At 69.5% G+C, this 53,218-nt stretch carries 54 protein-coding genes, 1 pseudogene and 1 CRISPR repeat array; of the genes and pseudogenes, 30 read left to right on the forward strand and 25 right to left on the reverse strand.

Features of this window, described 5'->3' with window-relative positions; all coding sequences use genetic code 11:
- Nucleotides 1-665 precede the first annotated feature (665 nt).
- The 4 genes from ABZ463_RS38700 to ABZ463_RS38715 form a co-directional block, all read right to left on the reverse strand.
- The gene (locus tag ABZ463_RS38700) at nucleotides 666-1,016 is read right to left on the reverse strand and encodes a hypothetical protein (protein WP_362784537.1); all 351 of its coding nucleotides are present in this window, start codon (nucleotides 1,014-1,016) and stop codon (nucleotides 666-668) included.
- Entirely contained in the window at nucleotides 1,013-1,513 is a 501-nt protein-coding gene (locus ABZ463_RS38705; protein ID WP_362784539.1) for a hypothetical protein, read from the reverse strand. Before ABZ463_RS38705 ends, ABZ463_RS38700 begins: the two co-directional genes overlap by 4 nt.
- Nucleotides 1,510-1,731 carry a hypothetical protein gene (locus ABZ463_RS38710; protein ID WP_362784543.1) on the reverse strand — a complete coding sequence of 74 codons (222 nt, stop codon included), beginning with the start codon at nucleotides 1,729-1,731 and terminating at the stop codon, nucleotides 1,510-1,512. Before ABZ463_RS38710 ends, ABZ463_RS38705 begins: the two co-directional genes overlap by 4 nt.
- Nucleotides 1,732-2,683: 952 nt before the next feature.
- Nucleotides 2,684-3,037: a hypothetical protein gene (locus ABZ463_RS38715; RefSeq protein ID WP_352013942.1), complete on the reverse strand. Its 354-nt coding sequence runs from the start codon at nucleotides 3,035-3,037 to the stop codon at nucleotides 2,684-2,686.
- A 77-nt stretch (nucleotides 3,038-3,114) separates the two neighbouring features.
- Here ABZ463_RS38715 and ABZ463_RS38720 point away from each other — a divergent pair.
- Both ABZ463_RS38720 and ABZ463_RS38725 read left to right on the forward strand, forming a co-directional pair.
- Nucleotides 3,115-3,312 (forward strand): annotated as a pseudogene (locus ABZ463_RS38720) (winged helix-turn-helix domain-containing protein); the annotation flags it as partial.
- A gap of 90 nt (nucleotides 3,313-3,402) precedes the next feature.
- On the forward strand, nucleotides 3,403-3,888 hold the full coding sequence (locus tag ABZ463_RS38725; protein WP_362784656.1) for a UTRA domain-containing protein: 486 nt from the start codon (nucleotides 3,403-3,405) through the stop codon (nucleotides 3,886-3,888).
- Between the two features lie 326 nt (nucleotides 3,889-4,214).
- Here the strand turns inward: ABZ463_RS38725 and ABZ463_RS38730 are convergent, their stop codons facing one another.
- Entirely contained in the window at nucleotides 4,215-4,658 is a 444-nt protein-coding gene (locus ABZ463_RS38730; RefSeq protein WP_362784546.1) for a hypothetical protein, read from the reverse strand.
- Between the two features lie 166 nt (nucleotides 4,659-4,824).
- On the opposite strand from ABZ463_RS38730, the gene ABZ463_RS38735 reads away from it, so the two are divergent.
- The 5 genes from ABZ463_RS38735 (at nucleotide 4,825) to ABZ463_RS38755 (ending at nucleotide 8,244) form a co-directional block, all read left to right on the forward strand.
- Nucleotides 4,825-4,968, forward strand: coding sequence for a DUF397 domain-containing protein (locus ABZ463_RS38735; RefSeq protein WP_362784549.1), 144 nt, complete (start codon nucleotides 4,825-4,827; stop codon nucleotides 4,966-4,968).
- Between the two features lie 139 nt (nucleotides 4,969-5,107).
- Nucleotides 5,108-5,461: a hypothetical protein gene (locus ABZ463_RS38740; protein WP_352013946.1), complete on the forward strand. Its 354-nt coding sequence runs from the start codon at nucleotides 5,108-5,110 to the stop codon at nucleotides 5,459-5,461.
- A gap of 292 nt (nucleotides 5,462-5,753) precedes the next feature.
- Entirely contained in the window at nucleotides 5,754-5,957 is a 204-nt protein-coding gene (locus ABZ463_RS38745; protein ID WP_362784551.1) for a DUF397 domain-containing protein, read from the forward strand.
- Nucleotides 5,958-6,113: 156 nt separating this feature from the next.
- Nucleotides 6,114-6,338: a CRISPR direct-repeat array (repeat unit 24 nt; unit sequence GTCCCTCATCACCCTGAAGGGTTC).
- A 152-nt stretch (nucleotides 6,339-6,490) separates the two neighbouring features.
- Nucleotides 6,491-6,799: a hypothetical protein gene (locus ABZ463_RS38750; protein ID WP_362784554.1), complete on the forward strand. Its 309-nt coding sequence runs from the start codon at nucleotides 6,491-6,493 to the stop codon at nucleotides 6,797-6,799.
- Nucleotides 6,800-6,825: 26 nt separating this feature from the next.
- A complete protein-coding gene (locus ABZ463_RS38755) occupies nucleotides 6,826-8,244 on the forward strand; it encodes an endo-1,4-beta-xylanase (RefSeq protein ID WP_362784557.1) in 1,419 nt (472 codons plus the stop codon).
- A gap of 96 nt (nucleotides 8,245-8,340) precedes the next feature.
- Here ABZ463_RS38755 and ABZ463_RS38760 read toward each other — a convergent pair whose 3' ends face one another.
- Complete coding sequence (locus tag ABZ463_RS38760; protein WP_362784560.1) at nucleotides 8,341-8,796, reverse strand: VOC family protein; 456 nt, start codon at nucleotides 8,794-8,796, stop codon at nucleotides 8,341-8,343.
- A 47-nt stretch (nucleotides 8,797-8,843) separates the two neighbouring features.
- Between ABZ463_RS38760 and ABZ463_RS38765 the strand changes: the two genes are divergently transcribed.
- The gene (locus tag ABZ463_RS38765; protein ID WP_362784659.1) at nucleotides 8,844-9,104 is read left to right on the forward strand and encodes a DUF397 domain-containing protein; all 261 of its coding nucleotides are present in this window, start codon (nucleotides 8,844-8,846) and stop codon (nucleotides 9,102-9,104) included.
- On the opposite strand, the gene ABZ463_RS38770 is transcribed toward ABZ463_RS38765, so the two are convergent.
- From ABZ463_RS38770 to ABZ463_RS38785, 4 genes are all read right to left on the reverse strand, one after another.
- A complete protein-coding gene (locus tag ABZ463_RS38770) occupies nucleotides 9,088-9,894 on the reverse strand; it encodes an alpha/beta hydrolase (RefSeq protein ID WP_362784563.1) in 807 nt (268 codons plus the stop codon). The two genes, ABZ463_RS38765 and ABZ463_RS38770, sit on opposite strands and share 17 nt — an antisense overlap.
- 176 nt (nucleotides 9,895-10,070) lie before the next feature.
- Nucleotides 10,071-11,786, reverse strand: a complete 1,716-nt coding sequence (locus ABZ463_RS38775; protein ID WP_362784566.1) for an ABC transporter ATP-binding protein — start codon at nucleotides 11,784-11,786, stop codon at nucleotides 10,071-10,073.
- Nucleotides 11,783-13,504 (reverse strand): ABC transporter ATP-binding protein, encoded by a 1,722-nt coding sequence (locus tag ABZ463_RS38780; RefSeq protein ID WP_362784569.1) that lies wholly within the window; start codon nucleotides 13,502-13,504, stop codon nucleotides 11,783-11,785. Before ABZ463_RS38780 ends, ABZ463_RS38775 begins: the two co-directional genes overlap by 4 nt.
- A gap of 659 nt (nucleotides 13,505-14,163) precedes the next feature.
- A complete protein-coding gene (locus tag ABZ463_RS38785; RefSeq protein ID WP_362784572.1) occupies nucleotides 14,164-14,325 on the reverse strand; it encodes a hypothetical protein in 162 nt (53 codons plus the stop codon).
- A gap of 137 nt (nucleotides 14,326-14,462) precedes the next feature.
- Between ABZ463_RS38785 and ABZ463_RS38790 the strand changes: the two genes are divergently transcribed.
- The 3 genes from ABZ463_RS38790 (at nucleotide 14,463) to ABZ463_RS38800 (ending at nucleotide 18,778) form a co-directional block, all read left to right on the forward strand.
- The gene (locus ABZ463_RS38790; RefSeq protein ID WP_362784576.1) at nucleotides 14,463-16,565 is read left to right on the forward strand and encodes an ATP-dependent DNA helicase; all 2,103 of its coding nucleotides are present in this window, start codon (nucleotides 14,463-14,465) and stop codon (nucleotides 16,563-16,565) included.
- A 301-nt stretch (nucleotides 16,566-16,866) separates the two neighbouring features.
- A complete protein-coding gene (locus tag ABZ463_RS38795) occupies nucleotides 16,867-17,439 on the forward strand; it encodes a TetR/AcrR family transcriptional regulator (protein WP_352013954.1) in 573 nt (190 codons plus the stop codon).
- 28 nt (nucleotides 17,440-17,467) lie between these two features.
- Nucleotides 17,468-18,778, forward strand: coding sequence for an NAD(P)/FAD-dependent oxidoreductase (locus ABZ463_RS38800; protein ID WP_362784580.1), 1,311 nt, complete (start codon nucleotides 17,468-17,470; stop codon nucleotides 18,776-18,778).
- 209 nt (nucleotides 18,779-18,987) lie between these two features.
- Here the strand turns inward: ABZ463_RS38800 and ABZ463_RS38805 are convergent, their stop codons facing one another.
- Nucleotides 18,988-19,932, reverse strand: a complete 945-nt coding sequence (locus tag ABZ463_RS38805) for an alpha/beta hydrolase (protein ID WP_362784583.1) — start codon at nucleotides 19,930-19,932, stop codon at nucleotides 18,988-18,990.
- A gap of 147 nt (nucleotides 19,933-20,079) precedes the next feature.
- Here ABZ463_RS38805 and ABZ463_RS38810 point away from each other — a divergent pair, with 147 nt between their 5' ends.
- Both ABZ463_RS38810 and ABZ463_RS38815 read left to right on the forward strand, forming a co-directional pair.
- Nucleotides 20,080-21,027 (forward strand): WYL domain-containing protein, encoded by a 948-nt coding sequence (locus tag ABZ463_RS38810; protein WP_362784586.1) that lies wholly within the window; start codon nucleotides 20,080-20,082, stop codon nucleotides 21,025-21,027.
- Nucleotides 21,028-21,221: 194 nt separating this feature from the next.
- Nucleotides 21,222-21,638 carry a ribonuclease domain-containing protein gene (locus ABZ463_RS38815; RefSeq protein ID WP_362784588.1) on the forward strand — a complete coding sequence of 139 codons (417 nt, stop codon included), beginning with the start codon at nucleotides 21,222-21,224 and terminating at the stop codon, nucleotides 21,636-21,638.
- Between the two features lie 173 nt (nucleotides 21,639-21,811).
- Here ABZ463_RS38815 and ABZ463_RS38820 read toward each other — a convergent pair whose 3' ends face one another.
- From ABZ463_RS38820 to ABZ463_RS38830, 3 genes are all read right to left on the reverse strand, one after another.
- Entirely contained in the window at nucleotides 21,812-22,123 is a 312-nt protein-coding gene (locus ABZ463_RS38820; RefSeq protein ID WP_362784591.1) for a hypothetical protein, read from the reverse strand.
- A gap of 197 nt (nucleotides 22,124-22,320) precedes the next feature.
- Complete coding sequence (locus tag ABZ463_RS38825) at nucleotides 22,321-23,430, reverse strand: serine hydrolase domain-containing protein (protein ID WP_362784593.1); 1,110 nt, start codon at nucleotides 23,428-23,430, stop codon at nucleotides 22,321-22,323.
- Between the two features lie 140 nt (nucleotides 23,431-23,570).
- Entirely contained in the window at nucleotides 23,571-24,098 is a 528-nt protein-coding gene (locus ABZ463_RS38830) for a hypothetical protein (protein WP_362784596.1), read from the reverse strand.
- A 258-nt stretch (nucleotides 24,099-24,356) separates the two neighbouring features.
- On the opposite strand from ABZ463_RS38830, the gene ABZ463_RS38835 reads away from it, so the two are divergent.
- Nucleotides 24,357-25,625 carry an MFS transporter gene (locus tag ABZ463_RS38835; RefSeq protein ID WP_362784599.1) on the forward strand — a complete coding sequence of 423 codons (1,269 nt, stop codon included), beginning with the start codon at nucleotides 24,357-24,359 and terminating at the stop codon, nucleotides 25,623-25,625.
- A gap of 99 nt (nucleotides 25,626-25,724) precedes the next feature.
- Nucleotides 25,725-26,408: a TetR family transcriptional regulator gene (locus tag ABZ463_RS38840; RefSeq protein ID WP_352013962.1), complete on the forward strand. Its 684-nt coding sequence runs from the start codon at nucleotides 25,725-25,727 to the stop codon at nucleotides 26,406-26,408.
- On the opposite strand, the gene ABZ463_RS38845 is transcribed toward ABZ463_RS38840, so the two are convergent.
- Nucleotides 26,360-27,649, reverse strand: a complete 1,290-nt coding sequence (locus tag ABZ463_RS38845; RefSeq protein WP_362784603.1) for a cytochrome P450 — start codon at nucleotides 27,647-27,649, stop codon at nucleotides 26,360-26,362. The two genes, ABZ463_RS38840 and ABZ463_RS38845, sit on opposite strands and share 49 nt — an antisense overlap.
- 275 nt (nucleotides 27,650-27,924) lie before the next feature.
- Nucleotides 27,925-28,506 carry a TetR/AcrR family transcriptional regulator gene (locus ABZ463_RS38850; protein ID WP_362784606.1) on the reverse strand — a complete coding sequence of 194 codons (582 nt, stop codon included), beginning with the start codon at nucleotides 28,504-28,506 and terminating at the stop codon, nucleotides 27,925-27,927.
- 101 nt (nucleotides 28,507-28,607) lie between these two features.
- Between ABZ463_RS38850 and ABZ463_RS38855 the strand changes: the two genes are divergently transcribed.
- Complete coding sequence (locus tag ABZ463_RS38855; protein ID WP_362784609.1) at nucleotides 28,608-29,798, forward strand: MFS transporter; 1,191 nt, start codon at nucleotides 28,608-28,610, stop codon at nucleotides 29,796-29,798.
- Nucleotides 29,799-29,800: 2 nt separating this feature from the next.
- On the opposite strand, the gene ABZ463_RS38860 is transcribed toward ABZ463_RS38855, so the two are convergent.
- On the reverse strand, nucleotides 29,801-29,971 hold the full coding sequence (locus ABZ463_RS38860) for a hypothetical protein (RefSeq protein ID WP_362784612.1): 171 nt from the start codon (nucleotides 29,969-29,971) through the stop codon (nucleotides 29,801-29,803).
- A 37-nt stretch (nucleotides 29,972-30,008) separates the two neighbouring features.
- On the opposite strand from ABZ463_RS38860, the gene ABZ463_RS38865 reads away from it, so the two are divergent.
- Together ABZ463_RS38865 and ABZ463_RS38870 are read left to right on the forward strand one after the other, a co-directional pair.
- Complete coding sequence (locus tag ABZ463_RS38865; RefSeq protein WP_362784615.1) at nucleotides 30,009-30,584, forward strand: RNA polymerase sigma factor; 576 nt, start codon at nucleotides 30,009-30,011, stop codon at nucleotides 30,582-30,584.
- On the forward strand, nucleotides 30,581-31,468 hold the full coding sequence (locus tag ABZ463_RS38870; protein WP_362784617.1) for a hypothetical protein: 888 nt from the start codon (nucleotides 30,581-30,583) through the stop codon (nucleotides 31,466-31,468). The genes ABZ463_RS38865 and ABZ463_RS38870 overlap by 4 nt, the downstream gene beginning before the upstream one ends.
- Nucleotides 31,469-31,544: 76 nt before the next feature.
- On the opposite strand, the gene ABZ463_RS38875 is transcribed toward ABZ463_RS38870, so the two are convergent.
- On the reverse strand, nucleotides 31,545-32,153 hold the full coding sequence (locus ABZ463_RS38875) for an ankyrin repeat domain-containing protein (protein ID WP_362784620.1): 609 nt from the start codon (nucleotides 32,151-32,153) through the stop codon (nucleotides 31,545-31,547).
- A 210-nt stretch (nucleotides 32,154-32,363) separates the two neighbouring features.
- On the opposite strand from ABZ463_RS38875, the gene ABZ463_RS38880 reads away from it, so the two are divergent.
- Nucleotides 32,364-32,822: an NUDIX hydrolase gene (locus ABZ463_RS38880; protein WP_362784622.1), complete on the forward strand. Its 459-nt coding sequence runs from the start codon at nucleotides 32,364-32,366 to the stop codon at nucleotides 32,820-32,822.
- Nucleotides 32,823-33,025: 203 nt separating this feature from the next.
- Here the strand turns inward: ABZ463_RS38880 and ABZ463_RS38885 are convergent, their stop codons facing one another.
- Complete coding sequence (locus ABZ463_RS38885) at nucleotides 33,026-33,604, reverse strand: TetR/AcrR family transcriptional regulator (RefSeq protein ID WP_352013970.1); 579 nt, start codon at nucleotides 33,602-33,604, stop codon at nucleotides 33,026-33,028.
- A gap of 105 nt (nucleotides 33,605-33,709) precedes the next feature.
- Here ABZ463_RS38885 and ABZ463_RS38890 point away from each other — a divergent pair, with 105 nt between their 5' ends.
- From ABZ463_RS38890 to ABZ463_RS38910, 5 genes are all read left to right on the forward strand, one after another.
- Complete coding sequence (locus tag ABZ463_RS38890; RefSeq protein WP_362784625.1) at nucleotides 33,710-34,789, forward strand: Gfo/Idh/MocA family oxidoreductase; 1,080 nt, start codon at nucleotides 33,710-33,712, stop codon at nucleotides 34,787-34,789.
- Nucleotides 34,790-35,196: 407 nt separating this feature from the next.
- The gene (locus ABZ463_RS38895) at nucleotides 35,197-36,960 is read left to right on the forward strand and encodes a hypothetical protein (protein ID WP_362784628.1); all 1,764 of its coding nucleotides are present in this window, start codon (nucleotides 35,197-35,199) and stop codon (nucleotides 36,958-36,960) included.
- A gap of 666 nt (nucleotides 36,961-37,626) precedes the next feature.
- On the forward strand, nucleotides 37,627-38,139 hold the full coding sequence (locus ABZ463_RS38900; protein WP_352013973.1) for a GNAT family N-acetyltransferase: 513 nt from the start codon (nucleotides 37,627-37,629) through the stop codon (nucleotides 38,137-38,139).
- Nucleotides 38,140-38,454: 315 nt separating this feature from the next.
- A complete protein-coding gene (locus ABZ463_RS38905; RefSeq protein ID WP_352013974.1) occupies nucleotides 38,455-38,739 on the forward strand; it encodes a hypothetical protein in 285 nt (94 codons plus the stop codon).
- Between the two features lie 101 nt (nucleotides 38,740-38,840).
- Complete coding sequence (locus tag ABZ463_RS38910; RefSeq protein WP_362784632.1) at nucleotides 38,841-39,620, forward strand: MerR family transcriptional regulator; 780 nt, start codon at nucleotides 38,841-38,843, stop codon at nucleotides 39,618-39,620.
- Here ABZ463_RS38910 and ABZ463_RS38915 read toward each other — a convergent pair.
- A complete protein-coding gene (locus ABZ463_RS38915; RefSeq protein ID WP_352013976.1) occupies nucleotides 39,598-40,473 on the reverse strand; it encodes a helix-turn-helix transcriptional regulator in 876 nt (291 codons plus the stop codon). The genes ABZ463_RS38910 and ABZ463_RS38915 overlap by 23 nt on opposite strands.
- Nucleotides 40,474-40,605: 132 nt before the next feature.
- Between ABZ463_RS38915 and ABZ463_RS38920 the strand changes: the two genes are divergently transcribed.
- The 3 genes from ABZ463_RS38920 (at nucleotide 40,606) to ABZ463_RS38930 (ending at nucleotide 43,228) form a co-directional block, all read left to right on the forward strand.
- Entirely contained in the window at nucleotides 40,606-41,655 is a 1,050-nt protein-coding gene (locus ABZ463_RS38920; protein WP_362784636.1) for an aldo/keto reductase, read from the forward strand.
- A 33-nt stretch (nucleotides 41,656-41,688) separates the two neighbouring features.
- A complete protein-coding gene (locus ABZ463_RS38925; protein WP_352013978.1) occupies nucleotides 41,689-41,988 on the forward strand; it encodes a putative quinol monooxygenase in 300 nt (99 codons plus the stop codon).
- An 88-nt stretch (nucleotides 41,989-42,076) separates the two neighbouring features.
- Nucleotides 42,077-43,228, forward strand: coding sequence for a Fic family protein (locus ABZ463_RS38930; RefSeq protein ID WP_352013979.1), 1,152 nt, complete (start codon nucleotides 42,077-42,079; stop codon nucleotides 43,226-43,228).
- A 16-nt stretch (nucleotides 43,229-43,244) separates the two neighbouring features.
- On the opposite strand, the gene hutI is transcribed toward ABZ463_RS38930, so the two are convergent.
- From hutI to ABZ463_RS38955, 5 genes are all read right to left on the reverse strand, one after another.
- Nucleotides 43,245-44,405 (reverse strand): imidazolonepropionase, encoded by a 1,161-nt coding sequence (hutI, locus tag ABZ463_RS38935; protein ID WP_352013980.1) that lies wholly within the window; start codon nucleotides 44,403-44,405, stop codon nucleotides 43,245-43,247.
- A 255-nt stretch (nucleotides 44,406-44,660) separates the two neighbouring features.
- Complete coding sequence (locus tag ABZ463_RS38940) at nucleotides 44,661-46,064, reverse strand: formimidoylglutamate deiminase (RefSeq protein WP_352013981.1); 1,404 nt, start codon at nucleotides 46,062-46,064, stop codon at nucleotides 44,661-44,663.
- Entirely contained in the window at nucleotides 46,061-47,218 is a 1,158-nt protein-coding gene (locus ABZ463_RS38945) for an allantoate amidohydrolase (protein WP_362784662.1), read from the reverse strand. Before ABZ463_RS38945 ends, ABZ463_RS38940 begins: the two co-directional genes overlap by 4 nt.
- Nucleotides 47,219-47,265: 47 nt before the next feature.
- Nucleotides 47,266-48,936: a urocanate hydratase gene (hutU, locus tag ABZ463_RS38950; RefSeq protein ID WP_362784642.1), complete on the reverse strand. Its 1,671-nt coding sequence runs from the start codon at nucleotides 48,934-48,936 to the stop codon at nucleotides 47,266-47,268.
- A 90-nt stretch (nucleotides 48,937-49,026) separates the two neighbouring features.
- Nucleotides 49,027-49,890, reverse strand: a complete 864-nt coding sequence (locus ABZ463_RS38955) for a MurR/RpiR family transcriptional regulator (RefSeq protein ID WP_352013983.1) — start codon at nucleotides 49,888-49,890, stop codon at nucleotides 49,027-49,029.
- 550 nt (nucleotides 49,891-50,440) lie between these two features.
- Between ABZ463_RS38955 and ABZ463_RS38960 the strand changes: the two genes are divergently transcribed.
- The 3 genes from ABZ463_RS38960 (at nucleotide 50,441) to ABZ463_RS38970 (ending at nucleotide 52,490) form a co-directional block, all read left to right on the forward strand.
- A complete protein-coding gene (locus ABZ463_RS38960; protein WP_362784645.1) occupies nucleotides 50,441-51,259 on the forward strand; it encodes an SAM-dependent methyltransferase in 819 nt (272 codons plus the stop codon).
- 490 nt (nucleotides 51,260-51,749) lie between these two features.
- Nucleotides 51,750-52,070, forward strand: coding sequence for a prevent-host-death protein (locus ABZ463_RS38965; RefSeq protein WP_362784648.1), 321 nt, complete (start codon nucleotides 51,750-51,752; stop codon nucleotides 52,068-52,070).
- Nucleotides 52,071-52,190: 120 nt separating this feature from the next.
- Nucleotides 52,191-52,490: a type II toxin-antitoxin system VapC family toxin gene (locus ABZ463_RS38970; protein WP_362784652.1), complete on the forward strand. Its 300-nt coding sequence runs from the start codon at nucleotides 52,191-52,193 to the stop codon at nucleotides 52,488-52,490.
- Nucleotides 52,491-53,218: the final 728 nt, after the last annotated feature.

Here is a 53,218-nt window from a genome sequence, read left to right on the forward strand (position 1 = left end):
CGGCTTGTAGCGAATGGCCCACCATCGGGGCAGGCCGGGCAGGTGGAGGTGTTCGTAGCGCCAGGCGGGGTGGGTGCTGGTGAGCAGGTCGATCATTCGTCGCTCGTAGTCGGTCATGGTCGTCCTGGTTCAGAGGGCGGACAAGAAACCCGGACCGCAAGGCCAGGGCCTTTCACTCGGGCGGGGATTCCCGATCGCTCGGGCCGCAAGGCCGGGGTTTCACCCAGGCCGGGAGAACCTTCGCAGGGACCGCGAGACCGGGGCTTTCCCTTGGGCGGGGCCCTCGACCGCTGGGGCCGTGAGGTCCGGGATTTCCAGCCGTTCGGGCTTGGACGGCAGGTCCTCGCGGAGACAAGGAGGGCGGGTGCCCGGCCCCGAGCCGGGGAGCACGACGGCCGGGCACCCTGGAGGAGGACCGGCCCCACACGTTCAGGGCCGGTGCGCCAGACGACTCCCCTTCCCCACCACGCGCCCAGCGTGCATGGGAGCCGCCTTGCGAAGATGTGCGGCCCAGGTCCCTCCCACCTGAGCCGCACGTTTGAGGAGGTACGGCGGGTCATGAGCCTTCCCGCCCGCCGTACCGGCTTTCAGGAGTTGTGTGCGATCCAGGTCCCTCATCCCTGGACCGCACGCTCAAGGGGTACGGCGAGCCGCCGTACCGGCTTTCAGGAGCGCAGCAACCTACGCAATCCAGTGGAGCAGTCCCCAGCCCGCACGGCCCGGACCAGCCGGGACGCCCGCGCTGCCTGTTTGGCCCGAGCGCTCCGGAGGGCGCGGGCGACGGCGACACCCCGGATGCTCGGCGGCACGACCGAAGGCGCGTGGGCGGTCAGCTTGCGGTCCAGTTCCTCGACCGACTCGGCTCGCACCAGCAGCACCTCCCCGAGCCCCGGCCTGACCGGCGGAAAGCGACGGTAGGCGCTCCACAGGCCGGACCGCGAGCTGTGGAAAACCAGCCACTCCGGATGGGCCCGCTGTACGGCGTCGCAACTCCGAAGCACGACACCCGACATCACGCCGCCCTCCCACCCGGCAAACGCCCTCCGGCGGACACCACTCCTTCACCCGACGAAGGCCATGGCCCCGTTCCCTCATCCGGCGAAGGCCGTGCCCCAGCGGATGCCGTTTCCCCGCCCGGTGAACCACGCTCCTTGGTGATCGCCTCGGTTCGCGTCCCGCCGGGCTCCTCGGTGACCGCCACTGCGGCCCGCCTGCGGGAAGCCCTCCTGCGAACCGGCGCCGGGGAGGACTGCGGCGAGAGCCGCATCGCCCGAATCATCTCGGCCTCCCTCATCCGCTCCTCCAACCCGTCTCCGGTGGGGTCCTCAACGATCACCGGTCGAGGGCCGTCCCAGGCGGCCACGGCGTAGAAACAGCGTCGTCCCAGGCTGTAGAGCACGGCCCAGTCCGCCCAGGCCTGGTCGATCCGCTCGGCCTCGGCCCGCGCTGGGCCGTCCCAGACCCGCCGATAGACCGGGGCGTACGGCTGGCCGTCACGGTGGCGTCCCGTCACGAGGTGACCTCCTCGACCAGAGCGACGCGGGCCCTCTCCTCCTGCTCGGCGATGACGGCCTGGACCTCGTCGAAGGTGTCGGCGTCCACCGCCGACTCGGCTCCGGCCCGTACGGCGGCGCGGGGGAAGAGGTGGTTGCGGAAGGCCCAGAACCGGCCCGCGTCACTGATGATCAACCGCCAGCCCGGGATCACCGGGCGGCCGGGGGTGCTGTGCATGACCTGGACCTCCAAGATCCGACCAGAGGCTTGTGCCGACAAGGTGATCACCGGCCGGGCCTGCCCTGCGGGACGACGAAGAAGGTGTGTGCCAGCCGGACGAACGCCGGGCCGACAGACCGCCTGAGCCTGGGGAACGCGACATCGGCCGCCGCATCGAGGCGGCCGACCGCTCGCGGGCCGTACGCCGCCAGGCCGACACGCCCTCGTCCAGGTGACCCCCGACCGAGGAGCGCCAGGGAAGGGACGCCGGATTCGCCGAAGCGGCGACGGCCGTACCGGCACAACGGGCACGGCCTCCGGAGCGGCGACCGGCCTGTCCACAGGCACCGGCCCAGAAGCGCCGCCCTCCTCCACAGGACCATCCGGAACCACCGCAGCCGCCCCCGGCCCGGAATCCGCAGGGCCTTCCCGTACGGCGGTCGCGGCCACTCCCGGCTCAGGAGCAGGACGACGCCGACCAGGCACCAGCCCACAATCCGGGCCAGTCTCATCCACAGGACCACCCGGTACGGCCTTCGCAGCCGGGGCCATCGCGGGCGCCTCAGGATCGGGGTCATGCTCGGGACGCCGCTGGGCGGGCACCAACGGAACCACCTCAGCGGGCGCCACCTCAACCGGAGGCCGAGGCGCGGGAAGGAACTGCGGGCCGTACACACGACGCGCCTGGAGACGGGCGTCCATCAACACCCCGGACGGCTGCGCGTACTCGTGCCCGTCCTGCTGCGAACAGCCATGGGCGTAGGGGGAATGGCCACAGCGGGCACACCCCATGGGCAGAGGTACGGCACCGGCGAAGCAGCCGCAACCGTCCCGGATCGACGTGCCCGAGCTGGAGTCCCGGGCATTACTCTTGCTCACGTCAGGAGTCACCTTCCTGATCAAGGACCTGTCCCGACGTCGCAACCGTCGGGCAGGTCCGTTTTCGATGTGGCGAGTTCGTCTTGACTGGTCAGGGCGTGTTGGGTTCTCTGCCGATCTCGGCCCATGCCAGGTGGCCAGTCCTGTTCTTGCTTGTGCCGAATGCGCGTGCGAGTCGGGATACGACTGCGACACCTTCGCTTTCGACCTGGTCGTTCTCTCCGGGATCCCGCACTTCAAGGCGCAGCCCGGTCTCCCAAAGCGTCATCTGCACGGTCACGGTCGCCGTGGGCTGATTCCGCCGAACCGCATCCTCGGTAAGAGCTGCGGCCACCTGTTGAACCGCATCAGCGAGGTCGAGATGAGCGGCTAGAGCAAGGTTGCGCGCCCAAGCTTGGATGGTTTCCACCATCTCTGGCCGGGCGGGAATCGTGGCTTCATACACCGACCCTCCTGGGTATCCTGCTCGCCTTCGAGGTACCCAGCTTGCTGAGCAAGATAGCCTGCTGTCAAGCTGGAATCGTGGATCAGTCAGGAGCCCTGTACCTCGCTATCGCGGACCAGCTCCGCCAGCAGATCGTCAATGGCGAACTGGCCCCCGGAGCCGCCCTTCCCTCACAGACGGAAATCGCCCGACAGTTCGGAGTTTCCGATGGTGTCGCGCGGAAGGTCATCCGGACGTTGGTCGTCGAGGGGCACGCAGTCGCACGTCCAGGAGCGGGGACGTTCGTTCGGGAACGCCCCACTCCCCGAAGACTTGTCCGCTCCTGGCATCGCTCTCTGCGCGGCGGCAGTCCCTTCGCCGCCGAGATGAGAGCCCAAGGAGTGAACGGCGGCTGGCAGTACAGCAGTCGCACCGAGACCGCGCCGCCCGCCGTACGGCAAAGACTGCTGCTCGCCGAGAGCGACAACGGGCCGGACGCGATCAGAACCGACTACGTGTTCACCGCCGACGACGAACCGGTGATGCTCTCCACAAGCTGGGAACCCTTCGCCCTGACCAAGGGAACACCCATCGTCCTGCCCGAGGACGGCCCCTACGCCGGACGCGGCGTCGTCGAACGCATGATGGCGATCGGCATACGCATCACCCACTCCGCCGAGGCCGTATCCGCCCGGATGGTGCTGACCACCGAAGCGACCCGTCTGCAGATGGCGCCGGGCTCGATCGTCCTCACCATCGAGCGCACCTACTGGGCCGACGAACAACCCGTCGAAACCGCCGACATCGTGATCCCCGTGGACCGGTACCAGGTGATCTACGGCACAGCGATCGACGAAATACCGCAGACCTGAGACACCCCCACGATCAGGCGCGTTTACCGGTTGCCCAGCCCCTGCCGCACCAGCGCGAGGTAGTGCCTCCCGTCCAAGGGCTTCTTGGGCTCCTGCGGCCTTGCCGTACGCCCACATTCACCTGTTCGCCTGTGGACAACGGTGTCGTGAGTTCTACGCTCGGGTGAGACCGGGTCCAGACGAAAGCCTTGGATGTCAACACGACGCAGGGCTACCTGTCCTCAGACGCAGGGCTACCTGTCCTCAATGGTCACCCGACTCGCATAGATGAAGATCATGGACTCCACGGTTTCGGGGGATCACCCAGGCCGCGAACCCCGAGGTGATCAAACGCCAGGGTGCGAGCGCCGAAAACCATGACCTTCAGAACCGCCTCGCCGCTGTTTCCAGACGATCCGATCCAGCGCCTCCGCCAGTTCGGCGGCAGAGGTGACCTGGACGCCTTCATGCTCTATCGACTGGTCATCCCAGTCAACGCGTATCACGTCCAATATGCCGCCCCGGAAGACCGCGATCACACACTCGATCGAAGCCCGCTCCAGCTGAAGGATGTAGACGGGATCCATGCCGAGGGCGTCGAACGGACCCTTCACGGTAAGGGCGATCCCGTCAGCAGCCAGAGCACCGGATCGATCACGCCGCCATCGCTCCACCGCTGCGGCGGTCGGCTCGTTCTCCTCACAAAAGTGCGGATCATCCACAGTCCGCGATTTTTGCAGTGTCCGAGCAGCCGCCTCCGCGAGGAGCGCCAAGAGCACGTCCGTCACCACCGGTCTGTTGATGGGTAGGAGCCCGGCCGGTCAGGGGAACCAGGGACACCAATCGGCGCCTTCGGCGCCTGACCACTTTCACGCCCAAGGACCCTGGCACCATTCACAGGCCGGGGTCTTGTTCGTACGGCGGGAATCAGGTTCCCCGAGAAGGCGGGGAGCAGCCATGTCCCCTGGCCTGTCCAACGCCGAGTTCCACAAGAGCAGCCTCAGCGGAGCCAACGGGCAATGCGTAGAGGTCGCCACCAACCTCCCCGGCCTGGTCGCCGTCCGCGACAGCAAGAACCCCTCCGGCCCCGCCCTGATGTGATCCGGGCAAGGGCCACGCCAACGAACGGGGGACGGTCACCTGCGCCTGGACGAGATGCTCGCAGGCAAAGATCTTGGGCTGTACGTCCATGACGGGCGGGCGTTAGCCTCTGCGTATGTCTGGGAGTCGGCTTGGTCGGTTGAGTCTCCGCGCTGATGCGCTCTATTGCCTGCTCGTCGGGGTGGTGATCGCTTCGACCGCGCCCCTGACCGCACCTGCGGTGAGGCTGCCGGCACTTGTCGTCGGCGGCATCGGTGTGGCCGTCGTGCTGTGGTCCGGTGTCGTGTGGCGGCTCAGTCTCCGTCCTTCGATGGGGAGCCTTCGCCTGGTGCTTCTGGCGAATCTGCTTGCGGCATGCGTGCTCGCCGTCGCGTCTGCGACGGCGGCGAGTGTGCTTGTCCTGCTCACTCTCGCAACGGTCGCGGCAGATGTCGCTGGTTTCGCAGGCAGTCAGATCGTTGCACTCAAACGACTGGCCCACGAACCGTCCTGACGAGTCGACATGTCCGCCGCCAGGTGCTCATCGTTCCAAGGCACTCTGCCGAACGTTTCTCGCAAGCACCTGCCCTCCATCCGGCCCCTGTGCGGGGAGGCGGACGTCGCAGGGGATCGCGAATCCACAGGTCTTGACAGTTTCTCGTTCACAACATTCCCCAACCGAATCGGCGCCTTCGATGCCCAACCTCTCGGCCTCGTTGTGCCCGTACGGCATCGAGAGGTTGCATGGGCGGCGACCGGCTCTCACAGTGAGGACCAAGACCGCATGTCCGAAGGCGAGGAACCCCATGTCCCCCGACCTGTCCAGCGCCGAGTTCCACAAGAGCAGCCTCAGCGGAGCCAACGGGCAATGCGTAGAGGTCGCCACCAACCTCCCCGGCCTAGTAGCCGTCCGCGACAGCAAAAACCCCTCCGGCCCCGCCCTGACCTTCAGCGCCTCCGAATGGAACGCCTTCATAGGCGACATAAAAATCGGAACGTTCGACTCCTGACCGGCGAGCCCGTCATCATGGACAGGGCCGCCCCCGAGGCCGTACCCAAAGATGATCAACGCTCTGACCTGCACCTCTGCACTACCGCCGGACCGCCGCAGAATCAGCTCGCCCCGCCCTTGCGCAAACCCACCTGACCTGGGGCTTTACCCTCGGGTCCCTCATCACCCTGAAGGGTTCGCAACGCCATCTCGGCGATGCCGCCCTGGAGCGTACGGGCCGCGTCCCTCATCACCCTGAAGGGTTCACAACAGCTCAATATCGCCCTTTTCGACCTTCGACATCCAGTCCCTCATCACCCTGAAGGGTTCGCAACTCTCCGACGAGATCCGCATCCACGATGTCGGTTGGCGTCCCTCATCACCCTGAAGGGTTCACGACGTTCCCCGACTGAATCGGCGGCCTCGCTGTGCCGTACGGCGCCGAGGGGTCGCGTGGGTTGTGACCGGCTCTCACGGTGAGGACCAAGGCCGCGCAGCCGAAAACGTGGAACCCCGTGCAGGTGGGCGGCGTTCAACTGATCATGACAAGCGATGGGAAGTCGGCCGGTCGATTCCGGCGTCCGCCTGCGGGAAGCCTCCGACCGGCTCCTGACGGGTGACCACCGGCTCCGGCCTCGTCTGCGGCGCCCGTCCGGCACCGGCTACCGGGGCGCGCACGGCACCGTGATGGCCTCCGACGCGCTGACGTCACGCCGCGCGCTGTTGATCAGTATCGTCCGGGACGGCTGCGACCCCAGAAGGGACAAGTACCACGAGGCCGTGAAGAAGCCAGCCAGGACCGGCGCCCAGCCTCAAACCACGAGCTTCCGGCTTGTGATCCGACTGCGAAAGAAGAGATGAAACTACCCCTCTTGTCCCTGGCCGGTATGAGCGCCGTTCTGCTTGGCGTCATGGCGACGGTCGCCGTCCCCGCCTCCGCCGCCGCCGAGGAGACCCTGCGTACCGTGGCGGCGGCCCGGAACCTGCGCGTCGGGGCGGCCGTCAACGACCGCGCCCTGGAGACCGACAACGGTTACCGCGACAAGCTCAGGTACGAGTTCAACAGCGTGACCCCCGAGAACGCCATGAAATGGGGGAACGTGGAGCCAGAACCCGGCGTGCACACCTGGGCCAAGGCGGACGCCGTCGTCTCCTTCGCCCAGGAGAACAACCAGATGGTCCGCGGTCACACCCTCGTCTGGCACGGCGGTCTGCCCACCTGGGTCAGCGACGGCTCACTCAGCGACCAGGAACTGCGCGCCGCGCTCCAGCGGCACGTCGAGACCACCGTCAAGCGTTACGCCGGACGGGTCGCCGTGTGGGACGTCGTCAACGAGGTCCTCGCGGAGGACGGCACCCTCAGGCAGTCCATCTGGCTCAGGCGACTGGGTCCCGGCTACATCGCCGACGCCTTCCGGTGGGCCAGGGCCGCCGATCCCTCCGCCAAGCTCTACATCAACGACTACAACGCCGAGTGGAACAACCCCAAGCGCGTCGGTCTCTACAACCTGGTACGCGACCTGCGGGCGCAGGGCGTGCCGATCGACGGCGTCGGTTTCCAGACCCACGCCATGATCAAGGAGTCGGCGTCGGAGCCGCTCCCGCTGACGCAGCTCAGGAGCACTCTGCAGTTGTTCGCCGGGCTGGGCGTCGACGTGGCCGTCACCGAGCTGGACGTCCGGCTCAAGCTGCCGGTGGACGACAGCAGGCTGGCCGCCCAGGGCGAGGTCTACCGCCGGGCCGCCGAGGCGTGCCTCGCCGTCGCCCGCTGTGTGTCCCTGACCATGTGGAGTCTCACCGACAGGTACTCATGGGTGCCGTCCTCGGTTCCCGGCTGGGGCGCGGCCCACCCTCTGGACGAGAATCTGGCCAAGAAACCCGCCTACCTCCGGCTACGAGCTGGACTGAAGGACCGGGACTTCACCTCGAACGCCGTCGCGAGCCATTCCGGCAGGTGCCTGTCCCTCTCCGGCACGCAGGCCGTCCAGGCGGTGTGCGGGAAGGACCAGCGGCTGCTGTTCCACCGCGTGGCGACGAAGACCTACCAGATCACCGACCCGACCGGATATTGGTGCCTCACAGCGGGGTCCCAGAACACCCTGACCCGCACCCCGTGCCCGTCCTCCGGCGACGACCAGCGGTTCGAGGTGCGTCCCTCGGGGGACGGGCAGCAGCTCGTGTCCCTGCGCAGCTCCAGGTGCGTCGTGGTCAGGGACCGGAGCACCGCCGCGGGAGCCGTACTCGAACAGGCGCCGTGCTCGGGCACCCCGGTCTGGGAGCTGACCGACATGCCGGGACACCCGTAGGCCCGAAAGAGCCCTGGTTCTCGGCGCCGGGCGCGGGTGGGCCGCGCGAGTCGTCCGTGAACGAGCGACGGTGACCGGCACCGTCGCGACGGACCCTCAGACGATGTCGAACTCGTTGCCCTCGGGGTCCCGCATGGCGGCTGCGTAGAGACCCATGTCCGGCTCGTCCTTGATGCGCAGCACGGTGGCACCGGCTTCGACCAGCCGTTCCACCGTGGCCCTGACCCGCCCCGCACGGACGTCCAACGGAACGTCACGGCCCCCGCCGACCTTCAGGTCGAAGTGCCAACGGTTCTTGGCGACCTTCGGCTCCGGAACCTGCTGGAACCACACCCTCGGCCCACGCCCCTCGGGGTCGATGATCGACTCCGGGACGTCCCCGGCGCCGGTCGGCAACTCCGCCTCGGGCACCCCCATCGCCGCCCAGTAGGCACGCCAGGTGGCGTGCCCACCTGGCGGAGGCTCAGGCACGTAACCCAGGGCCTCGGCCCAGAAGGTCACCATTCTCTGCGGATCGGAGCAGTCGATCGTCAGTTGCAGCGTCATGTCCATGCGCGGGAGCATCCCAGACCGGTCCGACAGACGATCAACGCCCTGACCTGACCGGGGCCGAGCCCCGCGCCCACGACAACCGCGTCGAGGTCGCCACCGACCTCCCCTGCCTGGTGGCCGTCCGCGACGGCAAGAACCCCGCCCTGACCTTCAGCGCCTCCGAATGGAAGGCGTGGAACCCCGTGAAGGTGGACGGCCCGGCCGTTGACCCATCCGCATGTCGAGCGGGTCAACGAGCGCGCGGGCACCTCGGCGACACTGCACGCGCTCGGCCATACCGCGGCCTACCCATCAGGCCGTTGCCGTGAAGCTCAGTAGCAGTTCGCCGACCTTCTCGGGCGCTTCCACCATGGGCAGGTGCCCGACGCCGGGTAGCAGCTCGACCCGTGTGTTCGGCACCGCGTCGTACCGGTGTGCCGAGGACGGCTCCCAGCGGGGGTCCGCAGCGCCGAAGATCACCTGTACGGGGACCCCGAGGGCGGCCAGACGCTCGGGCACGCTCCGTTCGGCGATGTAGGCGGTGTTCTGGCGCAGCACCGTCCTCATCACGCGGTAGGTGATGCCCCGTACGTCGGCGACCACGTCGTCCGGGAGGTCCACCGGGCGAACGGCCATCGCGCTGATCCCCTTGCGGATCATCGCATCCGAACGCCTCGGCCAAATGAGCGGGCCCAACGGCGGGGCCAGCAGCACCCGAAGAATGAACGGCTGCCGAAGGAGCGCGTCCGGACTCGGGCCGCTACTGATCAACGAAAGCGAACCCACGAGGTCGGGACGTTGCTCGGCGAGCGCGGTGGCGACGTAGCCGCCGCTGGAGTGCCCGACCACGGCGACATGACGAAGCCCATGGTCGTCCAGCAACGCCGCCACCTGACCCGCCTGCGCGGGCACGTCGTACGACGGCGCGGGCGGGGACTGGCCGCAACCCGGCAGATCGACCCGGATGACATGATGGTGGCCGGCCAGCGCCGGGACCACCGGGCCCCAGAAACCGCCCGAGGCCCCCGACCCGTGGATGAGCAGCAACGGCGGCGCCTGCCGCGGGCCGTCATGGACCACGTGCATCCCATGCGAGTGCTCAATGTCGTATTGACTCATGGGGAGACTGTGCACGGGCAGCCGGCCGCCGGTCTTGGACAAATGTTCCCGCGGAGTCGAAACCCGGGCGGCCGTCACCATGATGGCTGTACCAAGGCCCCAAGGCCCCAAGGCCCCAAGGCCCCAAGGCCCCAAGGCCCCAAGGCCCCAAGGCCGGAACACGGGCCCGGCGGGGCTCATTCCTGCGCGGCGGGAGCCATGGAGATGTTCCAGAAGCCGGCGTAGCGGCCACCGCGGTCGAGCAGTTCGTCGTGGCTGCCTTCCTCCACGATCCGGCCGCCGTCCAGAAAGACGATGCGGTCGGCGCGCCGGACGGTCCGCATCCGATGCGCCACCATCACCACCGTCCGGCCCGCCATCAGGCGCTGGATGCCTTCGTGGACGGCCGCCTCGTTGACCGGGTCCAGCGCCGAGGTCACCTCGTCCAGCAGCACGATGGGTGCGTTCTTCAGCAACGCCCGCGCGATCGAGACACGCTGGCGCTCACCACCTGACAGCAGTGCGCCGCCCTCGCCGACGTTCGCCGCCCATCCGCCGTCCAGTCGCTCGATCACCTCGTCCAGCCGTGCTGCGGTCGCCGCCGCCCGCACCTCGGCGACGCTCGCGTCTGGACGGCCCAGGCGCACGTTCTCCTCGATCGTGCCGTCGAAGAGATAGACGTCCTGGAAGACAACGGCGATGCGCGCCATCAACGCCTCGGTGCTGATCTCGCGCACGTCCACGCCTCCCACGCGCACCGCGCCGGCGTCCACGTCGTAGAAACGCGCCAGCAGCTGCAGCAACGTGCTCTTGCCCGCGCCGGACGGCCCGACGACCGCGAGCCGCTGTCCCTCGGGGATGGTGAGCGACACCTCGTCGAACACCGTGAGCTCGCCGTGCCGGAAGGCGACGGCGTCGAACTCCAGGCCGTGGTGCGTCGGCTGGATCGGCTCACGGGGTTCCCGCAGCGGCTCGGTGCGCAGCAACGCCTCAAGTCTGGCCAGCTCCGAACGCGCGCCGCGGAGTTTGCCGCCGATGTCCGACAGCGACAGCAGCGGGTCGGCGCAGCGGGCGGCCAGCACCAGGATCGCCAGGATGTCCGCCGCGCCGATGCTCCCGCCGAGCGCGAGGTAGGCGCCCAGGACCAGTAGCCCGGTGAAGATCGCCTGCACGGTGAGCGTCAGCCCCACGGCACTGGGCAGTGTCGCCAGCACGGTACGGCGGGAGGCGCGCTGGGCGTCCAGCAGCGAGTCGTCGAGCAGCTGGAAGCGTTCGCCGGTCCGGCCGCCGGCCCGCAGTACCGGCTGGGCTTGGAGGAATTCGATGACGCGCCCGCCGGCCTCCTGGTCGCGTTCGTGACGCTCGGCGTCGGCGGCGGCCGTCGCGCGTGCCGTCCAGGCCTGGATCGCCGCCACGACGGGTACGGCGAGCAACGCGGCCAGCCCCATCCGCCAGTTGAAGGCGGTCATCACGGCCACGATGGTCAGGGGTGTGACCAGGGCGGAGATGAACGGCGCCAGCAGATGCGCGGCCACGCCCATGGCCTGCAGGAGGCCGCGACCCGCCAGGGCGGACACCTCGCCGATTCGAGCGGCGTTGTACCAGCCGAGGGGGAGGCGGGCCAGATGCCGGCCGAGCCGGTGATACATGCCGCGCAACATGGTGGTCCCGACCCGCATGCCGGACAAGTCACTGATGTAACGCAACACGGCGTAGAGGGCGACCGCGGCCCCGAACGCGACCAGCCAGGGCACGGCGTTCGCGGGCGTGCCGCCGAGCAGCGCCCGCAGCACCGGGACCAGCAGCGCGTAGGACAGGCCTTCGACCACCGCGGTGATCGTCATCAGGATCACGGTTCGGCTCATCGCCCGGGCGTACTCGTCTCCGAGCACGCGCAACAGCATTCGGATCATCGGGGCTCGTCTCCTCGCAGTACGCCACCGTGGGTTTCGAACTCGGCGGATCGGTGGGATCGCCAGAACGCTGCGAACCTTCCACCCCGTGCCAGCAGGTCGGCGGGTCTGCCGCGTTCGGCGATCGCTCCGTCCTCCAGCACCACGACGGTGTCGGCGTCGGCGATCGTCTCCAGCCGGTGGGCGATGACGACGATCGTCCGGTCGCCGCTCAGCGTCGCCAGGGCCCGACGGACCGCCTGTTCGGTCTGCGGGTCGGCGAAGGAGGTCGCTTCGTCCAGCACCAGAACGGGCGTGTCGGCCAGCAGCGCGCGGGCGATCGAGATCCGCTGCGCCTCGCCTCCGGACAGCTTGGTCTCTTCACCGAGCACCGTGTCGTATCCGCGCGGCAGTTGGAGGATGCGGTCATGGATGCCGGCCAGCCGGGCGGCGCGGATCACGTCGTCGCGGCCTGCCCGCGGCACCGCCAGTGCGATGTTGTCAGCGACCGAGACACGCAGCAGACGGACGTCCTGGAAAACGAAGGACACCTGCCGATACAGCTCCCGGCTGCCGATCTCACGCAGATCGACGCCGCCAAGCAGGACCGAGCCGTGGGTGGGGTCGAAGAACCGCGGCAACAGCTGAACCAGTGTGGACTTCCCGCTTCCCGACCGCCCGACGATCGCGGTGACCGTCCCCGGCTCCAGCACCAGGTCGATGCCGCGCAGCACCTCGTGGCCTGCCCCATCACCGACCTCGTAGGCGAAGCGGACGTCGCGCAGTTCCACCCGGTGCCCCTGCGGCGGACGCGGGTGGACGGGCTCGGGCAGTGGCCGGACCGCGAGCACGTCTTTGATCCGGCCGACCGCACGACCGGCGGCCTGCAGGTCGTCGAAGCCGTGCCCGAGCGCCGCCACCGGAGCGGTCAGTCCCAGCCCGAGCAGCAGGAACGGCAGCAGATCCGCTGGAGCCAGACCGCCGGAGGTGATCAGTGCCGTGCCGCCGACCAGCACGACCAGCAGCACGAACGGCGGCGACAGCGCCAGCTGCATCCCGGCGGCGATCACGGACATGCCGCGCACCCAGCGGGAGAAGATGCTGACGAAGTCGTCGGCGGCCGTCAGGAACGCGCGGTGGACGCGCTCGCCTCCGCCGAACGCCTTGACCACCGAGATGCCTTGCACGAACTCGACGACGGAACTGGCGATCCGCCCCATGGCCGCGTCGTAGGCCTCCTGCTCGCGCGTCCTGGCGGGCAGCATCAGCAGCGGAACCAGCGCTGTCGCCATCACCACAGGGATCAGCGTGATCAGCGTGAGCCGCCAGTCGACGGTGAACAGGTAGACCAGCGACGCCAGCGGCACCACGAACGCGGCGACGAGTTCGCCGGGAGCGTGGGCGATGAACGGGTGCACGGCGCTCACGTCCTCGCCCACCACCTTGGCCAGCTCGCCGGTGCGGCGCCGGGAGAACCAGCCGATCGGGACGCGTCCCAGCGACGCGGCCAGCTGTCGGCGAAACGTCAGTTGCACCCGGCTGTCGAGAACATGTCCGATTCCCGACGATGCGGCGGTGCACAGCAGCCGGATGAGCAGGCCGGCCGCACCCGCGATCACCACGGTCCAGACGTGAACGTGGTCGATCGGGCCGGGCGACAGCAGGGTACGGCCCAGTTCGACGACCGCCAGCAGCGGGGCCAGACCCGCGAGCGCGCCGATGACCTGCAGGATCACCACGGCCGCGAAACTCCGCAAATGAGGGCGCAACAGCCGTGTCATGCTCTGTCCCGCCACAGAATCGGCATCTGGTTGCTCGATCGTCTGAGCGAGGTCGGTGGTGATGGTCATCGTTCTCCGGTCTTCGTCGATCTCGTCACGACCCGGTCCGTGGCCGAGCCGACGGTGAATGAAAGGGCAGGGTGCGAGCGGGCCGGCTTGGGCTTACAGGCTCCGGACCGCATCTCCAGGCGGCTGCCTCGCGGCAGGGCGACGGCCGTTGGAAGGCCATCAGCCGCCGGCCGTCCCAGCCGGAGTCCGTGAGTCTTCTCCTCGCGTTGGTCTCGCCGACTTGGCGCAAGTGGACGGAGGACTCATCGGGGAGGACGAGTGCGGGGGCACGTGGGTGCCGTCCTGGCACACGTAGACGTCTCCGTCGTCCAGGGCCGGGATCGAACTCTCCGGGGTGCCGTCAGGAATGGCCATGGGCCCACTGTCGCCGCTGGCGCACGTCGGCGGATTGGACAAATGTTCCTCTAGCCGCGACTTGGGAGCATCTTCGGCTGCGACATGAGGTCACAACCGAACGTGTCCGCAGTCACCACGTAACCGATCGCAGGTCCTCAGTCGTTGCCGGTCGCTCCGATTCCGGGGACGTCGTGGGGGTGGAGGTCCTTGGTTCACTCGTAGTACTCGCGGAGAACCAGCTCGCAGCCCAGCTGCTCGGCCGGCTGCCGACCGGCGTGCAGGATCAGGCCCGGGTCGAGGCGCGGGCCGGGTTCGTGACGCGTCGTCCGGCTCGCTCGTCGGGAGGTGTGTCGTCGCGAGCGGTTGCGCGACAAGCGCGTTCATGCCTTGGCGCGGTGTCGCGCGTTCCTCGTAAAGGCTGGTCAGAAGGCCAAATTCCGCCGGGAAAGTCAAATTTGTCTTTGACGAACTCGCCCCCCAAGATGGACGCCCGACGAGGGGAGCACCGGTGGTGGACACGGTCGCCGGCAAGGTGGGGCAGATCGCGGACGAGCAGCGTTCGATCGAGGTGATGTACGCGCGTCTTGACGCGGAGGAGGCCGAGAGCGTCGCGGCGCGGGAGAAGGTGATGGCCGCTCCGGTCGAGGGCCCGGAAGGTCATCAGGCGAGAGACGCGGAAGTCTCACGGCTGGCCGGGGTCATCGGTCGGCTCCGGTTGGCTGAGCGGTCTCTGTGCTTCGGGCGCATCGACGGTTCAGAAGGCGGCGCGTCCTTGCACGTCGGCCGCATCGGACTGCGTTCCGAGTCGGGCGAGATACTGCTGGTGGACTGGCGGGCCGAGGCCGCGCGGCCCTTCTACGCGGCCACGATGGCCTCACCGCTGGGGTTGCGTCGTCGTCGTCACCTGCGTGTCGAGGATCGCCGGGTCGTCGACGTCACCGACGAGATCCTTGACGGGACCGACCCGACCGCCGAGGACGTCGTCGGCGACGGCCCTCTCGTTTCGGCGTTGAGCGGGGCGCGGACGGGGCGTATGCGCGAGGCCGCCTCGACCCTGCAGCGGGAGCAGGACGAGATCGTCAGGTCCGAGCATCGCGGGATCACGGTCGTCGACGGCGGCCCCGGAACGGGCAAGACCATCGTCGCCCTGCATCGGGCGGCGTACGTGCTGTACGCGTTTCCCGCGATCGCGGAGCGCGGCGTGCTCGTCTTCGGCCCGAACAGACGCTTCCTGGCCTACATCTCCAACGTGCTGCCATCGCTCGGTGAGAACGACGTCGAGTTGGCCACGGCGCCTGATCTCGTGGGGGTCGAGGCGACGAGAACCGAGCCGGAGGCGATCGCCCGCGTCAAAGGACGCGCGCGCTTCGCCGAGGCGCTCGCGCGGCGGGTCCGGGCGCGAGAGCCGTACGGCGTGCCCCTGCCGCTCACCACGGCGCACGGCAGCGTCACCTTGGACTCCACGCGCGTCGACGCCGCCCGACGCGGCGCCCTGCAGGGCGGTATCGGTCACAACCGCGCGAGGGAACTGTTCCTTGAGTACATCGTCGACGAACTCGTGAACGAACTGGAGCAGCAGACCGCGAAAGAGATCGCGGACTTCGAGGACGAGCTCAGGGAACTCAGCGGAATCGACCTCGATCGCATGTTCGCGCACCGCCCGGGAGATCCAGAGCCGGAGGAGGACGGGCTCGACATCGACTGGGACCGCATCCGGGACGACCTCCTCCGTGACGCCGACGTCGACCGGATGGTCGACACGGTCTGGCCTCGCCTTCGCGCGGAGGACGTCCTGCGCGGCCTGCTCTCTGATCCCGGTGCGCTCGCCCACGCGTTCGCCGAGCTCACCGAAGAAGACATCGACTCGATCGTCGAGGGAGTAAGGGCGGGGTGGAGCGGCGCGGACCTCCCGTTGCTGGACGAGGCGCGAGCGCTCGTCGACGGGCCCCCGGAAAGGGTCTACGGGCACATCGTCGTCGATGAGGCGCAGCAGCTCTCCGAGATGCGGTGGCGGATGCTCATGCGTCGCTGCCCGAACCGTTCGATGACCATCGTGGGCGACCTCGCCCAGACGGGGTCGACGACCACCGTCACGAGCTGGGAGGACGCGCTGGAGCCGTTCGTCGCGGACCGGTACGTCCATCACACGCTCACGGTCAACTACCGCACGACCGCCGAGATCCTGGAGGCGACCGGGCCCCTGCTCGCCCGGATCGCCCCCGCGCAGCGTCTCTCCCGCTCCATCCGCCACGGCGAACCCCCGGCCTCCGTCACGGTCGCCGAGGCCGACCTCGACACCGGCGTCGGCGACCTCCTCGCCCGGCTTCGGGAGGAGCACCCCGAAGAGCTCGTCGGCGTCGTCGTCTCGTCTCGGCGCGCGACGGAGGTCGAACCGGGATCCCTCGGAGGCGACGCCACGGTCGTGGCCGCGCCCGACGCGCGGGGCCTGGAGTTCGACACGGTGATCATCGTCGACCCGGACGAGATCGAGGGGGCGAGCGAGGCCGGCCTCCGGGACCTCTACGTGGCGCAGACCCGGGCGACCAAGCGCCTCATCACGCTCACGGTCGATCGCACTGTCGCCTCCACCGGAGCGGCGGCGCCCGAAGGGTGAACCGCGAAGCATGACGTCGAGCGGCCGGTGCTCGGGGCCGTCGCCCAGAAAGCCGGTCAGGGCAGGTCACGAGCCACCGGCCGCAGGCGTCTCGTCGAACGTCGCCGCACCGGGCCGGGGATCACCCGGCGTGCGAGAGGGTGGTCGGACGGCTGTCGCCCTGTCCGGGGAGCGTTGGTCCACGGCCGAGAACGGCTGATCCCGAAGCGCCGCGGGATCTCATTTCGCCGATCGTATTGACACCCCGTCGGCGCCCTTGATATTAATCCACCAAGTGGTTGGTGGATTAAAGGGGACGGACATGGCGACGACGCGACGAGGCAGACCGCCGGGGGGTCCGGAGCGTTGGAACGCGCTGGTGCAGGCGGCGTACCGCTGTCTGGCCGAAGGCGGGTTCGAGCGGTTGCGGATGCGCGACGTGGCCGCCCAGGTGGGCATCGACCACTCGTCGATCCACCACCACTTCCCCACCAAGCAGGACCTGGTGATAGCGGTCGTGGACCACACCACCCGGCAGTTCTGGTCGACCACACCGCCGGAAGGAAGCGCCGTCGAGCGGCTGCGGGGCCACCTGGCCACGCTCCGTCAGAAGATCGTCGACCAGCCCGAGCTCCACATCGTCCTGCGCGAGCTGGATCTGCGGGCCCGGCGCGACCCCGAGCTACGGGAGATCATCGCCGGCAGGGAGGAGGGCTGGCGGAACTCACTGCGCACTCTGCTGACCGACGCCGCCGCTGCCGGAGCGCTGGCCCCGGGCGTCGATCCGGCGACGGGGGCGGAGTTGGTCATCGCCACCGTCAAGGGGGCGAGCCTGGCCTCCGACCGCGCCGACGACGTCCTCGAACTCCTCGAACGGTTACTGATCCGTACCTGACTCCGGTTCGCTCTCAGGAGGAGCATCCATGTCCACACGTACGCTCCGGGTCGTCATCGTCGGCGGCGGCATCGGCGGCCTGTGCCTGGCCCAGGGCCTGCACGCCGCCGGGATCGACGTGGCGGTCTTCGAACGCGACGCCGCGCCCGACGCCCGGTTACAGGGATACCGGCTCAACATCGAACCGGTCGGCAGCCGGGCGCTGCACGACTGCCTTCCTCCGCACCTCTGGCAGATCCTGGTGGCCACCGCCGGTGATCCCGGACCCGGCATGGGGGTGTTCACCGAGCGGATGCGGCTACTGATGCGGGAGGACGCCCCGCCCGCGGGGCTCGACCCGTCCGAGCGGACGCACGCGGTCAGCCGGATCACGTTGCGGCGACTGCTGCTCGCCGGTCTGGATGACATCGTCCACTTCGGCAAGGAGTTCACCGGCTACCGGCAGAACCCCGACGGCACCGTCACCGCCCTTTTCGCCGACGGCACCTCGGCCACCGGCGACCTGCTGGTCGGCGCGGACGGTGCCAACTCGCGCGTGCGGCGGCAACTGTTGCCGCACGCGCGGCGGTCCTCCGTACCCGGCGTCGGGATCGGCGGCAAACTCCGGCTCGAAGACAGGGCGGCGTGGCTGCCCGAGGAGGTGACCAGCGCCAAGAACATGTTCCTGCCGAAGCGGGACTTCCTGTTCACTGCGGTGTTCCGCCGCCGGGAGACGGACGAGGCCGTCATCGAGCGTGTCGGTGACCGGATGCGGGCCGTGGGCCTGGACCCGGATCTCCTCGTCCAGGACGCCGGGGACGACGACTACGTCATGTGGGCCTACGTCGCCCACCGGCGTGTGTCGCCCACGGACCCGCCTGACACCCAGGAACGCGAACGCGGGCAACGGCTGCGCGAGATGGTCGCGTCCCGCCTGACGGACTGGCACCCCGGCCTGCGCGAGCTGATCACCCGGACGCCCGCGGACACCGTCGAGCGGTTCGACTTCGCCGCCGCCGAACGGGTGAGGCCGTGGACGACCACGAACGTGACCGCGCTGGGCGACGCCGTCCACTCCATGCCGCCGGTCGGCGGTCTCGGCGGCAACGCCGCGCTGTACGACGCCAACGTGCTGCGCCGCGCGTTGGTCGCGGTCGACCGGGGCGAACTCGACCTGCTGCCCGCCCTCGCCGAGTACGAGCGCGCGATGTTGAGGAACGGCTTCGCCGCCGTGCGGGCCGCCACCATGTACCTGCGCCTGGCCACCCTGCCCAGCCGTACGGTCCGGATCGTCGCACGGACGTTCTTCCGGCTGTGCGGCGTGATCCCCCCGCTGCGCCGCGCGATCTTCTCGGACTGACCGTTCACCGGGTGTTCCAGCCGACCGGCCGGTGTCCGGGCCGTGGCACCGCCCACCGCGCGTCGGTCAGGTCGTGCCGCCCCGAGGTCCCCGGTCTCGTTCCTCCTGGTCGTCGAACGGCCTACCGGAGACCTCGCCTTCCGTCCATGGCCGGCACATGCTTCTGTGGACCGTCGGGCGACCGGCTCGCAGCGCTCCTGGAACACGCGTCAGGTGGCGTCCCGCCGGCCCAGCCACTCCAGGATCACCTGGTTTGTTTCCTCCGGCTTCTCCTGCTGGATCCAGTGACCGCAATCCAGGCTGACCGTTTCCGCGTTGGGTACGAAATCCGTCAGTCTTTCGGACTTCGCGACCACGTCCCGATCGCCGTAGATCATGAGTGTGGGCTGTTGGATGATCGGGTCCACGTCCGCCAGCAGGTGCCAGTTGCGGTCAAGGTTCCTGTACCAGTTCATACCGCCTGTGAACCCTGTCAACTCGAAGGCCGAGACGAAAACGGCCAGTTCGCCGTCGCTCATCACGGGCTCACCGAGTGGCTTCTCCGCTCTGGCGAGATCGATCAACGCCATACCCGGCTGAGGCTCTCTTGGGGGCTCGTTCTTCCGGTAGATGTTGCGGAGGAACTGAAAGGTGTTCTCTTCGAACACGGCGTCTGCGACACCCGGCCGCCGGTTGAAGTGGACGAAGTAGAAGTCGCCGCCGAACGCCTCTTCCATGGACTCGATCCAGGGTCTCTCCCCGCGCTCCAGGTAGGGCAGGCTCAGGTTGATCACCGTGTTCACCCGGTTCGGATGCAGCAGGGTCAGTCCCCAGACGACGGCCGCCCCCCAATCATGGCCGACGAAGGTGGCGTCTTCGTATCCGTAGTGATCGAGAAGTGCGATGAGATCGCCCGACAGGTGTGCGATGTCGTAGTCCGTCACTTCGGCCGGGCGGGATGAATTTCCGTAACCCCGCTGGTTCGGGACGATGACGTGGTAACCCGCCGCGGCGAGAGCGGGCATCTGATGGCGCCAGGAGAAGGCGTGCTCCGGCCAGCCGTGACAGAGCACGATGGGTTTCCCCGCATTTTGTCGTCCTGCTTCGAAGACCTCAATTTCCACACCGTTTACCGAAACAAGAGTGGGCTTGGGAAAATCGACTGGGTCGAACACTGTGTTTCCTCTTCGTCTTTTCTGAGTGATCGGGGGACGAAGGTGCCCGAAGAGCACCTCCGAAAGGCCGAGGGTCGATGTCGGTAACCATCTTGCCGACCGAAACCGGTCATCTCGTGACCGGTTTCCTGTGAAAGTGTTGTCGGCGTGCGAACCGATCGGCTGGTGGCCGTCCTTCTCCTGCTGCAGCGGCGCGAGCAGGTGACGGCGGCGGAGGTCGCCCGGGAGCTGGAGGTCTCCGAGCGCACCGCCCGCCGCGACCTCGACGCCCTGGCCATGGCCGGGGTGCCGGTGTACTCCATGCAGGGCCGAGGCGGCGGTTGGCGCCTCGTGGGCGGCGCCCGCACCGACCTGTCCGGGTTGACCGCGGGTGAGGCCCGCGCCCTGTTCCTGGTCGCCGGCCAGGCCTCGGCCGCGACGCCGGCCGTGAAGGCGGCCCTGCGCAAGCTCGTCCACGCCCTGCCGGAGCCCTTCCGGGCGCAGGCCGAGGCGGCGGCGTCGTCGTTGGTCATGGACCCGCAACGATGGGGGTCGAGTCGGATCGAGCACCGACCACCTCGCTTCCTCGACGAGCTCCAGGACGCGGTGATCCGCGGCGTCCAGGTACGGCTCGGCTACGTCGACGGCAAAGGCGCCGAAACCGTGAGAACCGTCCACCCGCTGGGCATCGTCGCCAAAGGTCCGTCGTGGTACCTCGTCTCCGGCACCGAGGCCGGTCGGCGGACCTTCAGGATCGACCGTGTGTCGTCCGTCGGCCCGACCGACGATCCCGTGCACCGGCCTGAGGACTTCGACCTCGCCGAGAGCTGGCGCGAGATCGCCGACAAGATCGACCACGGGCGAACGCCCTTCGAAATCCAGGCGGTGTGCGTGCCCCACGGGATAGGCCTGCTCCGGATGGCGTTCGGCGGTCGGCTCGAAGTGGGAGGTTCCACGCCGGACGGCCGCATCGAGGTCGTGATCCGCGGCTACGACGATTACACGCTCGCCGGCGAGCTTTCCGGGCTGGTCGAATGGCTGGAGGTGACCGGCCCGCCAGGTGTGCGAGGCCACCTGGCCTCGATCGGCGACGCGCTCGTCGAGCGATACGGCTGAGACCGGCACACGCACTGTTCGAGAATCCGCCGAACGACATCCTCTTGATCACGATGCGCCGACGGTATGCGATCAGACCGTCATGACCTTCGCGCCACTTCCGCGTATCCGGAACACGCCTGAACCATTACGGTAAGTATCCGAATGCATCCATGAGGTGATGATGGTAGGGATGTCGCCTAGAAAGGCCCCCCATGCGTACTTCTCCTACCCGGCTCCTCGTGGCGTTGGCCACCGCGATCACCCTGCTGACCGGCCTGACCGGGACGCCCTCCCCCGCCTCCGCGCACACCTCACCCGCGACGGTCTATCCCAACTGCACCATCCCCGGCTGTGCCGCCGCCCGCGACGCGAACATGATCTGGGGCACCCAACTGCACTACCCCGCCGCCCGCAGGTGGTTCCCCTGGCCCAACGGGCAGTCGAACTTCAGCGGCGGCGTCTTCGGCAACCGCGAGCACCAACTCCCGGCCGGGGGTGACTACGCCGAATACGACGTCTTCCCCCGCCGCCAGGGCAGCCCCCGCGACGCCCACCGGATCGTCCTCGACCGCGACACCGGCACCGTCTGGTACTCCCCCGACCACTACAGGAACTTCTACCAGCTCTGATCACGGCTCTCCGGCGACAGCGCCACCGGCGTCACGTCGCCGGATTCCGGTCGTTCCGCCGATGAGGCCGCACCCGGACGGCCGAACACCTGTCAGCGGTCACGCCTTTCCGCACTCGTTCGACCGCTCGGGGGCTTCCCGCCACACCACGGCAAGCCCCCGCCTCGATGCCGTCAGCTCTCGAATACCACGCTCGCGTACCGGACCCGCACGGCGGAACCACCCGGGACGACCCTCGCGACAGCGGTTCCACGGCAGCCCCTGCCGGTGTACAGCACCGCGACACGGTCGGTGTCGTTCTCGGCGCCGACCGCGTCACCGAGGTCGTAGCACTGACGGTCGTTCGGGTCTTTCAAGGTGTGCGAGATGCCGCGGGAGCTGTACTCGAAGGTCCCGGTCGCGGCGGAGGCGAAGCCGGGGGCGGCCACGATGAGCGCGGCCCCGACGGCCAGAGCGCCCGTGACCGTGGACATCACACGTCGCACAGTAATCACTCCTTGTGTTCGATTTATAACAAAGAGTAATTCAAGGAGAGGCGGCGCGAAAGCGCGCGTGGCGGCGACGGCCGCGGGGGACCTCCAGGCAATGAACCGACCGTTCCGCGTCGCCCGCCGGTGAGCGTCGCGGCGGGCGAACGGGATCAGCGGCCGGTGAGGACGAAGCCCTCACCATGAGCCACGGTCTAGGGGCACAGCGCGGAGGTCAGCAGGGTCATGGCCGCCTGGTGAGGGTCGCCGGAGAACGGGGTCATCGACAACGTGACCTGTCGTGAGCCGTCGGCCGAGTTGAACGCCACCGTGAGGTAACCCGGGGCGCCGCCGCCGTGGCCGAACGCGGTGCCGCAGGGAAGAGGCGCCAGCTCCAGCCCCAGCCCGTACCCCTCGGTCGTGCCGGGATCCTTCATCTCCTTCAGCAGACCGGGACGGAGCAGCTTGCCCTGGAACAGGGCGCGGTAGAACCGGTTGATGTCCTCGGTGGTGGAGACGATCTCACCCGCCGCACCGGCCATCGTGGGATTGAACCGTGTGACGTCGACGGGGACGACCTGGCCACCCCTGGTGACCGGCGCGTACGCGTGGGCGTGCGGGCCGTACACCTCCGGCGAGGCTCCCGGCACGCGGGTGTCACGCAGGCCGAGCGGTCGCAGGATCCGCTCCCTGATCTCTGTCGCGTACGGCCTGCCGGTGACCTTCTCGATCAGCATGCCGAGCACGATGTAGTTGGTGTTGGAGTACTTGTAGTCAGACCCGGGTGGGAAGTCGCGCGGGAGCTTCTCCGCTTTCTCCACCAGTTCGCGTGCCGACCAGGTGCGGTAGCGCTCCTTGGGGATGCCCGCCTCGTCCATCATGTCCGTCGAGTACTCGGGAAGGCCGCTGGTGTGCTGGAGGAGGTGCCTGATCGTGATGTCGGCGCCCTTGTCCACGAGCCCCGGCAGCCACTTCTCCACACTGTCGGACAGGCGCAGCCTTCCCTCTCCCACCAGTTGGAGCACCACGGTCGCCGTGAACGACTTGGTCACGCTCCCGGCCCGGAAGCGCCCGTTCACCGGGGCCGGCTGGGCGTTGTTCATCCTCGCCTTGCCGCTTGCGGCTCGCCAGGTCCTGTCCCCGTCGCGAACCTCGGCGATCGCGGCGACCGCACCGCCTGCGACGATCTTGTCCAGCATCGCCTGCAAACCCGGCCGACCGCTCGGGCTCGCGTCCGCCGCCGCGGGGGCGGTCATGGCGGGCGTCGCCAGCAGCGACACGGTCAGGCACGCCACGACGGCCGTGCCGGTGCGTCTTCCCTTCACGGTGTTCCTCCGATTCACGGAGTCCGGCTCTCGGCCTCCGCCATATCAAGATCCGACGTGGGAGGGCGGTAGGGCATCGGAGTTGTCCCCTACGGAAACCCTGGTTCCACACGACGGTCTCCGACTTGGGAGGGACGCCGTCAGGCGGGGTCCCCCGCGGTGAGCCGGACGGACCACTCGCGTTCGGCGACGGCGAGGCCGCCCTCCAGTGTCTCGACGAGCACCGTCCGGCTCACCGAAACCACCGTCGGCTCATGCCGGGCCTCGGTGCCCCAGGCGGGACCGCCTCCGTCACGGACCCGGCAGGCGAGGTGCACCCGGTCCCCGTCGGGGAACGCGAACGCCGTCACCTCGTCGGTGCACTCGCCCCATTCCAGGAACACACACCGTGCGAGTGCCGCCTCGGCGTCGGTACCGGCGTCGCCGTACAGCCCGTTCTCGGCGATGAGGAAGGACTCGGACGGCGAGGTGAACCCCACCGGTCGCGCGGCCGGCGTGCGGAAGCGGCCGAGTTCGTCCCTGAGCTTCTTGACCAGCAGCGGCGGGTAGAACGCGTTGTCCCACGTGTTCACGTGGAGCCCGCCGACGAAGACGTCGACGCACAGCAGCCCCGGATCCCGCTCGACGTGGAACTCCAGGCCGAACCCGGCCCGCGACCCGAGCAGCATGACGGCCTCCCCGGCTCTGTCGATCCACGGCCTGGGATGGGGGTTGGTTCTCCCGAGCTGAGCTTCGGGGTGAGTCGGGCAGCCCTCGGATGCGCTGACCGCCGTCATCGGAGCCGCGCGGAAACCTCGGGGGCGCCGGTTCTACACTCCCTCCCATAGTGGAACATACCGTGATGAAAACGAATAATCTCGCCGCGACCGTGGCGGCGGGCACCTCTGAGACCTTCGCCGGCCAGGTCGAGGGGGACGCCTGATCCGATGAGTGACGCAACGAAGTTACCGGCCGGCTTCGGACGACTGTGGACCGCGCAGACGGTGTCCTCGCTCGGCGACGGGGTGATGCACGCCGCGCTGCCGCTGCTGGCGTTGACGCTGACCCGGGATCCGATGGTGCTGGCCGTCGTCACGGCCGCCGGGACGCTGCCCTGGCTGCTGTTCGGAGTGCTCGGCGGCGCGCTGGTCGACCGCTGGGACCGTCGCCGCACGATGTGGGTCACGGACGCCGCGCGTGCGGTGCTGCTGGCCGTACCCGCCGCCGCGGCGGCGCTCGACGTGCTGAGCATCCCGCTGCTGACGGCCGTGGCGTTCCTGCTCGCCCTCGGCTCACTGTTCTTCGACACGGCCGCCACCGCGTACCTGCCGGATCTGCTCGGCCGTGACCCCGCCCAGCTTGAGCGGGCCAACGCCCGCCTGCGCGGCACCCAGACCGCGGCGTCCGGCTTCGCCGGGCCACCCGCGGGCAGTGCGCTGCTCGCGCTCGGACGTTCGGTTCCGTTGCTCGCCGACGCGGTGTCGTTCGCGTTGTCCGCGCTGCTCGTCCGGTCGCTGCCCGCCGTACCGCGCCCTGTGGCGAGCGCCCGCGAGTCACTGCTCCGGCAGGCCCGGGCCGGGGCCTCCTACGTCTTCCGGGACCGGCTGCTGCTCGGGCTCGCGCTGCGTCCGGCGGTCGGGAACATCGCCTTCCTCGCCGTGGAGACCGTCCTGCCGCTGTTCGCCCGCGAACGTCTCGGCATCGGCGCCTTCGGCTTCGGCCTGCTCCTCACCGCCGAGGCCGCGGGCGGCCTGCTCGGCGCGGGCGTCGCCTCCTTCCTCGGCCGGCGCCTGGGCACCGGCACCGCGCTGACCTGCACCGCCACCATCGAGGGCCTCGCCATCGTGGGACTCGCCGCGGCGCCGAACGCGTACGTGGCCGGGCTCGCGCTCGCCGTCTGCGGGGCGGGCATCGGCGCCACGATGGTCCTCGGCCCCTCGCTCCGGCAGGCCATCGTCCCGGCCCGTCTGATGGGCCGGGTCGCCTCCACCTCCCGCATGCTCTCCATGTGCGCCGCCCCGTTCGGCGCGTTCCTGGGCGGCGGGCTGGCCAACGCCTACGGTCTGCGCACCCCGCTGTACGTCGCCGCGGGTCTCCTGCTCACCATGACCGCCGTCACCGCGACCATGACCAGCAACCGCCGCGTCGAGGCCGCGCTGAGCGACGCGCGCCTGGACCCCGTCGCGGAGAGCGCCGTACGAACCTCGTCCACATGACTCTTGGCCACCGCAGGACCGGGCGTATGGCCCATGGTCGCCCGGCGGGTGACCATCTATTCTCCGGGTACGGCAGGCGCGAGCGCTGAGGTGCGGTGCATGGACGAAGGCGGCATGGGGCGGCGGGAGCGCAGGAAGCGCGCGACCCGGGCGGCGTTGAGCGAGGCGGCGCTACGGATGTGCGCCGAGCGCGGGGTGGCCAACGTCACCGCCGAGCAGGTCGCCGAGGAGGTCGGGGTCGCGCTGCGGACCTTCTTCAACTACTTCTCCTGCAAGGAGGAGGCGGTGGTCGCGGGTGACGCGGCCATCGCCGAGGCCATCGTCGCCGCCTTCCGGGGCCGCCCCGCCGCCGAACCGGTGCTGGCGGCGCTGCGTGCGGCCGTACTGGAGGTGGTCGACGAGGACAAGCTGCGCTTCCACGTCGAACACCTCCAGGTCCTGCGTGGTGACCCGGCGCTGCTGCCGTACCGGCTCAAGGCGTTCGCCGCGCGCGAGCGTGAACTGGCCGCCGCGGTCTCGGAGCGGACGGGGGTCGGGGACGAGGACCTGTATCCGGGCCTGGTGGCGTCGTGCATGCTGAGCGCGCTGCGGGTGGCGACCCAGCGCTGGCTGAGCGAGCCGGGCCCGCTCAGCTCGCTCATCGACACGGTGGTGGCCCAGCTCGACGCGGGGCTGGGCGCCCCGCTCGACCGGTCCCGGGCCGACGCGAACGGCCGCCCGGAACCGGTACGGGCTCAGGCCTGGGGGGCGTCCCAGGCGACGGGCAGGGAGTGCACGCCGTAGATGAACATGTCGTCGCGCATCGGCACCTCGTCCGGACGGCAGGCCAGCCGCAGGTGCGGGAAGCGGCGCACCAGGGCGGGCAGGGCGACGCTCAGCTCCGCGCGGGCCAGCTGCTGGCCGAGGCACTGGTGGATGCCGTACCCGAAGGCCACGTGCGGGTTGCGTTCGCGGGTGAGGTCGAAGGTGGTCGGGTCCTCCCAGTGGGCGGGGTCCCGGTTGGTCTCCGGAGTCGAGATCATCACCGTGTCGCCCGCCGGGACCCGCACGCCGCCCACCTCCACGTCGTCGGTGGCGACGCGGAACGGGCCCATGTGGAGGATCGAGACGTAACGCAGCAGTTCCTCGACGGCCCTGTCGGCTATCTCGGAGTTGTCACGCAGCAGTTCGAGCTGGTCGGGGTGTTCCAGGAGGGCGAAGGCGCCCAGGGCGATCATGTTGGCCGTGGTCTCGTGCCCGGCGGCGAGCAGCAGGTTCGCGATGCCGACCAGCTCGTCGTCGGTGAGCTCTCCGGCGTGGTCGCCGTGGATCAGCCCGGAGATCAGGCCGTCGTCGGGCTGGGCACGCTTGGCGTCGACCAACTCGCGCATGAACTCCCGCATCTCCTCACGGACCCGCAGCACCTCCTTCACCGGTGTGTCCATGCGGATGAGGGTGGAGGTGCGGCGCTGGAAGTCCGCACGGGCCTCGTACGGCACGCCGAGCAGCTCGCAGATCACCAGGGAGGGCACGGGCAGGGCGAACGTCCTGACCAGGTCGGCCGAGGTGCCCGCGGCCTCCATCGCGTCCAGGTGATCCTCGACGATCTCGGTGATGCGCGGGACGAGCGCGCGCATCCGGCGCAGGGTGAACTGGCCGACGACCAGCTTGCGCAGGCGGGTGTGCTGCGGTGGATCCATGGCCACGAACTGCCCGGCCATGGCGCGTGCGTCGAACAGCTTCTCGCGCATCTCCTCGGGGACGGAGATCAGGGCGTTGCGGCGGTTGAAGCGGTCGGCGCTGAAACGGGGGTCGGACATCACGAAGCGGGCCTCGTCGATGCCGGTGACCACCCACATCTTCTCTCCGGTGCCCAGCGTCACCTGGTTGACCGGCGCCCGCGCGTGCATCCTGGCCAGCGCCTGCGGCGGATCGAACGGACACTGCCTGACCTTCAGCTCGTCGGGCAACTGCACCCGCAATGTGGCCTGGTCGGCCTCGGGTGCTTTCTCGACGCGATGGATCTCGGTGGTGGAACGAGGCATCAGCGCTCCTGTGGTGGATCACAGTGGATGGTGCGTCCTGTTTTCGACCATACCCGGACTTGCACGCCATGCAACTTTGACTTTTTCCGCCCGTCGAGAACACAGTCAGCCGATGCCATACCAGCCACGCGCCACAATTCGCCACAAAACAGGACATTCCATAATCGCCACGCCGTACGACACCGAGAATGCACATCCGACACGAAAACATCGGGATTTTGGACAGGCCTTTCCGCACACGGCCATACCAAAATCGACCTGCGGAACCACCGCGATCAGGGCGGCGGGGTCGTGAGTGTTCTGATCGTGAAGTCGATGGCCGTGGCCAGTCGTTGAGGGTCGTGTCCGGCGCGTTCGCGGACGCGTAGGCCGAGCACCGTCGTGAACAACGTCTCCACCGCGGCGTCCACGTCGAGTGTGGCGGGCAGGTCGCCCTCCCTGACGCCACGGCGCAGCAGCGACGTCAGGGTCCGCCGGGTGACGTCGAAGGCGGCCTCGACCCTTTCGTGGACCTCGGGGTCGGCGGCGCCGAGTTCGGTGGCGGTGTTGACCACGAAGCAGCCCCGCCCGGCCTCGTGGCCGACCAGCCAGAGCAGCCACTCCCGCAGGATGTCGAGGCAGGAGCCGGGGGCGTTCAGCTGCTCTTCGGCCTGGGTGGACTCGGTCGCCCGGTAGTGGTCCAGCGCGCGCAGGAACAGCGTGTGCTTGTCGTTGAAGGTCCGATACAGGCTGCTCTGCCTGAGCCCGAGTTCGGTCCCCAGATCACGCACGGACGTGGCGTTGTAACCGCGACACCAGAACAGCCGGGTCGCCCTGTCGATCACGTCCTGCTCGTCGAACTCCCTGGGTCGCGCCATGCTACGAACCCTACCAACGTTGTGGAGTGATCGCTCCCGTATTAGGGTGTGCCGTCGTATGGGAGCGATCGCTCCCGAACGAGTGAGGAGAGCCCGACGTGATGGCCACCGAACGTACGCCGACCGAGCCGGACATCTCACCGGGAAGCCACTGGATCGCGGTCTTCGCCGTGGCCCTCGGCACCTTTCTCCTGGTGACGGCCGAGCAACTCCCCATCGGGCTGCTCAGTCCCGTCGGGTCGGCCCTGTCGGTGTCCGAGGGCGCCGCGGGCCTGATGGTCACCGTCCCCAGCGTCGTCGCCGCCGTCGCGGCGCCCGCAGTCCCGATCCTGGTCGGCACCATGAACCGCAGGCTTCTGCTCGTCGCCCTGATGGGGCTCATGACGCTCGCCAACCTGGCCTCCGCCCTGGCCCCCGACTACCCGCTCCTGATCGTCGCCCGGGTGCTGGTCGGAGTCGCGATCGGCGGGTTCTGGGCCGTCGCCGGTGGCCTGGCCGTACGGCTCGTCGCCCCCGCCGACGTGCCACGGGCCACGGCCGTCATCTTCGGCGGCGTCGGCGCCGCCAACGTTTTCGGCGTCCCCATCGGCACCGTCCTCGGCGGGCTGACGAACTGGCGGGTCGCGTTCGGCGCGCTGAGCGTCCTCGCACTCGTCGTGCTGGTCGCCCTGCTGGCCGTACTGCCTCCGCTGGCCGCCGCGCGTCCCGTCGCCCTACGACGGCTGACCGGCCAGTTCCGCAACCGGGGCGTCCGGATCGGCGTCCTGGCGACCTTCCTCATCGTCACCGGCCACTTCTCGGCCTACACCTTCGTCGGCCCCGTGCTGCGGGACCTGTCCGGCGTCGACGAGGGATTCGTCGGGCCCCTGCTGTTCGGGTTCGGCGTCGCCGGCGTCGCGGGCAACTTCGTCGCCGGTGCCGTCGTCGCCAGGAGGCTCCACCGCACCGTCCTGGCCATCGCCACCGCCCTGGGAGTGACCGTGCTCCTCTACCCCGTCGCGGGACTCACCGCCGGGGGCGGAGTCACCCTGCTCGTCATCTGGGGCCTGGTCTACGGCGGGGTCTCCACCAGCCTGCAGACCTGGATGATCAAGGCCGCTCCCCAGGCCGTCGAGGAGGCCTCCGCCCTGTGGGTCGCGGTGTTCAACCTCGCGATCGGCCTCGGCGCGCTGGCCGGGGGCACGGTCGTCGACGCGCTGCCGCTGCGGGGCGTCCTCTGGCTGGCCGGTGTCCTCCTCCTGGCCGCCGCGCTGGCCGTGTGGAGCGCGCGCCGTGTCCCGAGCCTGCGGTGACGTCAGGGGTCTGACGCCGCGTGCGGGGCCCTGGCGTGGGTTCCGTCGTCGGAGGCGGGTCCTGTCGCCGCGTCCGTCTGGCCCGCGATGCCCGTCGCGCTCATGACGAGGACGCCGGTACGGCGGGAGGCCGATCCGATCGGGATGTAATATCCCGCCCCGCTGCTCACCAAGAAGGGGAAAGTCCCAAGTCAGCGGAAGGCGCAGTGGATGACAGACGTTCCGCCGGAGGATCTCCGGCAGACGATGCGGGATCCCGAGGCGTTCGAGGTCTTCTACCGAAGACACGTCGAACGGGTGAGCCGCTTCGTGGCCCGCCGGATGACCGATCCGCACACGGTGGACGACCTCACCACCGAGGTCTTCCTGGCCGCCGTCGACGCGGCGAACACCTACCGGCCCGACCGGGGCAGCCAGGAGGCGTGGCTGTTCGGCATCGCGCGCAACGTGGTGGCGTCCGAACTGCGCAGAGCGGCCAGGGAACTGCACAAGAACGGCAGGGCCGCGGGGCGCCGTCCTCTGGACGACGACGACATCGCGCGGCTTGAGGAACGCATCGACGCCGAACGGGCCACCCGCCCGCTGCTGGCGGCCATCGCGCGGCTGCCCAAGGGCCTGCGAGCCGTGGCCGAACTGGTGGACGTCGACGGCCTGTCCGTCACCGACGCCGCCACGGCCCTGCGCATCCGTGTCGCCACCGCCCGGGTACGGCTGCACCGCGCGCACCGCCGGCTCGTGAACGAACCCGGCACCTGCCCGGAGACCATCTTGGAAGGATCGTCATGAACGGATCTCTCGCAGGCTTCGAAGAGCGCCGGCTGGCCGAGCTGAAGGAGCACGTGGCGGCGCGGGCGACGGCCGAGCGGGCCGGACGGCCACGCCGCCGGGTCGTCATGGCTCTGGCGGCGGGAATGGCGGTCGCCGCCGCGGCGGGCGTGATCACCGTCTCCTCCGTCGGAGGGGCCGCCCCCGCCTACGCCGTCACCAGGGACTCCGACGGCGTCGTGCACGTCACCGTACGCGACGTCGCACCCGGCGACCTCCCGGACGTGAAGGGGCTGACCAGGCAGCTCCAGGAGCTCGACGTGCCCGCCGTCGTGGACTACGTCCCGGCGGGCCGGAAGTGCAGGGAGCCACGCGGCGCCGTCGTGACGGACGTCCCCGGGGGTCTCTACCGCACGCCCACGAACGTGCCCGGTGATCCCGGGGCCTGGCGGATGCAGATCGACACCAAGCTGTTCAAGCCCGGCCAGACCTTCGTCTGGACCCTGTACGTCGACCCCGTCAACGGATGGAACGGCACCAGCACGATCCTCATGCGGGACCCGGTGGCGCCCTGCGATCCGGTCCCCGACGACCGGCCGCACTACCTGGCGAAGACGCCTCCCCCCTGGGTGAGGGCGACGTCGCTGGGCGGGTACCGGGTCGAGGGCAGGACCGTGGGCGAGGTCCTCCCGGAGATCGGCAGACGCGGCCTCAGGGCCACCTACCTGGTCACCGAACCCGCCCCCGACAGGCCACGCGACCCGGACATGCCCTACGTGATGTACCCCACGAGGCAGAACACCCCGGTGGGGGGTGACTGGCTCGTCTGGCAGGCGGACGAATCGACGAAGGGAACGATCCGCCTGTACGTCACACGAACCCTCGCCTTCCCCCGGCACCGCTGAACCGGCACTCGGCTACCGGTCCTATGTCGTACTCGGGAAAGGCCCTCCTCCACCCATCAGGAGGCGTTCTCCGAAGTCACGTCAGGTCGGCGAAGAAACGTGCGACCTCGTAGTTGGCGATCAATCGGGCGAGGCCGAGTGGGGTCTGACCGCTGTTGTTCGCCCTGAGCGGGTCGGCTCCCCACCGGCGCAGCAATTCGATCATTCGACCATCTCCGCGTGAGGAGAACACGGCAGTGCTCAGCGGCGTATTGCCGTAGTGGTCGGCCTGGTCAACCAACGCGTGTCGGTGCAGGAGCAGCTGGGCGACCGCCACAGAGCCTTCCTGAGCTGCGAAGTGCAGTGGCGTCAGTCCTTTTTCATCTGATCCACTCGGATCGGCTCCGGCGTCCAGGAGCGCCTCGGCCGCGCTGACGTCGTTGGACATCGCCGCATAGTGCAACGGCGACCTGCGAGCACGATCAAGACTCATGGCACTCTCTCCTCTGCGGAGGACGTCAGCGTGGAGGTGCGACCGGTGTAGCGGAGCACCTCGGGTCGGAGGCATCACCGACCCGTACAGATCAAGATCGACAATAGTCGCATAGGCGCATCGGCCGACTTGGGCAAGCTCGCCTTCGGTGTCGGCGAGCCTGACTCGAAGCCCTTCCCGTTCGGCTCCGGCGATCCGCACGCAGGTCGTCATGTTCCAACGTCCGGTTCAGCATCGCACCCATGTGAAAAAGACAGCTGGAAACGGACAAGTGGTCAGCCCTTCCGCTTAGCCTGTTCATACCAAGTACGCGTCGTTGGTGATGTGGATGAAGGCGGGCGTGTCCGGGGGGCTGGGGGTCGTGCCGCCGTTACGGTCGCGTCCATGACTTCGAGCACTCCACGAATGTCGCCGGATGAGTACATGGCATCGCTGGCACGTAAATGGATGGCGGCCGGGGCGTTGCTGCGGGACGCGGCAGGCCGGATTCTGCTGGTCGACCCGGCTTACAAGCCCGGCTGGGAGATTCCCGGTGGCGCGGTGGAGACCGAGGAGTCGCCTCAGGCGGCGTGTCGGCGGGAGCTGGCCGAGGAACTCGGGCTGGACCGGCCGACCGGACGGGTGCTGGCGATCGACTGGGTGGCCTCACAACCGCAGCGGCCCGAAGGGCTGATCGTCATGTTCGACGGCGGGCGGCTCACGCCGCAGGAGATCGCCTCGATCCGGGTGCCGGAGGAGGAATTGGCCGGATGGGCGTTCGTCGAGGTCGGTCAGGTGGGTGAGCGGCTCGGTCCGCTGCCGACCCGGCGGATCGAGGCGTGTGTCCACGCGGCCGACAACGGGACGGTGGCCTCGCTGGAGAACGGCTTTCCCACCACCTGAAACCCGGGTGGTGCGGGACACGCGCGTTCCCGGACCGGTCAGGCATGTCCGGGAAAGGGCGGAGCGTTCACCCGGCACCGCGACACAGGCCGTCGCCGTACGGCATCGCCCGGGGCGTGACCGGGCGGCGGCCCCGGCCATGCCGGCCGACAGGCTCAGCTCGGCGGACGTGGCGGGGTCGCCCTGATGGTGAGCCGCGGTTCTCAGGTCAGTACGGCGTGCAGGGCCAGGTCGCCTATCCGGCGTAGTTCGTCGTGACCTCGGCCTGCGGCGGCCTGTACGGCTATGCCGTCGGTGATCGTGTGGACGAGGGCGGCCAGGGTGGCCGGGTCGTGGCGGGAGGGCAGGTCGGTGGCCTGTTCCAGCCTTCTGCGCAGCGCCGCCTCACCGGCCTTGCGCACCGCGATGGCGTCCCGCCGTACGGCGTGCGCGTCGGGCCCGCAGGCGTGCACGCTGTTGACGCACAGGCAACCGTGGGGTGTGTCCTCTCCCGCGACCAGGTCCACTGCCCCGCGGACCAGCCGTTCGACGACCTCCCTGCCGGTGGGGGCGGCCAGCGCGTCGGCGGTGTAGGCGCCGGGACCGTCGAGGTAGCGGGCGAGGACCTTGGCGAACAGTTCCTCCTTGTTGCCGAAGGCGGCGTAGAGGCTGGGCTTGTTGATGCCCATCGCGGTGGTCAGGTCGGTCAGCGAGGTGCCCTCGTAGCCGTGCCGCCAGAACACCTCAAGCGCGCGGTCGAGTGCGGTGTCCGCGTCGAACGAGCGTGGGCGCCCGCCGGGCATGTCGTCCTCCCAAGTTTTATACCTATCGGTACATTACCCCTTGCGCGGGGGTGCCACATCACCCTAGTTTCCTACCAATCGGTACAGAATTAAGGGGTGACGCAGATGATCCGAGTCGGAGTTGTCGGTGCCGGCGGTTGGGCGGACGGCTCGCACCTGCCCGCGCTCACCGCGCTTGAGGAGTTCGACGTGACCGCGGTCGCGACCACCAACCAGGCCAGCGCCGATCGGGCCGCCGCCGCCCACGGCGTACGGCACGCCTTCGCCGACGTGGGTGAACTCGTCGCGCATCCCGATGTCGACCTGGTCGTCGTCTCGGTGAAGACCCCCGGGCACGCCGCCGTGATCAGGGCCGCCCTCGCCGCCGGTAAGCACGTCGTGTCCGAGTGGCCGTTGGGCGTCGACGCCGACGAGGCGAGGGAGCTGACCGAGGCCGCCGTCGCCGCGGGTGTCGTCCACGCGGTCGTGCTCCAGGGGCACCACTCCCCGAGTGCCCGCTTCGTCGCCGACCTGCTGGCCGAGGGCCGGATCGGCACGCTCGAATCGGTCGCGCTGGTGGCGGAGGGCGCCCCCTTCGGAGGCAACCGGATCTGGCCGGACCTGGTGTTCAGTCTCGACCCCTCGGCGGGAACCAACGTCCTGACCATCATGGCCGGTCACTTCCTGGCCGCGCTCGAACGGGTCGCGGGCCCGCTGACGGAGGTCTCCGCCCGGCTGCCCCGCCTGCACGACCGCGTGCTGGTGACCGGGACGGAGCGGATCGTGCCCAACGCCACGCCCGGTCACGTGCTGCTGCACGGGCTGCTGGCGAGCGGCGCCACCGCCTCCGTCGTCGTGCACGGCGGCAACGCGTCCACCCAGGACGCCTTCCTTCTCAAACTCGTCGGCAGCGAGGGAACGCTGACCGCCACCCCGGCCCAGCCCGGGACGTTCATCCACTGGGGCGACTGGAACATCAGGATCGGAGACGACGTCCTGGCCGTGCCCGACACCTGTCGCACGGTTCCGGACAGCGTCCGGTCCGGCCCTCCGGCCAACATCGCGGCCCTCTACCAGGAGGTGGCCCGGGCCCTCGCCGAAGCCCGGCAGCCGTATCCCGGTTTCGATACCGCCCTACGCCACCACCGGCTCCTCGCCGCCGTCGAACGGTCGGCGGCCGAGGGAACCGCCCAGAGAGTCGCGTGAAGGACGCAGAACCATGAGCGGACCTTCCAGGGCCGCCACCATCGCGAAGGGGAACCGGTCGACCTCCAGGCAGAGCGCGACGTCGTCGGGATGGACTCCCTCGCGACGGACGGGGCTTCGACCAGGTCGGCGATGCCGAGGAAACGGGCGTCCGTTCCGGTCATGATCGCACATACCCGACCCGGGACATCCGAGCGTGAACCGGCGACCCACGACGGCGGCGGCCCCGGTCCGTACGGCGTCCGGCCACCGAGCCGCGCCTGTGACCAGGCCGGACCCGCCATCGCCTTCGCGGATGTGACGGGGGGATCCTTCCCCGGCAGGAGGGGGCGGCGGCCGGTCGGCGGGGGGTGCGCTCCTTCCTCAGCAGGAGGTACCCCATGTGAGCGTTGCTCATAGTTGACGGCATGACGCGAAGATCCTTACATCGCCCCCTGCCTCGCGCGCTCACAGGAGCGGCCCTCGCCACGGTCCTGGTCGCGGGCGCCGGCCTCACCCCCGCGAGCGCCACCGTGGGCGGCGACGTCCCGCTGCTCAACGACTACGACGCCGAAACGCTCGCGAACCTCCCCAACACCAACGGCCTGGATTACCTGGCTCAGCGGTACGCGCCGACCGACACCTGCCCGCCGACGGGTACCGGGCCGGGTGGGCCGCTGTTCTGGGGGGACGACAAACCCACCCAGTTCCGCCAGGGTGTCCCCCTGCCGGGGCAGAAGGTCGTGAAGATCGTCATCATGGGCGACTCGTACATATCGGGAGAGGGGGCGGGAGACTACTTCAACAAGCGCGGTTTCCTGCCCGACCCCTACCTCTGGGTCGGTAACGGGAAGCCGCCCATCCCGGCGCTGGGGCACACCCAGGCCGACTACGAGGATGACTTCCGGCACCGTTCGGCCAACGCGGCGGTCCTGCAGGGCATCGACCTGCTGCGCCGCGCCAATCCCGAGGTTTTCTTCGACGTACGTTTCAACGCCTCCTCCGGCGCCGCCAGCGAGCACTTCTTCGTGGGTCAGAACGACCACGGCCGCGTCAACCCGCCGCAGAGCCAGGGGCTGGACAACGCCACCGACCTGGTGATCTCCGGCTTCGGCGGCAACGACGTCGACTTCGGACCCAGGCTGCAGGCCCTCCTCGACAAGAAAGGCAACCTGAGCGCCGTCGAGGCGGAGACCGAGCCGTTGTTCGACACCACCCGCACCTCCGAACAGGAATGGGCGGATTCGGAACCTCCGCGCCCGCCGTTCGTCCGTCCGCTGACGCAACCGTCGACCCTGTCGGCGCGACTGGTGCAGCTGGTACGGGCGACGAAGACCGCCACCGGCGGCAAGGCCAGGATCATGATGGTCAACTACCCCCAGTCTCTCGCGAACGACCGCCTTCCCGGAGGCCCGATGAGATGGTTGACGTTCATCTTGAACCGGGACGCGGACTGGGCGAGACTTCGTGCCCTGTCGCCTCGGCTGACCGCCTCCATCAAGAAGGCGCAGCAGGTCCTGGCCGACCACGGGGTCGCCGCCGACCTGCTGGACATCGAGAATGCCTTCGCCGGCCACGAACTGGGGACCAGAACCCCCTACACCCGCAACCTCGTCTGGGCACCCGCCGGGGACTCCTTCAACCAGAAACAGCAGTCAGGGCATCCCAACCAGCAGGGGCAGAAGGCACTGGCGGGACACTACGCCCTGATGATCGCGGGTGAACTCGGGCTGCGCGTCAAGGCGCCCGACGGAGCGCGCCCACCGGCCAGAGCGGCGCAACCGTGCGACTCCAGTCGCAACGACCGCCACAACCTGCCCGTCACCCCCACCCAGAGCGGTGGATCGACCGGCGGCACCGGCGGCGGTGGGGGAGGCGGCAGCAGCACCCCCAACGTGGGTCCGCGCTCGACCATGACCTTCGTCAACCTCGATCCGCCGCTGTTCCCCACGAACCCCGGCTCGCAGCCCAGGCCCACGCCCACCGGCTCGCAGTCCTCCCCCGGGACGGGGGGTACGACGTCACCGCGGTGGAACATCTATCCGGTCGACACCGTCCAGCCGACCACACCGACCATCTCCTTCGACCTGACGCAGCCGTTGCCCCTCCTGTGGCCCCTGAGCAGTGGTGGGACGAGCCCGTACCGGGACGTCTACGAGGTGAAGATCAACGTCGAGCAGCTCATCCGGTGAGGCCCGGCTCCGGCCGTACCGGGAGCTGAGCGGCCACGGGCGGACATCCGGACGCCCGTGGCTCGCCCACCGGTCCCGCCCCACGGGTGAGACCCGGCAACGCTTTTCCTGTCCGTGCCGTGTTCCCCGCCATCCCGCAAACGTCATTCAAGCGCTTCGCAGATAAGAGAATAAATTCGGGGGTCGCTCACGACTCGCCCTCTCCGTGACGCGTAAACCTTTTGTTCACGCTGTTCCGATCGGCGTCGTTGATGGTTTCTGTGACATCAGCACGGACGACCGGGATCGACCCTCTCCGCGATAAGACGCGGGACCATCGAGGGGAAGCGCGGCCCGTACGGCACGCAGGCCCGATCGGGCCGCTGCCGCGCAGATCTCACCATCCTAACGAATACCACGCACCGAAATTTCCCACAACATCCAGTCAAAGCGTGGAGACCGGCGCATATACGTTAAAGGGGTTCGGGATTGCCGAGCGTCGCGCACCACCCAGCCGAGACCGCCCCACACCACTGTGAAACATCCGGAAGTTCACCAAACTGACGCCTTCGGTCCAAGCCACGAGGAAACCCTGATATGTTTCCCGGGAAACGTTGAGCCTCCTCGGCCAGGACCCCGTCCCGCGAGGAGGCTTTTCGCGTTCCACGACCTTCACCGGGGAGATCCATGTCAGAGGTTTTCGTCCAGCTCGCCCAGGAAGCCGACCTGCCCGTCGCCGAGCGGCTCTGGCTGATGTTCTGTCATGACATGTCGGAGTTTCGCGGAGCCCTGCCCGACGCGGACGGGACCTTCAGGAGCGACCGGTTGCACGCGGCGTTCACCGATCCCGGCTGGGCGCCGTATCTGGTGACGAACGGCGAGCGCCCTCTCGGCCTGGCCGTCGTCCGCGGCCTGGACGGCCCGGTCCGCGTGCTGAGCGGTTTCTTCGTCGTGCGCGGCGCACGGGGGACGGGCGTCGGGCTGCGTGCCGTACGGCAGGTCGTCGCACGGCATCCGGGCACGTGGGAGATCGCCTTCCAGGACGACAACGCCGGCGCGGCGCGTTTCTGGCGCCGGGTCGCTACCGCGATCGCCGGGGACGCCTGGACCGAGGAGCACCGGCTTGTCCCGAACCGGCCCGACCTGCCACCCGACGCCTGGATCTCGTTCACCGCCCGGGGGGCCATCGGCGAGCCGTGAGGGCCCCCGCTCTACCCCCACCGATCATCGCCATCTGGCAGAAAATGCCGACATCCAGCCACCAAAAGCAGATAAACAGGCCCCTTTTCTCGCTTAACAAATAAAGAACCCCTTCCCCACTGAACACATCATCCCGGAGCGACAAAACAGGAAATTCTTCCGAAAAAACCACCGAGAAGCCGGGGAAAGACAGCATTACCGCCAGTGATTAAAAACTCACGGTCAGTCAAATGGCCCGGCGTGGGAGAGCCTCGCCCGGCCGAGAATGAGTCACGATCGGTTACGTCAAAATCACAAACCGTGAAGGGACTCAACATGATCCGTCGTCTTCTCGCAGGTCTGGCGCTCGCAGGAGCGGTCGTCGCGACGCCGCTGGCCGCCGGGGTGCCCGCCAGCGCAGCAGCCGACCCGGCTCCCGCCGAGATCGTCACCGCCCCGACCACCGCCGACGACCCCACACCCGAGACCGGCGAGATCACCATTCGCTGGATCTCTCCGGCTCGGTGCCAGTTGGGCGGCGGCGTGCCCGTGCGCGTGATCGGGCGCTGGGGCTTCTGCCGGGGTGGCGTCTTCAACGGCTTCCCCGTCCGCTTCTTCTAAGAGAACCGGGGTGTCGGCCTTCCGGTCGGCACCCCTCGAAGTCTCGCTTCCTCCAGAAGAGACTTGAACCCCCCGTAACGGGGGGTTCTACCTTTTCAAGGGTGACCGGGAAGGACATCACCGGACGCCGGTGGAGCATCGGAGAACTGGCGCGGGCCAGCGGGACGACCGTGCGCGCGCTGTACCACTACGACGAGATCGGCCTGCTGTCGGCGAGCGAACGCACCGCCTCAGGACACCGCCGCTACACCGAGGACGACCTGCGGCGGCTGTACCGGGTTCGGGCCCTGCGCTCGCTCGGCCTGTCGCTCGACGAGATCGCGGTCGTGCTCGCGGACCCGGCGGACGACCTGGCGACGATGCGCGGACTGCTGTCCGCGCAGCTCCGCGGCCTTGACGAGCAGGCCGAGCGGATCGACCGGCTCAAGCTGCGGCTGCGCGACCTGCTGGGGCAGCTCGACGGCGGCACGATGCCCGACCCGGGGCGGTTCATGACGACCCTGGAGATGATCTCTGTGTTCGAAACCCATTTCACCCCGGAACAGCGCGAACAGCTCGCCGAGCGCCGGGCCGTACTCGGCGCCGACGCCGTCGAGGAGGCCAGGACCCGCTGGGCCGGTCTGGTCGAGGAACTCCTCGGCCACGTGCGGGCCGACACCCCCGTGGACGACCCCCGGGTCCGGGAACTCGTCACCCGCTGGGACGAACTGGGCGCCGCCTTCCACCCCGGTGGCGGGACGACCGGCGACACCCAGGAGGCGGCCCGGCGGATGTGGCGGGACAACGGCGCCGAACTCAGCCGGAACCTCCCCTGGCCCGCCGACCTGATGGCCGCCCTCGTCCCCTACCTGGAGCGCGTCAGGAACGCGGCTGAGGGCTGACGAGGCTCTCCTTCGCCCAGAGGGCCAGCAGCCGCAGCGCGGTCTCCGAGCCGGACCCCTCCTCGACCGTGTGGGCGATCAGCGCCTGGTCGGGGTCGTCGGGCAGCCGGAGCGTCTCGTATCCGAGCTCCAGCTCACCGACCACCGGGTGCCGGTAGACGTACCGGCCGTGGGTCTTGTCGCGGACGCCGTGCTCACTCCAGAGTTCCCTGAACTCGGGGCTGGCGGCCGACAACTCGTCCACCAGCACCGCCGTCTCCGGATCGTCGGGATAACGCGCGATGTCGAGCCTGAGGAAGGCGGTCACGTCCGCGGCCTTGCCGTACCAGTCGGCGTAGAGGCCGCGCGTCCCCTCGTCCAGAAACACCAGCCGGGCCAGGTTCCGCCGCCGCGGCGGCAGCGCGCCGAAGTCGGTGATCAACGCCGCCGCGAGCGGGTTCCAGGCCAGGACGTCGGTGTTGCGTCCCACGACGTACGCCGGGACCCCGGACGCCAGGTCGAGCAGCCTGCGCAGTCCTGGCCTGACCCGCTGCGGCTCGGGGGCGTTCTCCCGCCGGTCGGCCTCCGACCAGGGGCGGGCGAGCCGGTACAGGTGGTCGCGTTCGGCCGCGTCCAGCCGCAGCGCGCGGGCGACCGCGTCCAGGACCGCCTCGGAGAAGTGCAGGGTACGGCCCTGCTCAAGCCGTACGTAGTGGTCCACGCTCACCCCGGCGAGCATGGCCAGCTCCTCCCGGCGCAGCCCCGGGACACGTCTGTTGCCGCCGTAGGCGGGCAGCCCGAGCTCCTCGGGCCGCAGCCTGGCGCGACGGGATCTTAGGAATTCGCCCAGTTCCACACGTCTGTCCAGTGCCATGAATCCAGTATCCCCGCCCTCTGGAACTCCAGCCTGGTCACGCCGTGCCCAGGCACGGGCCGCCACTGGGTAAGCCGTGGAAAGACCAGGAAAGTGGTGGACATCAACCCGGTAACCCCGAAAGGCATCGACATGACCACCGTTCCCCTTGGCAGCACCGGCATGAACGTCAGCCGTCTCGGCTTCGGCTCCTGGGCCGTCTCCGGCCCCGGCTGGCACTTCGGCTGGGGCGCCACCGACGACGCCGAGTCGATCGCCGCCATCCGGCGCGCGGTCACCTCCGGCGTCAACTGGATCGACACCGCCGCCGTTTACGGCCTCGGCCACTCCGAGGAGCTGGTCGGCAGGGCCGTGGCGGGCCTGCCGGAGGCCGAGCGGCCCTACCTGTTCACCAAGGTCGGCCTGGTCTGGGACCCGGACAACCCACTGGCCGCGCCACGCCGGATCATGAAGCCCGCCAGTGTGCGCCGCGAGGTCGAGGACTCACTCAGGCGGCTCGGGGTCGAGCACATCGACCTGTACCAGGTGCACTGGCCGGACACCGGCGAGTCGCTGGAGTTCGCCGGTGACGGTAGTGGCGCCAATGGCGCCGTCTCGCCGAACGCCACGCCGCTTCAGGAGTACTGGCAGGTCATGGCCGACCTCAAGGCCGAGGGCAAGGTCCGGGCGATCGGCCTGTCCAACCACTCCCCCGAGCAGCTCCAGGCGGCCGAGGAGATCGCCCACGTCGACGTCGTCCAGCCGCCGTTCTCGGCGATCAACCGTTCGGCGGCGGCGGAGGTCGCCTGGGCCAACGCCCACGGCACCGGCGTGATCGTCTACTCCCCGCTCCAGTCGGGGCTGCTCACCGGCACCTTCTCCGCCGGACGCGTCGCCTCCCTGCCCGCCGACGACTGGCGTCGCGCCAGCCGCGACTTCACCACGGGCCTGCCCGCCAACCTCCGGCTCGCCGACGCCCTGCGTCCCGTCGCCGCGCGGCACGGCGTGACGGTCGCCGAGGTGGCCATCGCCTGGACGCTGGCCTGGCCGGGCATCACCGGCGCCATCGTCGGAGCCCGTACGGCCGCGCAGGTCGACGGGTGGATCGCGGCGGACGCGGTGCGCCTCACCCCGGCCGACCTTGAGGAGATCGCCGTCGCGATCACCACCTCGGGCGCGGGCGTCGGCCCGGCCCGGCCGTGACGCCCTTTCCGAGAACCAAGGAGGAGTGCTGACATGTCCCTGACCGTCATCGCCGAACTCCTGGCCAGGCCCGGCCAGGAGGACCGGCTCCGTACCGCCCTCGAAGCGATGATCGAACCGTCCCTGGACGAACCCGGCTGCCTGGCCTACCGGCCGTACGTCGACCCCAACGAGCCCGCCCGGATGGTCGTCGTCGAGGAGTGGACCGGCCCCGAGGCCCTGACCGAGCACTTCGCCACCCCGCACTTCCAGCACGTGCGGCAGGTCCTCGACCTGATCCTCGCCGTCCCGATGACCGTCGGCACCTTCACCCCCACGAAGTTCGACGGGTGACCGAGAACCGTGCGCGAATGCAGGATAGTTTCGCGCACGGTGCGGGATAATATCCAGCACGATGCGGGATAGAAACGGGATATCGCTCATGCTGTTCGCCACTCCTGTCCTTGACGACCGGGAGCTTGAAGTCCTCGAAGAGGTCGAGGACGCCAAGCGGAAGCTCCGCCACCAGCTCCACGAACCTCGACGATGGGTTGGCCAGCTGCGACGTCAGACGTTCGCACGCGCGGTCCAGGGGTCCAACTCCATCGAGGGCTACGTGGCCAAATTGGATGATGCCGCCGCCATCGCCGCAGGCGACGAACCCCTGGATGCCACCCAGGAGACACAGCTCGCGATCAAGGGGTACAGCGACGCGATGACCTACGTCCTTCAGATGGCTGGAGAGGACGACTTCGCCTACACCACCCAGATGCTCAAGAGCCTGCACTTCATGATGACGAGCTACAACCTCGGCAACCGCCCGGGAAGATGGCGAGCGGGCTCCATCTACGTCCGGGAGGAGGGGTCCGGGGACCTCGTCTACGAGGGACCCTCCGTGGACCAGGTGCCAACCCTGATGGAGGGGTTGGCGGAAAGGCTCACCGCGGAGAATGGGCACAGCAGCCCGGCTCCCGTACGAGCCGCCATGGCGCACCTCAACCTTGTCATGATCCATCCGTTCAAGGACGGCAACGGCCGCATGGCCAGGTGTTTGCAGAGCCTGGTTCTCTCCCGCGAAGGAGTCCTGTCCCCGATCTTCATGAGTGTGGAGGAGTATCTGGGACGTAACACTCCCGCCTACTACGCGGTATTGGCGGAGGTCGGCCAGGGTTCCTGGAATCCCGGCAACGACGCCCGACCATGGCTCCGCTTCATGTTGACCGCGCACCTGCGGCAGGCGCGCACGCACCTTGTCCGCATCCGCGAGAGCGGCCTGTTGTGGACCGCGCTGGAGCGGCTCACCGAGACACATCGCCTGCCCGAACGAGTCATGGCGGTAATGTTCGACGCGGCGATGGGATTCCGGATACGAAACCAGACCTACCGAACGGCGCTGGAGCGTTCAGGCGAGGAGCCCATCACCGAATCAACCGCCAACCGGGACCTGCGTCAGCTGGTGGACACGGGACTCATCGAACCCCGCGGAGAGAAACGAGGACGTTACTACGTCGCGGGTGGAGAACTGGCCGCTATCCGAGAAGAGATCGTCCACGCCCGCGGAAAGCGCGACGACTCCGACCCCTTCTCCTCCTGACCGCTCGGCCCGAGGGTCAGACGGCGCGTTCGCCCCGGTGCCAGACCGCCGAGACGAGGGGGACGCCGGGGCGGTAGGCCAGGTGGACGTGGGAGGGGGCGTCGAGCAGGACGAGGTCCGCGCGGGCGCCGGGGCCGAGGTGGCCCACGTCCGTACGGCGCAGCGCCCGCGCCCCGCCCATCGTCGCCGCCCACACGGCCTCGTCCGGGGTCATCCCCATCTCCCGCACCGCGACGGCCACGCAGAACGGCATGCTCGTGGTGAAACTCGACCCCGGGTTGCAGTCGGTGGACAGCGCGACCGTCACCCCCGCCTCCAGCAGGCGCCGGGCGTCCGGGTAGGCGGCCCTGGTGGAGAACTCGGCGCCGGGCAGCAGCGTGGCGACCGTGTTCCCCGAGGCCAGGGCGTCGACGTCGGCGTCGTCGAGGTGGGTGCAGTGGTCGGCGGAGGCGGCGCCGAGCTCGACGGCGAGCCGTACGCCGGGGCCGTGACCGAGCTGGTTGGCGTGGACCCGGGGGGTGAGCCCGCGCTTGGCGCCCGCTTCGAGGATCGCCCGCGCCTGGTCGCCGTCGAAGGCGCCACGCTCGCAGAAGACGTCGACCCAGCGGGCGTACGGCGCGCACCGGTCGAGCATCGGCCCGGTGACGAGGTCCACGTAGGCGTCGGCGTCGGTGTCGGCCGGGACCACGTGGGCGCCGAGATAGGTCACCTCGTCGGTGTGCTCACCGGCGATCCGCAGCGAACGGGCCTCGTCCTCGACGGTGAGCCCGTAGCCGGACTTGCACTCGATGACCGTGGTCCCCTGGCGCAGCGCCTCGGCGACCAGCCTGGCGACGTTGGCCGACAGTTCGGCGTCGCTCGCCGCCCTGGTCGCCGCGACCGTCGTGCGGATCCCCCCGGCCGTGTACGGCGTGCCCGACATGCGGGCGTCGAACTCGGCCGTGCGGTCCCCGGCGAAGACCAGGTGGGCGTGGGAGTCGACGAAGCCGGGGATCGCGGCCCTGCCCCCGGCGTCGTGGACCTCGTCGGCCGCCGGAGCCGAGGAGGCGGGGCCCACCCACGCGACCGTGGGCCCGTCGAGGACGACGGCGGCGTCCTCGACCACGCCGAGCGGCCCCTGCCCCAGCGACGGATCGTTGGTGACGAGACGGGACAGACCGGTGACGAGCAGGCTCACGGTACCTCCGGACGTGCGGAAAGACAGGCGGAACAGGGACTCACCACGGCACGGCGTGAATGGGTACAGGGACCGGTCCCGGCGCTCACCACGGCATGGTGCGGGACGGGCCAGGGACCGGCCCCTGCGTTCATGATGCCGCCGCCGTGCCGGGTGACACGGCTCCGACGCGGCGAGGAGACCACGGCACACGCCGGCTCAGATGCCCAGCCGTACGAGACGGCACGGCTCCGGCGCGACGGGGAGAGCACCGCGTCACGACGCCCAGAGGCGGCCGACGGCCCGGCGCAGGGCGGCGGGAACGTCGGGGACGAGCCGGTGGGCGCCGTGCCGTACGACCAGCCTGCCGCCGACCACGACGTCCCGCACGTCGGCGGCCGTCGCGGCGAAGACGGCGGTCTCCGGGCGGGGCCGTGGGGTGGCGGTGCGGACCGAGTCGAGGGAGACCGTCACCAGGTCGGCGACGGCGCCGACCTCGATGCGGCCCGCCTCCGGCCAGCCGAGTGAGGCGTGTCCGTCGCCGGTGGCGGCGCGCAGCAGTTCGTCGGCGCTCCAGTGCCCCCTGCGGCGGGTGCGCAGCCGTTCGTCCAGTTCCATGCCGCGCGCCTCCTCGAACAGGTCGATGACGGCGTGGCTGTCGCTGCCCAGGGTGAGCCGCGACCCGGCGAGCTGGAGGTCCTTGGCCGGTCCGATGCCGTCGGCGAGGTCCCGTTCGGTCGTCGGGCACATGCAGACGGTCGTGGCGCTGCCGCCGAGCAGGGCGACGTCGTCGCCGGTCAGATGGGTGGCGTGTACGGCCGTCGCCCGGGGGCCGAGCACGCCGTGGTCGGCCAGCAGCCTGGTCGGCGTGACGCCGTACGCCTCGACGCAGCCCTCGTTCTCGGCGGGCTGCTCGGACAGGTGCGCGTGGATCGGCGCCAGCCTGCCCTCGGCCCAGGCCGCGACGACGGCGAGCTGGTCGGCGGGGACGGCCCGCACGGAGTGCACGGCGGCACCGGCGACGGCGTGCGGGTGCTTGTCCAGCGCGACGGCCAACGCCTCGGCGCGTTCCGCCCAGGCGTGGGCCGTACCGTCGCTGAAGCGGGCCTGCGTCGCGTCGGGCGGCGCCCCGAACCCGGACGACAGGTAACAGGTGTCGAGCAGCGTGATCCGGATGCCCGCCCGTGCCGCCGCCTCGACCAGCGCCTCCCCCATGACGTTCGGGTCGGCGTACGGCGTGCCGCCCGGCGCGTGGTGCAGGTAGTGGAACTCCCCGACGCAGGTGATCCCGGCCAGGGCCATCTCGGCGTAGACGGCCGTGGCGAGGTCGAGGTAGGTGTCGGGGTCGAGGGCCGCGGCGGCGCGGTACATCGTCTCCCGCCAGGTCCAGAAGGTGCCGCCGCCGACCTGGGTCTCGCCGCGCAGCGCCCGGTGGAAGGCGTGCGAGTGGGCGTTGGCCAGTCCGGGCAGCACCAGCCCGTCGAGGACCACGGCGTCGCCGGGCTCGCCGCCCGGCCGCAGCGCCGTGATCCGGCCGTCGGTCACCTCGATGAGCAGCCCGGACTCAAGGGGGTCGGAACCCCCGGACCCGGATACCCCAGCCCCAGGGGTTCCGGGACCGGGGGCTCCTGCCTGTGCCCCTCCCGTCCAGGCGTGTCGTGCCCAGAACCTGCCGTTCACAGCAGGTCCTGAAGAACGTCGGTCAGGGCGCTCACCCCGGCCAGGCAGTCGGTCTCCTCGGCGTGCTCGTGCGGGGAGTGCGAGACCCCGGTCGGGTTGCGCACGAAGAGCATCGCGGTCGGTACGGCGGAGGCGAGGATGCCCGCGTCGTGCCCGGCGCCGGTCGGCAGCACCGGGACGCCGCCGAGCACCCGGGCCAGCCGGTCCCGCAGCGGGACGTCGAAGTCGACGACCGGCGTGTAGGACTCCCGGGTGACCTCGGCTCCCTCGGCGGCCTCGGTGATGGCCTTGACCAGCGCGTCCAGCGTCGCCGAGTCGGCGGCCCGCGAGTCGAGCCAGGCCGTCACCAGGGAGGCGATGGCGTTGGTCCCGTTGGGTTCGACCCGAACCTTGCCGAAGGTCGCCAGCGCCCCGGCCTCCCGCGCCAGCTCCCTGGCCGACAGTACGGCCGCCGCGTAGGCGAGCATGGGGTCGTGACGGTCGACGAGCCGGGTGGTCCCGGCGTGGTTGGCCTCGCCGGAGAAGTCGAACCGCCAGCGGCCGTGCGGCCAGATGGCGGAGGCGACGCCGACGGCGTGCGGGGTGTCCGCGAGGTACCTGCCCTGTTCGACGTGGAGTTCGACGAACGCCCCGATCCGCGACAGCCGCTCGTCGTCGCGGCCGATCGCCTCCGGGTCCCGGCCCGCGCGCTCCATCGCGTCGGCCAGCCGTACGCCGTCGCCGTCACGCAGGTCCCTGGCGTGGCCGGGCTCCAGGACACCGGCCATCAGCCGGGACCCGACGCAGGCGACGCCGAACCTGGCGCCCTCCTCGTCACCGAAGTTGACGACGGCCAGCGGCCTTGAGGGGGTGACGCCCCGCTCGCGCAGCGCGTCGAGGGCGGCGAAGGAGGACACGACGCCGAGCGGGCCGTCGTAGGCGCCGCCGTCCGGCACCGAGTCCAGGTGCGAGCCGACGACGACGGCGTCCCCGGCGGCCGGGTCGCCCAGCCAGGCCCACTGGTTGCCGTTGCGGTCGATCTCGTAGCCCAGGCCCCTGGCCTCGGCCTGCTCGGCGAACCAGGCGCGGCACTCGGCGTCGGCGGAGGTCCAGGCGTGGCGCCGGTAACCGCCGCTGCCCGCGTGCCGGCCGACGGGCAGCAGCTCCCGCCACATCCGGCGGAAGCCCTCCCCCGCCGCGCCCGCCTTCTCGTATGCGTCGCTCACGCGTCGCCCTCGCGCATCGGGACGCGCACGTCGCGCTCCTCGGCGACCTCGTTGGCCCGGTCGTATCCGGCGTCCACGTGCCTGATGACGCCCATGCCGGGGTCGTTGGTCAGCACCCGGCGGATCTTCTCCCCGGCCAGGGCCGTACCGTCGGCGACCGTGACCTGGCCCGCGTGGATGGAACGGCCGATGCCGACACCGCCGCCGTGGTGGATGGAGACCCACGACGCGCCGGAGGCGACGTTCACCATGGCGTTGAGCAGCGGCCAGTCCGCGATGGCGTCCGACCCGTCGAGCATCGCCTCGGTCTCCCGGTACGGCGAGGCCACCGAGCCGCAGTCGAGGTGGTCACGGCCGATCGCGACGGGGGCGGACAGCTCGCCGGAGGCGACCATGTCGTTGAAGCGCTCACCGGCCCGGTCGCGCTCGCCGTACCCGAGCCAGCAGATGCGCGCGGGCAGGCCCTGGAAGTGGACGCGCTCCCCGGCCATCTTGATCCAGCGGGCCAGGGACTCGTTCTCGGGGAACAGGTCGAGGATGGCCCGGTCGGTCCTGGCGATGTCGGCGGGGTCGCCGGACAGCGCGGCCCAGCGGAAGGGGCCCTTGCCCTCGCAGAACAGCGGCCTGATGTAGGCGGGCACGAAACCGGGGAAGTCGAAGGCGCGCGCGTAGCCCGCCAGCTTGGCCTCACCGCGGATCGAGTTGCCGTAGTCGAAGACCTCGGCCCCGGCGTCCTGGAAGCCGACCATCGCCTCGACGTGCCTGGCCATGGACTCGCGGGCCCGCTGGGTGAAGCCCTCCGGGTCCTTGGCGGCCTCGTCGGCCATTTCCTCGAAGGCGACGCCGATCGGCAGGTAGGCCAGCGGGTCGTGCGCGGAGGTCTGGTCGGTGACGACGTCGATCTCGGCGCCCCTGGCGAGCAGTTCCGGTACGGCCTGCGCGGCGTTGGCCTCGACACCGATGGACAGCGGCCTGCGGGCGTCGCGCGCCTCGTAGGCCAGGCGCAGGGCCTCGTCGAGGTTGTCGGCCTTGACGTCGAGGTAGCGGTGCTCGATGCGCCGGTCGATGCTGCGCGGGTCGCAGTCGATGCAGATGACGACGCCGCCGTTCATGGTGACGGCCAGCGGCTGGGCGCCGCCCATGCCGCCGAGCCCGGCGGTGAGGGTGATCGTCCCGGCGAGGGAGCCGCCGAACCGCTTGGCGGCGACGGCGCTGAAGGTCTCGTAGGTGCCCTGGAGGATGCCCTGGGTGCCGATGTAGATCCACGACCCGGCGGTCATCTGCCCGTACATGGTCAGGCCGAGCTGTTCGAGGCGCCGGAACTCGGGCCAGGTCGCCCAGTCGCCGACCAGGTTGGAGTTGGCGATCAGGACACGCGGCGCCCACTCGTGGGTCGTCATGACCCCGACGGGACGGCCGGACTGCACGAGGAGGGTCTCGTCGCCCTTCAGCGTGCTCAGGGTGCGGGTGATGGCGTCGTAGGAGCGCCAGTCACGCGCCGCCTTGCCGGTGCCGCCGTACACGACGAGCTTGTCGGGATGCTCGGCGACCTCGGGGTCGAGGTTGTTCATGAGCATCCGTAGCGCGGCCTCCTGCTGCCAGCCGCGCGTGTTCAGCTCCGTCCCACGCGGAGCCCTGATCGGACCTCGGCCGTTCTGCTCAGCCACGCTTCCGCCCTCCAGCACGTCGGCCGTCAGCCGACATGTTCAAATAGATGTATTCACTTGTATCCCGCTTGAATAGTTTCAGTCAACAGGCTAGTCCGTGAAGATCTCCCTGGCCGCGGCCGACACCTCGAACGCCTCAAGCCGTCCCTCGGCCCCGGGGATCTCATCGCACATCGCCTCAAGAAGGACTCTGCCCAGCATCATGGGGCCGCAGGCCGTGTCGAAGACCAGACTCGTGCCGACCTCGGCGGCCAGCACCACGTCCGACAGCGCCGCGGCGGGCGCGAAGGCGCTGTCGGCGACCGTCACCACGCTCAGCCCGGCGTCCCTGGCGACGGTGAGCGCCTCGGTCAGCTCCGCCGGATAGCGGGGCAGCGCGAAGCACAACAACGCGGTCGCTCCCGCCGCCGCGGCCCGCTCGATCCGGTCGGCCAGCATGGACCCGCCCTCGTCGAGCAGCCGCACATCCGGGTGGACCTTGGCGGCGAAGTAGGAGAACCCCGCAGCCTGCGCGGCGGCGGCCCGCAGTCCGAGGACCGGCAGCGGCCGGGAGACCGACAGCAGTCGCGCGGCGGCGACGACCGGCTTGGGATCGGCCAGCGTCCCGGCCAGCCGCCGCAGGTGGGCGATCTCCGCCAGTACGGCCCGCTGCAACTCGTTCGGCGCCTCCTCCTCGGCGCCCTCCCCGGCCTCGTCCTGGACGACCGTCTCCGGGGAGCCCAGCTCACGCAGCTGCCTGCGCAGCGCGGGGTAGCCGTCGAACCCGAGGGCCATCGCGAAGCGGGTCACCGACGGCTGACTGACCCCGGCCAGCTCGGCCACCTCCACGCTGGACAGGAAGGCCGCCTCCCCGGCGTGCTGCACCAGGCAGTGCGCGATCCTGCGCTGCGCGGGGGTCAGCCGGTGCCCCTCGAACAGCCGCAGCATGCGGGGTCCGGCATCGTCGTGACTCATACTTCTCCTCGGTCGGGGGCGTCGGTCGGGGGCGCGTCGGGGCCCAGGCTCGGGACCGGGACCCCGGACCCGGAGCCGGGTTCGGGCACAGGCGTTGGGACCGGAGCCTGGAACCAAGCTCAGAGCCATGATCCAAGGTCAGAGCCGGAGCCCAGACCCGGGCTTGGAGCCGGAGCCCTGGATACAGGCTTGGACGGGACATGGATTCAGGGCATGGGCTCGGGGCTCAGGACTCGGGCATGGAATATATTCATTCATCATGCCTCCTGCATGGCTACATGCAGAACGGTGGAGGCTCCCTAAAGGGCTATTCGGTCACCGCCCGGTCGGCCGTCCGCCGGAGACCAGTGACAGCCGTCACCGTCGTTTGCCCGCCTTCCGTGCCAGGCCCGGGCCCTCAACGCATGATCATGTGCGGAAGTGGACATGACCCGCGCGAAAAGCGCCATGAACCGCCAGGCTGGGGCCACCGGTTGCCGGAATATGGCCCCGGGGCATATGAAAAGCGGATAACCTCCGCAGAAAATGGATCTGCTGGACGGAGAACACGGTGGCATCGTCGAAGCCGGAGAGGCCCAGGCTCGACACCACGACCCCGAACATGGGGCGGGTCGCTGACTACTTCCTGGGTGGCAAGGACAACTTCGCCGCCGACCGGGAAGCGGCCAAAGCGGCGATGGCCATCACCCCCGAACTCCCCGTGCTCTGGCGTGAGGGACGGCGCTTCCTCGGCCGGGCCGTACGCTTCCTCGCCCAGGAGGCCGGGATCCGGCAGTTCATCGACGTCGGCTGCGGCCTGCCGACCCAGGGCAACGTGCACGAGATCGCCCACGCGGTCGCTCCGGACGCCCGGGTCGTCTACGTCGACAACGACCCCATGGTCGTGGTCCACGGCCAGGCCCTGCTGCAGGACGACCGGCTGACCGTGGTCGTCGAGGCCGACCTCCGCGACCCCGAGGCGCTGCTCGCCGACCCCGGCCTCACCAAGATGATCAACCCCGATGAGCCGGTCGCGATCCTGCTGTTCGGCGTGCTCCAGGACATCCAGGACGACTCCCAGGTCGACCAGATCATCGACTACCTCCGCAAGACCATCTCGCCGGGCAGCTACCTGGCCATCTCCCACCCGGTCGGCGACCTGCGCCCCGAGGCCACCGCCAAGCTCGCCGCCTTCTACCAGAGCGAGGGCGCCGTCACCGGCCCCCACAGGAAGGGCCTGCGCAGCAAGGCCGAGATCGAACGCTACTTCGACGGCCTCGCCCTGGTGGACCCCGGAGTCGTCTACATCCCCGAATGGCGCCCAGAGGACGACCTGATCCACCGCCCCGACTCAATCTGGGTGGTCGGCGGCATCGGCCACAAGGAATAGGCGTCTCCCCCTCAACGGGGCTCTCACGCCTGGCCGTACCCCGGACCCGAGCCTGAGACGTGGCAACTCCAACCGGCACCGCTTTCGGACCGCCCCTGCTTCGCTGGATCGCGGCGATGCCGGGCTCAAGACAAGCAAAGAGGCCGCAACCACGCTGCCGTTAAGCGTGATCGTCACCGCCACGCCCTGAAAACCATCCCCACGGGCGCGGGGAGCACCTCCTGACATCCTGCTGGCAAATCGGCCTGATCTTGGGCCGTGCGGGCTCCGAGCCGGGCGGCGGGCTCTCCGCGAGTGACCGTGCCTGTCCACCGCTGATCGCCCTCAGTGGCCCGGCGATGTCCTTCGACCTGCCGATCTGTGAGCACGGGCTTACTTTCCGCCTCGACCTTCTCCTCATCACCGGCGGTTCTCAGATCAAGGTCCCGAACGGCTTGGCGAACCGTGCCATCTTGTAGCACCGGGTAGCACCCTCCTATAGGGATGAAGAGTGAACACTCCTCGGCCCGACCCCTCCCATCAGACCTCCCAGCGTGACCTGCGCAACCGGTCGGCCGAGATCATGGATGGGCTGGAACGAGGGGAACGGTACGCCGTCACCCGTAACAGCCACCACATCGGCGACCTCGTTCCCATCCGCCACCGACGCCGAGCCGTCTCACGAGCGGAGTTCAGCGCCGTGTCCCGCGGCATGCCATGGCTGGACGACCGGAAATACCGCGAGGACATGGACCGCCACGTCAATGACGAGTTTCACGACCCCTACGACCGCGCTTACGGCAGAGGCGTGGTCACGGAGAACGAGGAATGACCCACGCCCAGGGGTTGCTCGACACCAACATCCTCATCCTGCGCGCCGGCATCGACCCCGACGAGCTTCCCGACGAGATACTGATCATCGCCATCACCACCGCGGAGCTGTTCAGTCGGCGTGCTGGTGGCCACCGGGCCGCAGGAGCTCGCCCAGCGGATGAAGATCCTGCAGACCGTCGAGGCAGAGTTCGATCCACTTCCCTTCGACGACGCCGCCGCCCGTGAGTACGGCCAGCTGTGGACGGCCGTCGTCGCCTCAGGACGTAAACCCCGCCCCCGGACAGCGGACCTGATGATCGCCTGCGTGACCATCGCAAACCAACTGCCCCTCTACACCTGCAACCCCAAGGATTTCAAAGGCCTGGACCACCTGCTCTCCGTGATGCCGGTCACTCGGCCGCGTTGGGACAGCGGATGAGCACAAAGCAGTCGAAACTCCCGGTGATCGGCCAGATGCGTGCCATACGGACCTTGAAGTGCCCGTAGAACGACCGAAGCCCAGACTGGGGAACCATCCCCGGCCTGGGCTTTTCGTTGGGCGGAGCCTATGAGATTCGAACTCCTGCCCTCCTGCTTGCAAGCAGGCGCTCTGAGATCATCCCCGCGTGCGCGGGGAGCACCCTCGCCGACCTGCGGGTTTATCAGCGGCAAGGGCCGAAAATCATCACTTCCATCGACTTGGACATACCGGACACACCATGAAGTTCACCGAGACAGCGCCGACCACAGGCTAACGTGCGACACAACGCAAAACTCCCTGATCCACAAGCGCACTCCGAGACGGGAAGCCCACCACGCATCAGAAAGCCATACCGTCGCCCTTGCCTTCAGACCCTGGACCCGCCAAACGCCGTGCCCGAAATGCCCGACTCAACGAAAGTAATGATTTTCAGCCCTCACCGCCGACAAACCCGCAGGTCGGCGAGGGTGCTCCCCGCGTACGCGGGGATGGTCCGGGCAGCCTCGTCCTCACCCTCACGGTGGAGCCGTGCTCCCCGCGTACGCGGGGATCGTCTGCCCCCTCGAAGAGGCGGGAGATAGCGATCAAGGTGTGGTGTTGAGGAGGGCGGTGATGTCGGTTTCGCGGTAGCGGCGTTGGTTGCTGGGGGTTCTCACTGAGGGGATGCGGCCGGTCAGCGCCCAGCG

Origin of the sequence: Streptosporangium sp. NPDC020145, from assembly GCF_040631275.1 — a bacterium.
Lineage (GTDB): Bacteria > Actinomycetota > Actinomycetes > Streptosporangiales > Streptosporangiaceae > Streptosporangium.

What these genes read in the sequence shown, in the direction of transcription:
- ABZ463_RS38710 (WP_362784543.1), bottom strand. Translation starts at nt 1,731, where the DNA reads ATGCACAGCACCCCCGGCCGCCCGGTGATCCCGGGCTGGCGGTTGATC.
- ABZ463_RS38725 (WP_362784656.1), top strand. Translation starts at nt 3,403, where the DNA reads ATGAGAGCCCAAGGAGTGAACGGCGGCTGGCAGTACAGCAGTCGCACC.
- ABZ463_RS38735 (WP_362784549.1), top strand. Translation starts at nt 4,825, where the DNA reads ATGTCCCCTGGCCTGTCCAACGCCGAGTTCCACAAGAGCAGCCTCAGC.
- ABZ463_RS38745 (WP_362784551.1), top strand. Translation starts at nt 5,754, where the DNA reads ATGTCCCCCGACCTGTCCAGCGCCGAGTTCCACAAGAGCAGCCTCAGC.
- ABZ463_RS38750 (WP_362784554.1), top strand. Translation starts at nt 6,491, where the DNA reads ATGGGAAGTCGGCCGGTCGATTCCGGCGTCCGCCTGCGGGAAGCCTCC.
- ABZ463_RS38755 (WP_362784557.1), top strand. Translation starts at nt 6,826, where the DNA reads ATGAGCGCCGTTCTGCTTGGCGTCATGGCGACGGTCGCCGTCCCCGCC.
- ABZ463_RS38760 (WP_362784560.1), bottom strand. Translation starts at nt 8,796, where the DNA reads ATGGACATGACGCTGCAACTGACGATCGACTGCTCCGATCCGCAGAGA.
- ABZ463_RS38770 (WP_362784563.1), bottom strand. Translation starts at nt 9,894, where the DNA reads ATGAGTCAATACGACATTGAGCACTCGCATGGGATGCACGTGGTCCAT.
- ABZ463_RS38775 (WP_362784566.1), bottom strand. Translation starts at nt 11,786, where the DNA reads ATGATCCGAATGCTGTTGCGCGTGCTCGGAGACGAGTACGCCCGGGCG.
- ABZ463_RS38795 (WP_352013954.1), top strand. Translation starts at nt 16,867, where the DNA reads ATGGCGACGACGCGACGAGGCAGACCGCCGGGGGGTCCGGAGCGTTGG.
- ABZ463_RS38800 (WP_362784580.1), top strand. Translation starts at nt 17,468, where the DNA reads ATGTCCACACGTACGCTCCGGGTCGTCATCGTCGGCGGCGGCATCGGC.
- ABZ463_RS38815 (WP_362784588.1), top strand. Translation starts at nt 21,222, where the DNA reads ATGCGTACTTCTCCTACCCGGCTCCTCGTGGCGTTGGCCACCGCGATC.
- ABZ463_RS38830 (WP_362784596.1), bottom strand. Translation starts at nt 24,098, where the DNA reads ATGCTGCTCGGGTCGCGGGCCGGGTTCGGCCTGGAGTTCCACGTCGAG.
- ABZ463_RS38835 (WP_362784599.1), top strand. Translation starts at nt 24,357, where the DNA reads ATGAGTGACGCAACGAAGTTACCGGCCGGCTTCGGACGACTGTGGACC.
- ABZ463_RS38840 (WP_352013962.1), top strand. Translation starts at nt 25,725, where the DNA reads ATGGACGAAGGCGGCATGGGGCGGCGGGAGCGCAGGAAGCGCGCGACC.
- ABZ463_RS38845 (WP_362784603.1), bottom strand. Translation starts at nt 27,649, where the DNA reads ATGCCTCGTTCCACCACCGAGATCCATCGCGTCGAGAAAGCACCCGAG.
- ABZ463_RS38850 (WP_362784606.1), bottom strand. Translation starts at nt 28,506, where the DNA reads ATGGCGCGACCCAGGGAGTTCGACGAGCAGGACGTGATCGACAGGGCG.
- ABZ463_RS38855 (WP_362784609.1), top strand. Translation starts at nt 28,608, where the DNA reads ATGGCCACCGAACGTACGCCGACCGAGCCGGACATCTCACCGGGAAGC.
- ABZ463_RS38865 (WP_362784615.1), top strand. Translation starts at nt 30,009, where the DNA reads ATGACAGACGTTCCGCCGGAGGATCTCCGGCAGACGATGCGGGATCCC.
- ABZ463_RS38870 (WP_362784617.1), top strand. Translation starts at nt 30,581, where the DNA reads ATGAACGGATCTCTCGCAGGCTTCGAAGAGCGCCGGCTGGCCGAGCTG.
- ABZ463_RS38875 (WP_362784620.1), bottom strand. Translation starts at nt 32,153, where the DNA reads ATGACGACCTGCGTGCGGATCGCCGGAGCCGAACGGGAAGGGCTTCGA.
- ABZ463_RS38880 (WP_362784622.1), top strand. Translation starts at nt 32,364, where the DNA reads ATGGCATCGCTGGCACGTAAATGGATGGCGGCCGGGGCGTTGCTGCGG.
- ABZ463_RS38885 (WP_352013970.1), bottom strand. Translation starts at nt 33,604, where the DNA reads ATGCCCGGCGGGCGCCCACGCTCGTTCGACGCGGACACCGCACTCGAC.
- ABZ463_RS38890 (WP_362784625.1), top strand. Translation starts at nt 33,710, where the DNA reads ATGATCCGAGTCGGAGTTGTCGGTGCCGGCGGTTGGGCGGACGGCTCG.
- ABZ463_RS38895 (WP_362784628.1), top strand. Translation starts at nt 35,197, where the DNA reads ATGACGCGAAGATCCTTACATCGCCCCCTGCCTCGCGCGCTCACAGGA.
- ABZ463_RS38900 (WP_352013973.1), top strand. Translation starts at nt 37,627, where the DNA reads ATGTCAGAGGTTTTCGTCCAGCTCGCCCAGGAAGCCGACCTGCCCGTC.
- ABZ463_RS38905 (WP_352013974.1), top strand. Translation starts at nt 38,455, where the DNA reads ATGATCCGTCGTCTTCTCGCAGGTCTGGCGCTCGCAGGAGCGGTCGTC.
- ABZ463_RS38915 (WP_352013976.1), bottom strand. Translation starts at nt 40,473, where the DNA reads ATGGCACTGGACAGACGTGTGGAACTGGGCGAATTCCTAAGATCCCGT.
- ABZ463_RS38920 (WP_362784636.1), top strand. Translation starts at nt 40,606, where the DNA reads ATGACCACCGTTCCCCTTGGCAGCACCGGCATGAACGTCAGCCGTCTC.
- ABZ463_RS38925 (WP_352013978.1), top strand. Translation starts at nt 41,689, where the DNA reads ATGTCCCTGACCGTCATCGCCGAACTCCTGGCCAGGCCCGGCCAGGAG.
- ABZ463_RS38930 (WP_352013979.1), top strand. Translation starts at nt 42,077, where the DNA reads ATGCTGTTCGCCACTCCTGTCCTTGACGACCGGGAGCTTGAAGTCCTC.
- ABZ463_RS38945 (WP_362784662.1), bottom strand. Translation starts at nt 47,218, where the DNA reads ATGTGGCGGGAGCTGCTGCCCGTCGGCCGGCACGCGGGCAGCGGCGGT.
- ABZ463_RS38955 (WP_352013983.1), bottom strand. Translation starts at nt 49,890, where the DNA reads ATGAGTCACGACGATGCCGGACCCCGCATGCTGCGGCTGTTCGAGGGG.